The organism is Actinomadura meyerae (assembly GCF_900188445.1).
GTDB lineage: Bacteria > Actinomycetota > Actinomycetes > Streptosporangiales > Streptosporangiaceae > Spirillospora > Spirillospora meyerae.
In genome coordinates, this window is the sequence record NZ_FZOR01000055.1 from 1 (window position 1) to 47,266 (window position 47,266).

Here is a 47,266-nt window from a genome sequence, read left to right on the forward strand (position 1 = left end):
TACCGAGTTAAACGTGAGACGGACGAGAACATCACCCACGACTCGCCGGCCACGATCCGATTGATCTGCCCAGCAGCTTAATTTAACGGCATTGCTCCATGATGAGCCATGGCCGCCTTGAGGGGCCCGACCTGGCGGGAAAGCCGTTCGCTACCAAGGGGCCGCACCCCACGGTCAAGCCACTTGAATCGCTCAGCAGCGCCGAGCTGCTGCAATTGTTACGCTGGACGAAAGCCGAGCTGCATCTAGGCGACATCGATGAAGCGGTAAAAAATTCAATGCGCAATGGGCGAGAAAAGACGGCGGGGCATTATACGGGCTCGGATGGCACGAACGTTTCTGTAAGTCCCCGGCGGTGATGGGATGCGTCGGATGCCGGGACTTCTGTTCGTGATCGCTTCGATGCTCGTCGTCGGGTGCGATGACGGCGGTGCGGCCAAGACGAGAGCGCTGCCCGATGTGCGGCCGGTGGTGGATGGTGCTCCCTATCTCTGCGACCTGGTTCCAGAGGCTTCTCTCCGGCGGGTAACGGGGGTGACCGCTCCGCTGAAAAGTGATTGGGCCGGGCCGCAAACGGACAATGGGCTCTGTGTCGTGCTGCAGCCGAAGGGGCCGGGCGTGCTGGGCGTCCAGTGGTCGTACAATCAGGGTGAAAAGATTCTGCGAACGCAGTGGGCTAATTGGGCGCACAAGTCACATTACAAGATCCCGACAGAATTGGGGCGCGGGCTGGCTGGATATGATCCTAGTGGTGGTCTCGACGGGCTGCCCAACTATGTGTTCGCGTTGTTCAGATGTCGGCACAAGAAACTGTGGATCAGTATCGATTTCGCGCGGGTGGTGCGGGGGCGGGATGCGGTGCAGGACATGTTCGACTTCATGCGGATCGCGGAGAAGCGGTTCGGGGAAATTCATAAGTGCACGCCGAGGCCGTCATGAGCAGGGGGCCCGCGTTAGGTGCCGCTGAATTCGAGCGGCGGATCCGGTGTGCAGTGTGGGGGATGGCCGTCACGATGGCGCTGACGGGATGGACGATGGCGCCGTGGATCGAAGTGAGCGGCACACCTCACGTGTTGTGGGAGTTGGCCGCGGTCGAGGTGATCGACGGGCCGGCTTTGTTGCTGCCCGCCTTGATGATGGTCACGCTCTTGCTCGGAGTGGCGGCGAGCGCGGCGGCCACTCGGGCGATGGCCTGTGCAGCGTGGCTGGTGGGGTTGGTCACCTCGGTCTCGACCTTCGCGTTCTCCTTCGATCCCGGGGATAAGTACGACATCGGGTACGGGGCCGGCTATGCGGTGACGCTTTCCGCCGCCTATGTGGTGGTGTTCTTCTGCGTGTGGCGGTCGGCCAAGCGGAAGCCATCGCCCGAGAAGGTCGCGAAGTGGATGGATCCCTCGTTCGGGACGGTCGACAGCCGCTACCGCCGCAGGTGACCTACCGCTGCGCCATGCGGCGGCGTGCGGGCCCGGTTATCGTCGCTCTGGAACGACTTTCCGTCCTCCCCGCGTCGGACGGAGGAAACCGCCGTCGCCCCGGAGGACGTCGATGCCCCTTGAACCGCGCTTCCGGCGGGTCGCCGCTCTTCACCGGCCGTTCGTGGACAGGGAAGCGGTGATGGCCGCCTTCGCCGAGGTGTTAAGCGCTCCGCACGGCTCCCCGTGCGTGTTCAACCTCGTCGGTGTCGGGGGCATCGGCAAGTCCCGGCTGCTGCAGGAGATCGGGCAGCGCAGCGCCGAGACCCACCGGATCGCGACGATCGACCTGCAGGTCCCCGCGATGCGGCAGCAGGAGGACGCACTCGCGGTCCTCCGCGTCGAACTCGGCCGCCAGGGCATCCGCTTCGATCGCTTCGACATCGCCTACGCCGTTCTCTGGCAACGCCTCCACCCGCATCTGCGCCTCTCTCCCAAAGAGCTCCCGTTCGTGGACGAGAGCGAAGCGCTCTCCCAGATCATCGACGGCGCGGCGGGCGTGCCGGTGTTCGGCACCGGCGTGGGGCTGCTGCGCCTGCTGGGCAAAGCGACGAGCGGGATGCGGCAGCGGCACCGGATCAAGTCCGACGACACGCTCGGCCAGCTGGACGACCTGACCAACGCCGAACTCGCCGACGCCGTCACGTACCTGTTCGCCGAGGACCTGCGCGACGGCTCCGACCGCCCCTACGTCATCTTCGTGGACGCCTACGAGGCCCTCGTTCCCGCGTCGGCGCGGTCCGGGCGGGCGGCGGCACAGGACGTCTGGCTGCGCGACCTGATCGCGCAGCTCGACCGGGGAGCGGTCGTCGTGGCCAGCCGCGAACCGCTGGCGTGGGCACGGCAGGACCCCGCCTGGGCCGACGTCATCCGCCACCAGCGGGTGGACGGCCTTCCGATGGCAGCGCGCTTGGAACTCCTCGCGGAGGGCGGCATCACCGACGACGCCGCGCGCCATGCGATCGCGACGGCCAGCCAGGGGCTGCCCTTCTACCTGCACCTCGCCGTGGACACCCGTACGACTGCCCGGCAGGCCGCGGCCGTCTCCTCCGAAGAGATCCTGCAGCGCTTCCTGGCCCATGTGGCCCCCGACGAGATCCGCACCCTCGAACTGCTGAGCGTCGCCAGGATCTTCGATTACGAGATCTTCCAGAGCCTGGCGGACGCGTTCGACCTGCCCCGGCACCGGATGGCCTGGGAGTCGCTCACCGCCTACTCCTTCGTCTACCCCGCCGGGGCCAACGGCCGCCGCCTCCACCAGCTCATGCGCGCGGCACTGCACCGGCGCCTGACCCGGGACACGGCCCGGGACGTGCAGGCCGTCCTGCGGAAGGTGTGGGACGCCCGCGCCGCCGAGGCCCACACGGCGGAGAACGGTGTCGCGACGCGGGCCCGTGCCGTCCGGGAGGCGGCGTACTGCGGCCTCCACGCCGGTGTGCTGTGCGGCGAAGACGTCCTCGCCTACGCCGACCGCGCCATGGTGTACGGCGGGAAGCAGGGCATGGACGGCATCGCCCAGGACCTGCGCGAGCACCTCGACGCCGGTGGCGACGCGGGCCTCGCGCAGACGGCCCGCTGCCTGGAGGCCGAAGCGGCCGTCCTCCTCGGGGACGCCGACACCGCCACCCGCCTCACGCCGTCCATCGACTGGCCTTTGGACGACGTCCCCGGCGCGCGCCTCGCCCTGGCGGGCGCGCATGGCCGCCGCATCGCCGGGGCGACCGGCGAAGCGCAGCGCCTCTTCCGCCAGGTCTGGAACCACCACTCCGGCCCGGTCAGGTTGCGGGCCGGCTTCTGCATGGCGGACCTCGACATGTGCCAGGGCCGGTTCGGCGAAGCGTTGTCGATCACGCAGCAGATCCTTGCCGAGGCTCCTGACAATGACCTCGTGCTGCGCGGCGACGTCGTCCGTCTCCAGCATCTCGGCTACCGCTTCGGCTTCGACCTCGACACGTCCGCGCAGTCCTTGGAGACCGCCGCCGCGCTCTACGCGAGAGCGGGCGCCATCATCGGCCAGGCCGATATCAAGACCAACAGGGCGGAGCTTCTCGCCTGGACCGACCCCGCCGGCGCCATCGACGCCGCGGCGGACGCGCTCGACGCGCAGACCGAGCTCGGCGCCCACCATGAGATCGGGAAGGCCTTCACGGCGCTGGCCATCGCACAGGTCCGCCTCGGGCAGTACGCCCCGGCGGCGGCTTCCTTCCAGGCGGCCACCGAGGCCCTGGAACGGGCGCGCTACCGGTCCGGCCGTGCCCGCGCGGAACTCTTCCGCGCCTTCCTCCACGCCCGGACAGGCGATCGGTCCGCCGCCGTGGCGTCCGCCCGCTGGGCCATCGCGGAACTGGTCGCCGCCGAGGTCTACCCCACGCTCCTCATGGTGGCCGGGCACCTCTTGGACGGTCTCGACGCCGCCGACGACCACACGAAGGGGATCATCGCCCAGGCTCGCGACCAGATCAGCCCACCGAACCTGCTGCCATTCTTGGACGATCAGGCGCGCGCGCTCGTGACGGCCATGCTGGAGGACGGATGAACTGGCGGGACCTGTACGAGCGCGCACGCGCGCACGGCGATTCCGCGGCCGGCTACTACAACGACAACATCCGCGTCGATACCCCCGATGGTCCGGTCATCGTCCGGATTCCGATCCATGGCGCCGACATGATGGACCTGCGGCCCTGGCGGGAGGACCGCGTCCTTTCCGCCATCGCCCCGCACGTCCGCGACGCCCCGCGCCTGATCCACTCCTGCGACGACCCGCCGTTCCAGATCCACGAGTTCATCGCCGGAGACGTCCTCAACGACGTGGCACCGCGCGGCGTCCCCGTCCCGCCCCATGTCCTGGACGATGTCGTACGCCTCTTCACCCAGCTCACGAACGTCCCCGGGCTCCCCGGCACCCCCGCCGACTGGCCGGCCGACGGCGACACGACCGGCTTCGCGCGGCTTCTCTCCGGCCTGACCCAGCGCGTCCACGACACCTTCAGCGCCGAGTACGCCGAGCTCTTCGCCGCCCTCGCGATCCCCGCCGACCCCCTCGCCCCGGTGGACGACCTGTGGCGCGGCCTTGCCCGGCGCCCCTTCACCTGCGTCCACGCCGACGTCCACCGCCGCAATGTCATCGTCGGCGACGGCAGGACGACCTTCCTCGACTGGGAACTCACGCTCTGGGGCGATCCTGTCTACGACCTGGCCGTCCACATTCACAAGATGGGCTACCTGCCTGAAGAACGGGACGCCCTCATCACCCGCTGGCAGGCCGCCATGCCGCCCGAGCACACCACCGGCTGGCAGCCGGACCTGGACGCCTACCTCACGCACGAACGCATCAAGTCGGCCGTTGTCGACTCCGTCCGCTATTCGCAGCTCTTCGCCGCCGATGGCCCTTACCCGTATCCGGAGCGGCAGCTCGTCGCCTCGCTGGCTGCCAAGCTCGACGCCGCGCGTCCCTACTGGGGCATCGCCGAGCCGGTTGAGCCTCGGAGCGTCGAGAAAGCTCTTCGCGGGCGTTGAGCGGCCCGCTGAGACGGGGTCAGTCGGTGGGGGGTAGGGCTACCTGGATTTGGGTTTGTTGGCCGGTGGCTACGAAGAGGCCGCGGCCGGTGGGGCCGCCCAGGGGGGCGTTGCGGGGGAGGCGGAGGCCGAACAGGTCGCCGTCGTCGGGGGAGTCGATGGACAGCAGGACGCCGGAGCGGGAGCGGCGGGTGTCGGAGAGGAAGCCGCGGTAGCCGCGGCCCAGGTCGGCGGTGGTGCCGCCGATGACGACGGCGTGCTCGCCGTCGCGGGCGGTGCGGAGGACGTCGCGGAGGGCGTCGTCCAGGTCGGTCTCGTCGAGGAGTTCGGCGTCGTCGACGATGACGGCGTAGCGGTGCTCGTCGCCGATCGCGTCGGCGAGGTCGTCGGGGTCGGAGTCGGCGGTGAGGACGCCGAGGACGCCGGGGCGGTCCGCGAGGGCGCGGAGCGGGGAGCGGCGGGGGGTGAGCAGGACGACGGGGACGAGGCCGCCGCCCACGGCCGGGTCGAGGAGCGAGTGGACGATCGTGCGGAGGGTGGTGGAGCGGCCGGAGCGGGGCGGGCCGGCGACGGCGAAGCCGGGGCCCTCGTTGAGGAGGTCGACGCCGATGGGGCCGAGGGTGTCGCCGCCGACGCCGACCAGGGCCCACAGCGGTGAGGGGGCGGTGAACTCGGGGTCGAGGGACATGGCCTCGCGGTAGGTGACGCGGACGGGCAGTTCGTCCACGTGGAGGGGGCCGCGGCGGCGGGGGAGGCGGCCGTAGCGGGAGACGCAGGTGCGGGCGATCTCCTGGAGGACGGCCACCTGGGCGGTGCCGGACGGGTCGTCGCCGAGGAGGCAGATCTGGGATTCGCGCGGGGGCGCGTTCGGGGCGGTGGGTTCGAGGGCGCGGCCGGGCGGCATCGCGGCGGGGATCTGCCGGTCCTGGAGGCCGCCGTAGCCGTAGTCGTTCGGGTCGGCCATGCGCAGCAGGAGGCGGCGGTCGAAGACGGTGGAGATCTGGCCGCCGAGGCCGGAGCGGTCGCCGGTGAAGACGGCGCGCAGGCCGACGGCGGCGCCCTCGCGCAGGAGGCGGATGGTCTGGTCGACGAGGCGGCCGTAGTCGTAGTGCTCGAACGCGCCGAGGAAGCCCTCCCAGCGGTCGAGGAGCAGGACCATCCAGGGGAGGCGGTCGGTGGCGGCGACGGCGGCGCGCTGCTCGGCGAGGGAGGCGAAGCCGGCCTCGGCGAGGGTCTGCTGGCGGCGGGCGACCTCGGCGGTGAGGGCGGTGAGGAGGCGCTCGCAGCGGTCGAGCTGGTCGCGGGTGACGACGGCGCCGCAGTGCGGCAGGGAGACCAGCGGGAGCAGCGCGTTGGCGCCGCAGTCGATCGCGTACAGGTGGGCGTCGTAGGGGGAGCAGGACGAGGCGAGGGACCCGGCGATGGTGCGCAGCGCGGTGGAGCGGCCCGACTGGGCGGACCCGGCGAGGTACAGGTGGCCGCCGGCGGCGAGGTCGAGGGCGAGTTCCTCGCGGGACTGGACGGCGGGCAGGTCGGTGATGCCGAACCGGATCGGCGGGACGTCCACGACGGAGCCGCCCGCGGCGGTGCGGGGCGTCAGCCTGATCATCTCGGGCAGCGGGGTCAGCCACGGGGACGGCTGGCGGGCGATGCCGGCGCGGCGGGCGGCCTCGTCGACGGCCTGGACGAGGACGCCGAGGTCGGTGGCGAGGGTGGTGTCGTCGGCGGCCTCGCGGGGGGACGGCAGCGGGTGGCCGAGACCCTGCCAGGGCAGCGGGAGGACGGTGGTGCCGGGGCCGGCGGCGCCGGGGCGGCGGCCGCCGATCCGCGCGGACTGGACGGCCTGCGGCGCCGACACGCCGGAGCGGACGTAGCAGCGGCCCGGAGTCGACTTGGAGATCTGCGCGGCCTCGGGCGAGTCGAGGACGTCGGTCGACTCGTCCGGGTCGGTGACGCGCAGCGCGATGCGCAGGTTGGTGTTGGCGCGGATGTCGGCGGTGACGACGCCGGCGGGCCGCTGGGTGGCGAGGACGAGGTGGACGCCGAGGGACCGGCCGCGGCGGCCGATGTCGACGAGGCCGGTGACGAAGTCGGGCAGCTCGGTGACCATGGCGGCGAACTCGTCGATGACGAGGACGAGGCGCGGCACGGCCGGCAGGCCGGGGTCGGCGGTGCGCATGTCGTTGTAGTCGTCGACGTCCTTCGCGCCCGCGTCGAGGAGGATCTCCTCGCGGCGGCGGAGTTCGGCGGCGAGGGATTCGAGGGCGCGTTCGGTGGCGTGGCCGTCGAGGTCGGTGACCATGCCGACGGTGTGGGGGAGGCGGGCGCAGTCCTTGAACGCGGCGCCGCCCTTGTAGTCGATGAGGACGAACGTCATCTCGTCCGGGCGGTTCGCCACGGCGAGGGACGCGATGAGGGTCTGCAGCAGTTCCGACTTGCCCGCGCCGGTGGTCCCGGCGATGAGGCCGTGGGGGCCGTCGGTCCGCAGGTCGATCTCGAAGGGCTGCCCCGAGCCGATGCCGATGGGGACGCGGGTGGTGCGCCCCATCCGGCCCCATGACTGAAGGATGTGCTCCGCCGTGGGCTCGGGCATGCCGAGGATGTCGAGGAGGCGGACGTCGGTGGGAATGGAGTCGGCGGCGTCTTCGCGGGACACGTCCCGGACGGGGGCCAGCGCGCGCGCCACCCGGTCGGTCCAGGCAGGTGAGACCTGGTCGGCGAGCACGGGCCCGACCACTTCGAGCCCCTGCCCTTGGAGGTGGAGCTGGGACGGACGCTGCGGGTCCCATGCGGCGACCACCTGGCACTCTTCGGGGAGCAGGCGTTCCTCGTCGTCCACGCAGATGGCGTAGAGCCCGTACTCGGAACCCCGCGACAGGAGCATCGGCATGCCGGGCAGGCGGCGCAGTGCGCGCGCGCCGTCGAGCACGATCAGGATGTTGTACGGGACGGACGGCGCAGCGTCCTGCCCGAAGAACGACGATTCGGCCTGTGCGGCACGGCGCCGTTCGGTGACGCGGATCGCGAGTTCGGTGATGCGGTGCGCGGCCGACTCGGGGTCGGCGCCGACGAGGGCGACGCAGTCCTCGCCTTCGCGCGGTGCGCAGTGCGGCAGCCACCGCACCCAGTTCCACTCGTCGCCGGCCTGCTGGTCGGCGGACAGGACGACGATGGCGAGGTCGCGGGGGCTGTGCAGGACGGCGGCCTGCGCGACCATCCACCGGGCCAGCGCGCGCGAGGCGTACCGGGGGCCGGTCAGCCCGATGACGCCCAGCTCGCCGAGGGGCAGCGCCACCGGGACCCGCCGGGCCGCCGGGATCGGCACCGCGCCCGGGTCGCCGGTCAGCTCGATGCGGGCGGGCAGGTCGGCGAGGCCGACCCGCAGGTGCAGGACGTCGGCGTCGTCGCGGCGCCGCTCCCACAGGCGGCGGCGCGGGCCGGTGGCGGTGAGCAGCACCTCGGCGGGGTCGGGGTGCAGGGCGCGCCGCTCGGCCTCGTCCGCGCGCCGCAGCCGCTCCAGCTCGCCGTCGAACTCGCCGGACCGCCGGTGGTACTCCTTCAGCGCCTTCTTGTACGACTTGCGGCCGTGCAGCCGGTCGCCGATCCACTCGCCGACCGTCATCACCGGCCAGGCCAGCGCGAACAGCGCCCACCACCACTGGCCGAGCGCGAACGCCATGACCAGGCCGAACGCCGAGAACAGCAGCGCGCCGAAGAGCCGGAGCCGCTCCCGCGGATTGCGCTCGGGGCGCTTCGGGACGTCCAGCGTCCGCATCCGGTCGGCCGGATGCAGCCGCGGCGGCCGGTTGAACGCGAGCCCGCCCTCGGGGAGCGGCTCCAGGTGGGCGTCGGGCGCGGCGCTCGGGGCGAGCGCGAGCACGCTGTCGCCCACCGTCAGCAGCGCGTCCGCGGGCCAGGCCGTCTTCGCGCCGAGCGGCGTGCCGTCCAGCGCGGCGGCGCCCTGCATCGTCATCGCGGACGCCTCGACCTCGACGGCGTCGCGCCCGACCGTGAGCCGCAGGGACCGCGCCGGGACGGACGGGTCGTCCAGCACCACGTCGACGTCGCGCCCGGACCCGATGGTGCTGGTGCCGAGCCCGAGCCGGTGCACCGACCCGGCGGCCGGGCCGCCGACGACGCGGACCTCGACCAGGCCGGTCGGCTCGGCGAGGACGGTGGCGGCGGCGCCGCGCTGCTCGACCGCGACGACGGCGCCGTCCCGCAGTTCCTTGACGGCGAGGGCCTGCGGGTCGAGCATCCGGCCGTCCATCCACAGCGCCCGCCGCGGGCCGCGCCCGTCCTTGGCGAGCAGGGCCGCCTTGGAGAAGCGCGGCGCGGGGGCGGGCGGGGCGCCGTCGAGGACGGCGGCGAGCGACTGCGCGATCCCGCCGACGGTGGCCTCGGCGTCGGCGTCGATGACGACGTCGCGCGGGCCGCCGCCGGTCAGCGCCGTGAACGAGATCCGCATCCGAGCCTCCGACGTCCGCTGGTCGACCGGAGTCAGCTTAGGCACCAACCCCCGCCGACTTCCGGTAGGCGGCGATGATCGTTTCGAGGGCGTCGTCCAGCGGGGTGGGAGCCATCCCGAACGTCGCCTGAAACGCGGAGGAGTCGAGAATGTACGGCTTGTCGAACTGGTAGCGGGTTGACCGCAGCTCCTTGAGCATCGGGGAGAACAGCCCGAGCGCGTGGAACACGGCGCGGGGCACCTCGGTGACCCGCGGCGCGGGCGCCCCCGCGAGCGCGCACAGCCGCTCGGCGACCTCCAGCGTGGACACCGCCGGCGCCGTCGGGACGTGCCAGACCCGGCCGAGGGCCCGCTCGTCCGTGCCGGCGATGGCGAGCGCCTCGGCGACGTCCGGCAGGTACGTCCAGGGGTGTGGGACGGACGGGTCGCTGAAGTACGGCACCCGCTTGCCTGCGAGCAGCGGCTTCACGAACCGGGTCTCGCCGATGTACGCCTGGTCGGTGCTGCCGGGCCCGTAGAAGTCGGACGGCCGCAGCTCGGTGGTCCTGATGCGGCCCGCCTCGTGCGCGGCGAACGCGTCCCGCGACATCGTCGCCCGCACCCGGCCCTTGGTGTCGGCCGCGGCGAGCGGCAGGTCCTCGGTCATCGGCCCGTCCACCGGCCCGTACAGGTACAGGTTGCTCAGCGTGACCAGCACGGCCCCGGTGTCCTCGGCGGCGCCGAGGAAGGACGCCGCCATCGGCGGCCAGTCCTGCGCCCAGCGGTGGTACTTCGGGTTGACGCAGTTGTAGAGCGCGTCCGCGCCCTTGGTGACCTCCGTCAGCCGTGCCCGGTCGGCGACGTCGGCGGCGACCCGCTCGACGCCCTCCGGCCCCGATCCCGACCGCGTCACGACGACGACGTCGTGCCCCCTCGCGGTGAGCCGGTCGGCGAGGTGCGCCCCGACCTGCCCCGCTCCGACGATCACGTGCCTGCCCATGGCCTGCTCCCTCGGTTCAGTGCTCTGTAACGAGAGCAATGCTCTCTCCAGAGAGCGGTGTTGTCAAGAGCAGTGCTCTCGCTTCAGTGCGTCGCTCTGCTAACCTCGGGCCATGAGCAGACGGAACGGGGCGCGGGCCCGGCGCGGCGGGCGCGCATGAGCGCGGGACGGACGGCGCGCGAGCGGGTGCGCGCCGAGCTGACCAGGGAGATCACCGAGACCGCGCGGCGGCACCTGGCCACCGAGGGCGCGGCGGGACTGTCGCTGCGCGCGGTCGCCCGCGAGATGGGCATGGTGTCGTCGGCGATCTACCGGTACTTCCCGAGCCGCGACGACCTGCTGACCGCGCTGATCATCGACGGCTACAACGCGGTCGGGGAGGCCGTCGAGCGCGCCGACGCGGCCGCCGACCCCGGCGACTTCGGCGGCCGGTGGCTCGCGGTGTGCAGGGCCGTCCGGGAATGGGCGCTGGAGCATCCCCACGAGTACGCCCTGCTGTACGGGTCGCCCGTCCCCGGTTACACGGCGCCGCAGGACACCGTCCCCGCCGCCGTCCGCGACACGGTCGTCTTCGCGCGCATCATCTCCGACGCGTACGCCGCGGGTGCGCTCGACCCGGCAGGGCCGCTTCCGCCCCCGCCGTCCTCGCTCGCCGACGACCTGGCTCACGCGCGCTCCGTGCTGCCCATGGATCTGCCCGACGATGTGCTGACTCGCGCCTTCACCGCATGGGCCGGCCTGTACGGAACTGTCAGCTTTGAATTGTTCGGGCAATTCACCAACGTGATCGACGAGGAACGGGCCGCGTACTTCGACCACTCCATGGCCCTGCTCGGCCGCCTCGTCGGCCTGGAACCGTGACGCGGCGGGGCCTCGCGGGGTGTCCGGACGTGTCCAGCATGTGGTCAGTGACGCATGTGACTGGTGGTAAGTAGCCGTGTGATCGGAGAATTCGCAGCTCATCACCGTCTGCTCGGATACGGAACGGCTTCACCTCACCGAATCCATTGACGGGACCTTGCCGCCCCCGCAAGCATGGATCGCTCGGTATGCGCGGACACCCGCGGGACGGGTGCCGCGGGAGGGCGGGAAGGAGCGCGTGGGCAGCGCGATGAAGGCCAACCAGTCGATCGTCTCCGGCGGTGGCGCGGCGGGCTCGTCCGGCGGGGCGGCGGGGCTCGGCCGGTCGGGGCTCGGCACCTCCGGGGGGCAGCGGCTCCCCGCCTCGCCGCGCGAGCGCAAGCCCGCGCTGGCGGCCCTCGCGGTGCTGCTGATCCTCGGCGGCGCCCTCGCCAGCGCCTACCTGGTGATGGCGAGCGGGGAGCGGGTCTCGGCGATCCGCGTCGCGCAGCCGGTCGCCGCCGGGCAGCCGATCCCGGCGAGCGCGCTGGAGGAGGTCCAGATCGGCGACACCGGGATCCAGTACCTCGCCTGGACGGAGCGGGCCAAGGTGACCCGGTACATCGCGGCCGTCCCGCTGGTGAAGGGCGCCCTGCTGACCAACGGCATGATCAGCCCGGCGACCGCCCCGGAGAGCGGGCGGGTGATCGTCGGGCTCGCGCTCAAGGCCGGGCAGATGCCGTCCGGGGACGTCGTCCAGGGCAGCCACGTCACCCTCTACGCGGTCGGCGGCGGCCAGAACGGCGGCCCGCGCGCCGGCACGGTCCTCGCCCAGGACGCCGTCGTGATCGGGATCGGCGCCCGCGACGAAGGCGGCCCGACCCGGCTCCGCTCCGACCAGACCAGCGTGGACGTCGCCGTCCTCCCGGCCGACGCGCCGCAGGTGACGCAGGCGGCCTCCGCAGGCGCGGTGGCGCTCGCGCTGCTGCCGCCCGGGACGAAGCCCGCCGCGGCCGGCAAGCCCTCCCGCGAGGACTCCGGCGGCACCGAGGGCGTGCAGCCCGTCCCCGGCGGCACGCCGAACAGCGGTAGCACGCCGAACGGCGGCGCCACGCCCAACAGCGGCGGAACGCCCAACAGCGGCGGCACGGGCGGCGGACGCCAGGGCACCGGTACGGGCACGGGCACGGGCGGTAACTGACGGTGGCTCTCATCGCGCTCGCGGCCGACAAGGGGGCGCCGGGCGTCACGACCGCGGCGGTCGCGCTCGGCGCCGTGTGGCCGCGCCCCGTGCTGGTCGCGGAGTGCGACCAGGCGGGCGGCGACCTCGTGTACCGGCTGCCCGCCGCCGCGCCGGACGGCGGGGACGGCGACGGCGGCATGCTGAACCCGTCCCGCGGCCTGCTCAGCCTTGCCGCGACGGCCCGCCGCGGCCTGCGCCCCGACCAGATCGCCGAGCACTGCCAGCGGCTCGTCGGCGGCCTCGACGTGCTCGTCGGGCTCACCAACGCCGAGCAGGCGCAGGCGATGACCTGGCTGTGGGGGCCGCTCGGCCGGGCGTTCGCCGGGCTCGCCCCGGTGGACGTGATCGCCGACTGCGGCCGGCTCGGCGCGGGCGGCCCGCTGCTCGACCTGCTGCGCGAGGCCGACCTGGTCGTCCTGCTCACCCGCGCCACCCTGGAGCAGGTCGCGCACCTGCGCGAGCGCGTCACCGCGCTCACCGCCGAGCTGCGCGGCGGCCCGCCGATCGGGGTGCTGGTGCTCGCCGACCCGCGCGACTTCCGCGGCTCGGTCGCCGAGGTCGACCGGATCATCGTGCGCAACCGCGTCCCGGCCGCCGACCCGGGGCAGGGCCCGCCGCCGCCGGGCGTGACCGTCCTCGGCGGCCTCGCCCTCGACCCGAAGGGCGCCGAGCTGCTGTCCGGGCGGTGGGGCGGGCGGCTGGACCGCTCGCTGCTCATCCGGTCGGCGCGCGAGGTGGCGGCCGACCTCACCGGACGGCTCGCCGCCGCCGGCCCGGCGCCCGCCGCACCGGCCGCACCGATGGGGCCGGCTCCCGAAGCGGCCGACATGCCCGCGGGCGTACCTCAGGAAGGGAGGCGCTAGATGGACCACGGGCTCGTCAAACGCCTCCGCCAGGAGGTCGGCGACCGGCTGGCGCAGCAGCGCCGGCTGGACGCGGCGAACGGCCTGCAGCCGATGACCCCCGAGGACGAGCGGCAGTTCGCCCGCGCGCTCATCGGCCAGGTGCTGGAGGAGTACGCGCGCGGCGAGATCACCTCCGGGCGGCGCCCGCCGAACGCCGAAGAGGAGGAGGCGCTCGCCGCCGGTGTGCACGCGGCGCTGTTCGGCGTCGGCCGGCTCCAGCCCCTGCTGGAGGACCCCGAGATCGAGAACATCGACATCAACGGGTGCGACCGCGTGTTCATCGGCTACGCCGACGGCCGCGAGGTGATGGGCGAGCCGGTCGCCGAGAGCGACGAGGAGCTCGTCGAGCTGATCCAGATCCTCGCCGCCTACAGCGGGCTGTCGTCGCGGCCGTTCGACACCGCGAACCCGCAGCTCGACCTGCGGCTGCCGGACGGCTCGCGGCTGTCGGCCGTGATGGACGTGACCGTCCGCCCCGCGCTGTCGATCCGCCGCGCCCGGCTCGGCAAGGTGTTCCTCGCCGACCTGGTGGGCAACGGCACGCTCACCCCCGAGGTCGGGCAGTTCTTCCGCGCCGCCGTGCTGGCCCGCAAGAACATCATGATCGCCGGGGCGACCAACGCGGGGAAGACGACGCTGCTGCGCGCGGTCGCCAACGAGATCCCGCCGCACGAGCGGCTCATCACCGTCGAGCGCGCCCTCGAACTCGGCCTGGACGCCTTCCCCGAGCTGCACCCGAACTGCGTCGCGTTCGAGCAGCGGCTGCCGAACTCCGAGGGGCAGGGCGCGATCTCGATGGCCGAGCTGGTCCGCCGGTCGCTGCGGATGAACCCGTCCCGGGTGATCGTCGGCGAGGTGCTCGGCGACGAGATCGTCACGATGCTGAACGCGATGACGCAGGGCAACGACGGGTCGCTGTCCACCATCCACGCGAACTCCTCGGTCGAGGTGTTCAACCGCGTCGCGACGTACGCGATCCAGTCGGAGGAGCGGCTGCCGGTCGAGGCGACGCACATGCTGATCGCGGGCGCGATCGACTTCGTCGTGTTCATCGAGAAGCGCAACGACTACGCCTCCGGCGGGCGGCTGCGCCGCTACGTGGCCAGCGTCCGGGAGGTCACCGGCGTGGACGGGCGGGTCCTGTCGTCGGAGGTGTTCGCGATGGGCCCCGGCGGGTACGCGGTGCCGTCCGCGCCGATCGCGTGCGCCGCCGAACTGGCCGAGCACGGCTACGACCCGTCCGCCGGGGGCGCGTGGTGACCGGGCGCGCGGGGCCGGCCGGGGGTGAGCGCTGATGTACGCGCCGGACGTCCTGCTCGCCGTCATCGCCGGCGCCCTGGTGGGCGGCGGTGTCCTGCTGTTCGTCGTCGCCCTGCGCGGGCTGCCGCCCCGGCGCGGGCCCGCGCGCGGCCGCAGCCGCGAGGACCTCGTCCGCACCCTCACCACCCGCACCGCCGTCGCCGTCATCGTCGGCTTCCTCGTGCTGATCGTGACGCGGTGGCCGATCGCCGCCGCCGGCACCGGCGCGCTCGTCCTCGCCTGGGAGGGCCTGGCGGGCGGCGCCGCCGAGGAGCGCCGGGGCATGGCGCGGCTGGAGGGCCTCGCCGCCTGGACGGAGTCGCTGCGCGACACGATCGCGGGCGCGGTCGGCCTGGAGCAGGCCATCCCCGCCTCGCAGCGCGCCGCCGCACCCGCCCTCCAGCAGCCGCTGCGCGACCTCGTCGACCGGCTGCACACCCGCGTCCCGATGCCGGAGGCGCTGCGCCGGTTCGCCGACGACATCGACGACCCGTCCGCGGACCTGGTCGTCGCCGCGCTGATCCTCAACGCCAAGCTCCGCGGCCCCGGCCTGCGCGACATGCTGAGCGCCCTCGCGGCGTCCGCCCGCGCCGAGCTCGACATGCGGCGCCGCGTCGAGGCCGACCGGCGCGCCACCCGGCGCAGCGTCCGCATCGTCGTCGCCGTCTCGGTGGGGACGGCCCTCGCCCTCGCCGTGTTCAACCACTCCTACGTCGAGCCGTACGACGACTTCCTCGGGCAGCTCGTCCTGTGCGTCGTCGTCGCGCTGTACGGGGCCGCGTTCCTGTGGCTGCGCCGCCTCGCGCGCTACGAGCTGCCGGGCCGGTTCCTCAGCGAGCCGCGCCGGACCGCCGAGCCGGGCGTGCCCGGCGAGATGCCGAGCACGGTCGCCGGATGGCAGGGCGACGGCGGGCGGCAGGCCGGGCAGGAACCGCCGCTGCGCGGCCGGCACACGATGGACGCCGGAGGGGGTGGCGCGACGTGAACGGGGCGATGCTCGCCGGCGCCGCCGTCGGCCTCGGCCTGTACCTGCTGGTCCGGGCGCTGTTCCCGGCCCGTCCCGGCCTCGCCGCGCGGATGGCCGCGCTCGACGCCGCCCGCCGCCGCGACCTGGAGGAGCAGCGGCTCGGACACCCCGGCGGCGGCGCGGCCCGGCCGCGGGGCACCGCGCCGATGCTGGAGCGCGCTGGCGGGATGCGCGCCCGGCTCGGCCACGAGCTGGCGAAGCTCTGCGAGGCGCGCGGCTGGCGGCTGCGCTCCGTCCGCGCCGACCTGGCGATCACCGACCGGTCGCTGGAGGCGTTCCTCGCCACCAAGTTCCTGCTCCCGGCGGGCGCGCTGCTGTTCATCCCGCTGATCGTCGCCTACTTCACGCTGCTCGGGCTCGGCTCGTCCGTCGCCGTCCCCGCGTGGATCTGCGTGCTGTTCGCCGTGCTGTTCTTCTTCTACCCCGACATGCAGCTCCGGCAGGAGGCGCAGGCCCGCCGGCAGGACTTCCGGCACGTCGTCGGCGCGTTCCTCGACCTCGTCTCGATGAACCTCGCGGGCGGGCGCGGCGTCCCGGAGGCGCTGCTCACCGCGTCGAACGTCGGCGAGGGCTGGGCCATGCACCGCATCCAGGACGCCCTGGCCAACGCCCGCATCACCGGGCGGACGCCCTGGCAGGCGCTCGGCCGGCTCGGCGAGGAGCTCGACGTCGCCGAGCTGCGCGACCTCGCCGGGGCCCTCGCGCTCGTCTCCGACGACGGCGCGCAGATCCGCAAGTCGCTCGCCGCCCGCGCCGCGTCCATGCGCAGCCGGGAGCTGTCGGAGCTGGAGGGCAAGGCGGGCGAGCGCTCGCAGTCGATGCTCGTCGCGCAGCTGTTCCTGTGCGCCGGATTCCTGATCTTCCTCGCCTACCCGGCCCTGATGCGGGTGCTCGCCTCATGACCCGCCGCGCCCGGACGCAGGGGCCGTCCGCCGAACCCGTGGAGGTGCCCGAATGGAACCGCTGAACCCCCTGGACCATCCGTCCGTCGTGTACCTGCGCGCCGTCCTCGGCGCGCGGGTGGCGCGGCTGCGCGCGGAGGAGGACCGCAGCCGCGGCGCGTCCGCGATCGAGTGGGCGATCATCACCGCGATCCTCGCGCTGATCGCGATCACCATCGGCGCGGTGATCCAGAAGAAGATCCAGGACAAGGCCAACAGCATCAACACGGGCTGACCCCCGATGCGGCTCCGGGAGCGCGCGGCCCCCCTCCTGCGGTCCGACGCGGGCGTGTCGTCGATGGAGTGGGCGCTGCTCACGCCGATCCTCATCCTGGTGATGCTCGTCGTCGTGCAGTTCGCCATGGTCTTCCACGCCCGGCACGTCGCGCTCGCCGCGGCGCAGTCGGGCGCCCGCGTCGCGCGGACCTCCCCGGTCGGCGGCGGCTGGGAGGGCGCCGCGACCGCGAAGGCGGCCGGGTCGGTCCGCGAGATCGGCCCGGACCTGCTGAGCGGCCTCCAGGTGCGGGCCGGCGAGGAGAACGACGAGCGGTGGGTGGAGGTCAGCGGCGAGGCCGTCCGGGTCGTGCCGTTCCTGACGTTCCACGTGTCGCAGCGCTCGCAGGGGCCGATCGAGTGCTTCCGGCCGGACGTCGGCTCCGGCACCGCCTGCCAGCGGGGGGCCGGGCCGTGACGGACGAACTGCGCGAGCGGGGCTCGATGTCGCTGGAGATGGTGCTCGTCACGCCCATCTTCATCGCGTTCCTGCTCTTCCTCGCCGGCGCGGGCCGGATGGTGGACGCCAAGAGCCAGGTGGACGGCGCCGCCCGGGACTCCGCCCGCGCCGCGTCCATCGCCCGCAGCGCCGGGTCCGCGCAGGCCCTCGCCGCCGACACCGCCGCCGCCGGGATGCGCGGCACCGACTGGTGCTCGGGCGGTCCCACCGTCCAGACGGACGTGTCCGACTGGGGGCCGGGCGGGAGCGTCGGCGTGACCGTCACGTGCGACGTCGACCTCGGCGACCTGGCGTTCATCGGGCTGCCCGGCAGCAAGCGCCTCCAGGGCCACGCCATCGCGCCCGTCGACACCTTCACCAACCGAGGCACGGACGCCGGTGACCCGGGGGCCGCGCCATGAGGCCCGCCGCGCCCGTCGCACGCGCCGCTCACGACCGCCGCGGGGACGACCGCGGCACGATCGCGATGTACACGGTGCTGTTCACGCCGGTCGTCCTGCTGCTGGCCGGGCTGCTGGTGGACGGCGGCCTCGCCATCCACGCCCGGCAGCGCGCCGCCGACATGGCGGAGCAGGCGGCGCGGGCGGGCGCCAACCAGATCGACACCGCCAGGCTGCGCGAGACCGGCGACCCCGTCCTCGACCCGGGCCGTGCCCGCGCGGCGGCGTGCGACCTGCTCGCCGCCCATCCGGACGAGGTGACCGCGTCGCGGTGCGACGCCAACGAGCAGGAGGTCGCGGTCTCCGTCCAGATCAGCGTGCGGCCGCAGCTCCTCGGGATCATCCCGGGCTTCGGCGCGTTCGAGATGACCGCGGGCGCCACCGCCCGGCCGGTCACCGGAGGCGAAGGCCCGTGATCGAGCGCGAGAACACATTTACGATGAGGGCGACCTCCGGCGAAACGGCAGGGACGCGATGGTGACGCGGCAGGGACGGCGGGCGCCCGTCCGGGTGAACGGGCGCCGCAGCGCGGGCGACATTCTGGCCGGGATCGGCGCGGTCATCGCGCTGGCCGCACTGCTGGCCGGCGTCCCGCTCGCGCTGGTCGCGGCGTTCGGATCACCGCTGCCCGACCACCTGCCGTCCATGTCCGACCTCACCCAGAAGGTCGGGCCCGGATCGCTGATCGCGATCCTGGTCGCGCTGGTGTGGCTCGCCTGGCTGCAACTCGCGGCGTGCGTCGTCGTCGAGGTGTACGCGGGCGTGCGGGGCGTCGGCGTGCCCGCGCGGGTGCCGCTCGCGGGCGGGACGCAGTCGCTCGTGCACCGGCTCGTCGTGGCCGCGCTGCTGCTGTTCACCGCGACCACCACGATCATGCCGGCGTTCACCGCGGGCGGGCTCGCGCAGCGCCCGGCCGCGGCGGCGGAGGCACCGGCGCCGCAGACGCGGCCCCAGGCGCAGACGTTCCAGCAGGTGGCGGACGCCCCGGAGCATCCGGCCGCCGAGGCCGCCGGCCGCGTCGCGGCCGATCTGACCGCGGACCCGGTGGAGAAGTCCGCCACCACGAAGATCTACCGGGTGCAGCCGCCGGAGGGCCGGCACCACGAGAGCCTGTGGGAGATCGCGGAGAAGTGCCTCGGCGAGGGCCGCCGCTACAAGGAGATCTACGCCCTCAACAAGAACCACATCCAGCCGGACGGGACGCGGCTGACGATCGCGAGCCTGATCCGTCCGGGCTGGATCCTGGAGATGCCGGCGGACGCCAAGGGCGCGAAGGTCGTCCCGGTCAAGGACCTGAACGACTACTTCCGGTACGGGCACGCCGTCCCGGACGAGCCGGAGCGGCCCGCCCCCGCGCCCGCCCCGGCTCCGCCGAAGCAGCAGCAGCCCGCGCAGCCTCCTGCGAGCCAACCTCCGGCGAGCCAGCCTCCGGCGACGCAGCCGCCCGCCTCCCAGCCTCCGGCTTCGCAGGCGCCGCCCGCGTCGCCGGCCCCGGCGCCGGAGCACACCCCCGCGCCCGAGCAGAGCCCCGCACCTGAGCAGAGCCCCGCACCTGAGCAGAGCAAGGCGCCCGAGCAGGAGGCGCCGCGCGGGTCGGAGCCCGCGCATCCGCCCGCGCACGCCGAAGGCCCGTCCGGTGAGATGGGTGGGAAGGCCGGCAGCGGCGGCGCCGACGTCCCCGGCAAGGACGGGCAGCACCAGGAGGAGACCGGCTCGGCGTTCGACCTCGGCTGGCCGCAGGGCCTCGCCGCCGCGTCGCTGATCGCCGCCGGGCTGCTCGGCGTGCTCGGCCGGCGCCGCCGCCTCCAGCTGTGGAACCGCGCGTTCGGGCACATGGTCGTCCGGCCGGAAGGGGCGGCGGCGGAGACGGAGCGGGCGCTGCGGATCGGCGCCGACGACGACGCCGCCAAGCTCCTCGACCTCGGCCTGCGGCACATGTCGAAGTCGATGGCGGCGGGCGGCCGCGCGCTCCCCACCGTCTACGGCGTGCATCTCGGGCGCGGCAGCCTCGACCTGTGGATCGCGCCCGCCGACCGCAACCCGCCCGCCCCCTGGCAGGCGTTCGACGACGGCCAGGTGTGGCGGCTGCGCGACGACGCGCTGCCCATGCTGGAGGCGTCCGACCTCGGCGACGTCCTCGCCCCCTACCCGGGCCTCGTGTCGATCGGCACGAACGCCAGCGGCCGCATCCTCGTCGACCTGGAGGCCGCGCACGGGCTGATCGCGGTGCGCGGCGACGAGGACGCCCGGCGGGCCGCGCTGTCGGCGATCGCGCTGGAGCTGGCCACCAACCGCTGGTCCGACCACATGCGGATCACGCTCGTCGGGTTCGACGCCGAGCTGGGCGAGGGCCTCACCGAGATCGCTCCGGACCGGGTCCGCGCCGTCCCGACCCTGCACGACGCGCTGCCGGAGCTGGAGGGGCGCAGCGAGGAGGTGCGGCAGGCGCTCGCCGCGTCCGGCGTCGACTCGGTGCTCACCGGACGCTGCCGCGGCGTGTTCGGCGAGGCGTGGATGCCGCACTACCTGATCATGGCGGACCGCCCGGACGAGCAGGCCGCCGACCGGCTCGTCGCGCTCGCCCGCACCGGCACCCGGATGGCCGCCGGGTACATCGTCCCCGGCGACGTGCAGGGCGCCACCTGGACCTGGGACGTCGACGCCGCCGGGCGCCTCCAGGCGGGCGTGCTCGGCTTCGATGTGGAGGCGCAGCTCGTCCGCGACGACGAGTACCGCGGCGTGTTCGAGCTGTTCCGCACGGCGGAGCGGCTCGACTCGGTGCAGCTTCCCGGCCTGGCCGGGGGCGCCGAGCCGCCGGCGGCGCAGCAGTCCTCGGTCGACATCCGGCTGCTCGGCCCCATCGAGGTCGACGCGCCGGGGCCGATGGACGAGAGCCGCCGCGCGCTCTGCACCGAGGTGCTGGTGTTCCTCGCCGCGCACCCGGAGGGCGTCCACCCGACGGTGCTGTCCGGCGCGGTGTGGCCGCGCGGCGTGAGCGCGGGCGTCCGCGACGCGACCGTGGCCCGCGTGTCGGACTGGCTCGGCCGGGACGCGCGCGGCCGCCCCAACCTGTACCACGACGAGCGCGGGCGGATCCGGCTCGGCTCGGAGGTGCGGGTCGACATCGCCGTGTTCCGCTGGCTGGTGTGGCGGTCGGCGGCCGAGCCCGCGTCCGAGACCGCCTACATGGCGTACGCGCTGGACCTCGTCCGCGGCCCGCTGCTCGCCGACCGCCCCCGCGGCCGGTACGCGTGGCTGGCGAACCACGACCTGGAGTACGAGACGCCCGCGCGGATCATCGACGTCGCGCACCGGCTCGTCGTGCTGCGGCTGGAGGAGGGCGACCCGCGCGGCGCGGTGAGCGCGGCCCGCGCCGGGCTGCGGCTCGCGCCCGACGACGAGGGCCTGTGGCGCGACCTGCTCCGCGCGACCCACGCGACCGGCGACGTCGCGCAGGTGCGGGTGGTCGTGGACGAGCTGCGCTCCCGCATCGCCCGCGACCCCTACCTCGACCAGCTCCAGCCGGAAACGGAGGCTCTGGTGGAGGAGCTCGTCCCGGACTGGCACCGCGTCGGGTCGCGCTAGCCGGCCGGATACGGCTAGCGGTACAGGCCGGTGCCGCCGAGCGAGTACCGGCCCGGCTGCGGGTGGACGCACAGGCCCGCCGGGCGGCCCCCGACCCGCACCTTCCGCAGGACGCGGCCGGTGCCGGTGGACACCGCGTAGACGACTCCGGCGGGGTCGGCGAGCCACAGCTCCGTCCCGTCCGACGACACGCCGCCCGGCACGGGGGAACCGCCGCCGGGCAGCGGCCAGCGGGACACCGCCCGCCGGGTGCGGAAGTCGACGGCGGTCAGCGTGCCGTCGCCCACCACGAACAGGCGCCGCGCGTCCCGGCTGACCGCGAGGCCGCGGGCGCCCGGCGCGGTCCGGACGAACCCGGCCAGGGCGAAGCGCCGCGCGTCCACCAGCCAAACCCCGCCCTCGGCCGCGTCCGCGACGAGGAACACCGCGCCGTCGGGGGAGAGCCGCAGATCGCCGGGCCGGGCCCCCGCGGGCAGCCGCAGCGTCCCCGCGACGCGCCGCCCGGCGAGATCGACGAGCGCCAGCTCACCGGCGGCCGTGCACGTCGCGACCAGGAACCGGCCCCGGATGGTGAAGTCGGCGTGGGCCGCCGAGCACGGCATCGGCACCGACGCGCGCAGCGCCATCGTCCGCGGGTCGCGCACGTCGACGCGGCGCGGGCCGCGCGCCGGGACCAGCGCGTCCCGCCCGTCCGGCGTGAAGTACAGCCCGGCCGGGCCGGGGACCCGCACCGGCCGCCCGCGCCGCCCCCCGTGCGGCCCGATCGGGACCAGCAGGCCGCGCCCGCGGTCGGCCGCCCACAGCCGCCGCAGATCCCACGACGGCACGACCCGGGACGCCGCCGCCCCGGTGCGGTACCGCCCGACGACCCGGGCCGCGCCGGGATCGACGACGTCGAGGTACCGGCCGTTCGCGACGTAGATCCGCGGCGGCAGCCCCCGCGCGTTCGGCGCGATCATGCCGGGGCCGGTGGCCGCGTACACCCGCCCGCCCGCCGGCGCGACCGGCACCCCGCCGGGATCGGCGGCGCGGCGCTCGCCGTCCGGCCGCACCCGCAGGTACGGCGCCGGACCGCCCAGCCCCACCACGGGATCGTCGGCGGACGGCTCCGCGGGACGGTGGAACGGCACGGCCGGACCGCACCCGGCCAGCACCCCGGACGCCATCGTGAGGGCCGCGGCGAACGGCAGCGCGGCGGCCCGTGCTCGTGCCCGCATCACGGCCGGACCCTACCGGCGCGCGACGCTCAGTGTCCGCCCAACAGCGAAACGTGTTCGACGTGGCCTCGGCAGCTCAGTCGGTGTCATTTGTGGGGGACGACCCCCACGCCCCCGGGAAGGCTCCGACTGCCCGTCGCCTTCCGCTCCGCTGGCGCTCCGCTCCAGGCGCCGGTCAGTCGGAGGTCCCGATCCCTATCCCGAACTCGCGGTAGACGCGCTCCCAGAAGCCGTCGCGGAGCCAGGTGCGGGCCTCCTGGTAGGGGCGCAGGGATGAGCCCAGCTCCTTCTCGGCCTCGATCAGCAGTTCCTTGTCGATGACGGGCGGCAGGATCGGGCCGGGGAGCAGGTCGCGGATGTTGTCCCGGCCCCGCTCGAAGATCCACTTCTGGGCGACGTGCTCGCCGATCTCCAGCATGTGGTCGCGGTCGGGGCCGAGCTTGCCGTCGGTCTGGGCGGCGGTGGAGTTCAGCGAGGCGGCGACCGTGGCGGGGGTCGCGGAGCCCGGCACCGGGACGGTCGCGCGGACGGCGGCGGGCACCGGCTTGACCGACGGGGGCTTGCCCGCGAACACCTGGGACGGCGACGGGACGGGGTTCGCGCGCTGCGCGGCGGCCGCGGCGTCCCGGACGGCGGCGGCGCTGCCCGGCGCGGGCACCGGCAGCACCTTGGCCTTGGTGAAGTACGGGCGGAGGAACTCGGCGGGCAGCACCTCGACGGTGTCGGACTCCCACACCAGCCATTCGGCCTGGTTGGAGCCGTGCGTCGGCTCGACGCCCCACAGGTGCACGCGGACGCCGTAGCGCTGCGCGGCCTCCACGGCGGGCAGCATGTCCTCGTCGCCGGCCAGCAGCACCGCGTCGGTGATCGCGCGGTGCCGGGCGAGGGCCTCCAGGTCGGCGCGGAGCTGGGCGTCCACGCCCTTCTGCTGGCCCTGCGCGTTCAGGTTGCCGAGCCGCAGCTTCACCAGCGGCAGGTTGGCGATCACGCGCTGGTCGACCGTGGGCTGCTTCTTCGGCGCGGCGTCGAACCAGTAGACCCGCAGCAGCTCGCCGCGCCGCTGCCCGTCGGCGTGGTCGGTCAGCGCCTTGATCAGCTTCTCGGCGGCGACCCGGTACTCGCGCCGGGATCCGCAGCCGAGCAGCAGCGCACCGGAGGCCGCGTAAAGGTATCCCGCGTCGACGAAGATGGCGTATCGCGCGGGCTGTGCAACGTACTCCGAGGTGGCCATGGCCTTCCACCTTATTCGTGCGGAGGCCCCCACTGGGTGCGAACCACGGTTACATCTCGCTACGGGCGGTCCGCGGGGAGTCGGCGCGCGGCCCGCCGCGCCGCGGACGGGAGGGCAGGTCAGCGCGGTAGGGCGCTGGCCCGCCAGGCACCCGGGCCGCGCGGCTCCAGGTCGCCCGCGAACGTGTTGCGGACGAGCCTGGACCGGTCCGCCCAGCGGGACGGGCGGGCCGGGCGGTCGCCGTCGCGCGCCGCCGCCGCGGCCCGCGCGCGGGCGGTCAGCACGGCGACGAGCGCGGCGATCTCCTCCGGTCCCGGGTCGCCCCGGACGATCTGCAGGAAGGGCTTCTGCTCGGAACTCACGAAATCCGGCCTTCCAGGAGAGTCCGGGTCACAGCGGGATGTTCCCATGCTTCTTCGGCGGCAGCGTCTTGCGCTTCTCGCGCAGCGCGCGCAGCGCCCGCACGACCTGCCCGCGCGTCTCCGACGGCTTGATCACGTTGTCCACGTAGCCGCGCTCGGCCGCGATGTAGGGGTTGGCGAGCGTGTCCTCGTACTCGGTGATCAGCTCGGCGCGGCGGGCGTCGGGGTCGTCCGCGGCGGCCAGCTCGCGCCGGTACAGGATGTTGACCGCGCCCTGCGCGCCCATCACCGCGATCTGCGCGGTCGGCCACGCCAGGTTGACGTCGGCGCCGAGGTGCTTGGACCCCATGACGTCGTAGGCGCCGCCGTACGCCTTCCGGGTGATGATCGTGACGAGCGGGACGGTGGCCTCGGCGTAGGCGTACAGCAGCTTCGCGCCGCGCCGGATGATGCCGTTCCACTCCTGGTCGGTGCCGGGCAGGAAGCCGGGGACGTCCACGAAGGTCAGCACCGGGATGTTGAAGGCGTCGCAGGTCCGGACGAACCGGGCGGCCTTCTCGGAGGCGTCGATGTCGAGCGTCCCGGCGAACTGCATCGGCTGGTTCGCGACGATGCCGACGGAGTGGCCCTCGACGCGGCCGAACCCGACGATGATGTTGGGCGCGAACTGCTCCTGGACCTCCAGGAACTCGCCGTCGTCCAGTACCCGCTCGATCGCGGTGTGCATGTCGTACGGCTGGTTCGGCGAGTCGGGGATGAGGGTGTCGAGCTCCTCGTCCAGCTCGGTGACGTCCACCGGCACGTCGAACGCGGGCGCGTCGGACAGGTTGTTGGACGGCAGGTACGACAGCAGCGCCTTGACGTACTCGATCGCGTCGTCCTCGTCCGACCCCTGGTAGTGGGCGACGCCGGACTTGGAGTTGTGCGAGTGCGCCCCGCCTAGCTCCTCCATCGTGACCTCTTCACCGGTGACCGTCTTGATCACGTCCGGGCCGGTGATGAACATGTGGGACGTCTGGTCGACCATGACGATGAAGTCGGTGATCGCCGGGGAGTACACCGCGCCGCCCGCGCACGGCCCCATGACCAGCGAGATCTGCGGGATGACGCCGGAGGCGTGCACGTTCCGCTTGAAGATCTCCGCGTACAGGCCGAGCGCGACCACGCCCTCCTGGATCCGCGCGCCGCCGGAGTCGTTGATGCCGATCACCGGGCAGCCGGTCTTGATCGCGTGGTCCATGACCTTGCAGATCTTCTCGCCGAAGACCTCGCCCAGCGACCCGCCGGAGACGGTGAAGTCCTGGCTGAACACCGCGACCGGGCGCCCGTCCACCGTGCCGTGGCCGGTGACGACTCCGTCGCCGTAGGGCCGGTTCTTCTCCATCCCGAAGTTGGTGGAGCGGTGCCGCGCCATCTCGTCGAACTCCACGAACGAGCCGGGGTCGAGCAGCGCGTCGATCCGCTCCCGGGCGGTCATCTTGCCCTTGGCGTGCTGCTTCTCCACGGCGCGCGCGGAGCCGGCGTGAACCGCCTCGTAGCGCCGCCGCTCCAGGTCCGCGATCTTTCCCGCCGTGGTGTGGAGGTCGTAGTCCACGGGGGGCTCAGGGGCTTCCGTCGCCATGCCGGTCAGGGTAACCGGCGACTGATACCGCTCCTGCGGCCGGGTGCCGGTGACCGGGACGAACCCCGTCCCGGCCTGGCTCGTTAGGCTGGCCGGGTGGCTACGAAGACGCGTGACACCTTCCGGCAGGACATGCCCGAACCGCTGCGCCGCGACGTCCGGCTGCTGGGCGCGATGCTCGGCGACGGGCTCGTGGAGTACGGCGGCCAGGACCTGCTGGACGACGTCGAACGGCTCCGCCACGCGGTGATCGCGGCGCGCCGCGGCGAGACGACCGGCGACGAGGTCGCCGCGATCGTCGACGGCTGGACGCTGGAGCGCGCCGGGCAGGTCGCCCGCGCCTTCACCGTGTACTTCCACCTGACGAACCTCGCCGAGGAGCACCACCGCATCCGGACGCTGCGCGAGCGCGACACCGGCGACACCGTCCCGGGGTCGGTGGCCGCCGCGATCGAGCACATCCGCGCGATCGGCGACGGCCGCCCGGAGGAGCTCGTCGCGGGGCTGGAGTTCCGGCCCGTCTTCACCGCGCACCCGACCGAGGCCCGCCGCCGTGCCGTCGTCACCGCGATCCAGCGGATCAGCGACCTGCTGACCCGGCTGAACGACGCGCTCGGCGCGTCGGAGCGGGCCGAGACCGAGCGCCGCCTGCGCGCGGAGATCGACCTGCTGTGGCGGACGGCGCTGCGCCGGCACACCCGGCTCGACCCGCTGGACGAGGTCCGCACCGCGATGGCCGCGTTCGACGAGACGATCTTCCGGGTCGTCCCGCACATCTACCGGTCGCTGGACCGCGCCCTCGACGGCGACCGCACCGGCACCGTGCCCCCGAAGGCCCACCCGTACCTGCGGTTCGGCAGCTGGATCGGCGGCGACCGCGACGGCAACCCCTACGTCACCGCGCAGGTCACCCGGGACGCCGTCATGATCCAGGCCGAGCACGTCCTGCGCGCCCTGGAGAACGCGACCGCGCGGATCGGCCGGGAGCTGACCGTCCACGAGAGCACGACGCCCGCCTCGCCCGGCCTGCTGGAGGCCCTCGCCGCCGCCCGCACCGCCCAGCCGGACCTGATCGACGGGATCGCCAAGCGCTCCCCGGGCGAGCCGCACCGCCAGTTCCTCCTGCACGCCGCCGCCCGCATCGCCGCGACGCGGGAGCGCAACGCCGACCTGGCCTACGCGTCCCCGGACGAGCTGCTCGCCGACCTGCGCGCCGTCCAGGACTCCCTCGCCGCCGCGGGCGCCGTCCGCCAGGCGTACGGGCGCGTCCAGGCGCTGATCTGGCAGGTCGAGACGTTCGGCTTCCACCTCGCCGAGCTGGAGATCCGCCAGCACTCCGAGCTGCACGAGCGGGCACTCGCCGAACTGGGCGACGGAAGTGCCGCCCTCCAGCAGCCGCTCACCACCGGTGGGGGGACGACCCCCCACACCCCCCGGCAACCGCTGAGTGAGATGACCGAGGAGATCCTGGAGACCCTCCGCGTCATCGCCTGGATCCAGCGGCGGTTCGGCGTCCGCGCCTGCCACCGCTACATCGTCTCGTTCACCCGCTCCGCCCAGGACATCGCGAACGTGCACGCGCTCGCCGAGTCCCTCGGCGAGGGGGCGCCCGTGCTGGACGTCATCCCGCTGTTCGAGACCGGCGAGGACCTGGAGCGCGCCCCGGCCGTCCTGGACGGGATGCTGGAGATCCCCGCCGTCCGGCGCCGCCTGGACGAGACCGGGCGCCGCCTGGAGGTCATGCTCGGCTACAGCGACTCCGCCAAGCAGCTCGGCCCCACCAGCGCGACCCTCCGGCTGTACGACACGCAGGAGGCCCTCGCCGCGTGGGCGGCCCGCCACGACATCAAGCTCACCCTGTTCCACGGCCGCGGCGGCTCGCTCGGCCGCGGCGGCGGCCCGGCGAACCGGGCGATCCTCGCGCAGGCCCCCGGCTCGGTCGCGGGCCGGTTCAAGGTCACCGAGCAGGGTGAGGTCATCTTCGCCCGCTACGGCCACCGCGAGATCGCCCGCCGCCACGTCGAGCAGGTGACCAGCGCCATCCTGCTGGCGTCCACCGACCAGGTGCAGGACCGCGCCCGCGAGGCCGCCGCCCGGTTCCGCCCGCTCGCCGACAAGATCAGCGACGCGGCGCGGGCGGCGTTCCGGTCCCTCATCGAGACCCCGGACTTCGCCGTCTGGTTCGCCCGGGTGAGCCCCCTCGAAGAGATCTCCGAGCTGCGCATCGGCTCCCGTCCCGCCCGCCGCAAGGCCGCCCGCGGCCTGGAGGACCTGCGCGCCATCCCCTGGGTGTTCGCCTGGACGCAGACCCGCGTCAACCTGCCCGGCTGGTACGGCCTCGGCAGCGGGCTCGCCGCCGTCTCCGACGACGGCCGCGACCTCACCGCGCTCCGCGAGGCGTACGAGGCGTGGCCGCTGTTCAACACCCTGCTCGACAACGCCGAGATGAGCCTCGCCAAGTCCGACCGGGCGATCGCCGAACGCTACCTGGCACTGGGCGAGCGGCCGGAGCTGTCCGAGACCGTCCTGGCCGAGTACGACCGGACCCGCCGCCTGGTGCTCGCGGTGACCGGCCACGAGCGGCTGCTGGAGAACCGCCGCGTCCTGTCCCGCGCCGTCGAGCTGCGCAACCCGTACGTGGACGCCCTGTCCCACCTGCAACTGAGGGCCCTGAAGGCGCTCCGCGCCGGGGTGGAGAACGACGACGAGCGGGCCCACCTGGAGGACCTGCTCCTGCTCTCGGTCAACGGCGTCGCCGCCGGCCTCCAGAACACCGGCTGACCATGATCAGGCTCGCCACGCGGGACGACCGCCCGCGGATCGAGGAGATCGTCGAGGCCGCGTACGCGCCCTGGGCCGAGGTCATCGGCGCCCGCCCGCTGCCCATGGACGCCGACTACGCGGCCCTGATCGCCGCCGGCCAGGTCTTCGTGACCGGCGGCGATCAGGGCCGCGAAGACACGGACGGTTTGATCGTCCTCGTCCCCGAGGACGGCGCGCTGCTGATCGAGAACGTCGCCGTCGCCCCCGCACGCCACGGCCAGGGCGTCGGCCGCGCCCTGCTGGCCTTCGCCGAGGAGCGCGCCCGCGCGCTGGGACTGCCGCGCCTGCGCCTCTACACCAACGAGCTGATGACCGCGAACATCGCCCTGTACGAGCGCCTCGGCTACCGCGAGACGACCCGCAAGGACGTCGGCGGCCGCAGCATCGTCCACATGGCCAAGACCCTCGACCCGGCTGGAGGCCCCGGTCTGAAGGCTCGGTGAGGACGAGCCGGCGCCGGGACGCCGTCAGCGACCCGTCGCGGGGTCCCGCCAGTTCGGCTTGCGCTTCTCGTTGAAGGCGGCGACGCCCTCGCGGCGGTCGGGGGAGAAGGCGACGGTGCGCCAGGCGTTCTCCTCCAGGTCGAGGCCCGCGTCCAGGCCGACGCCGCCGCCGAGGCGCATGGCGCGCTTCGCGGCGCGGACGGCGGTCGGGGAGTTGCGGGCGATCGCCTCGGCGATGCCGAGGGCCTCCTCGCGGGCCGTGCCGGCGGGGACCTTGCGGTCGGCGAGGCCGTAGGCGAGGGCCTCGTCAACGGCGAGGCGGCGGCCGGTGAAGACCAGGTCGGCGGCCTTGCCGGGGCCGAGGCGGCGCAGCGCGAGCTGGGTGCCGCCGCCCCCGGGGACGAGCCCGACGCCCACCTCCGGCAGCCCGAACACGGCCGTCTCGTCCGCGACGATCATGTCGCAGGACAGCGCGAACTCGCAGCCGCCGCCGAGCGCGTAACCGTGCACGGCCGCGACGACGGGCTGCGGCAGATCGAGCACGCCGCCGAACGCGGCGCGGAAGACGGGGCGCTGCGCGAGGATCTCGTCGTCGCTCATCGCGTTGCGCTCCTTGAGGTCGGCGCCCACGCAGAACGCCTTCTCCCCGGCCGCGCTCAGCACGACCGCGCGGGCCGCCGGGTCCGCGGCGACCTCGGCGCAAACGGCGGCCAGGCGGCGGGCCATCGCCGTCGACAGGGCGTTGAGGGCCTCGGGCCGGTCCAGCACGATCTCCGCGACATGCCCGTCGCGCCGCAGCGTCACTCCATCCATAGCCGCACCCTAACGAGGGCCCGGGGCGCTACCGGACGTCCGGCCCCAAGATCGGGACCGCCATCGGGTTGGATGGAGGCGTGGACTCAGCGTATGGGGATCTCGGACGGCCGCCGCTGCACGAGGGCGCGCTGCGGCGCGCGCTCGTCCGGGAGGGCGGGCTGTGGCGGGAGATCGGAATCGTGGACGAGACCGGCTCCACCAACGCCGACCTCGCGGCCCGGGCCCGGGAGGGCGCGCCGGAGGGGACCGTGCTGGCCACCGAGTGGCAGACGGCGGGCCGGGGCCGCAAGGGCCGGACATGGACGGCGCCGCCGCGGTCCGGGCTGGCGTTCTCCATGCTGGTGCGGCCGGCCGTGCCGGTGCGGCTGCTGGGCTGGGCGTCGCTGCTGACGGGCGTCGCCGTCGCGACCGCCGTCCGGCGGATGACCGCCTGGTCGCAGAAGGGGGAGCGGTTCCTCGGCGAGGGCGCCGACACGGCCGTGGACGCCCGCCTCAAGTGGCCGAACGACGTGCTCGTCGGCGACCGGAAGCTCGCCGGGATCCTCGCCGAGCGGGTGGACGACGCCGTGGTGATCGGGGTGGGGCTGAACGTGGGCCTGCGGGCCGAGGAACTGCCGGTGCCGACCGCGACCTCGCTGGCGATCGAGGGCGCGCCGCTCAGCGACCGGGCGCCGCTGCTGCGCGCGATCCTGCGCGAGTTCGAGACCTGGTACCGGGAGTGGACCGCGCTCGACGGCGATCCGGAGCGCAGCGGCCTGCGCACCGCCTACCGGGACCTGTGCGTGACGCTCGGCCGCGAGGTCCGCGTGGAGATGCCCGGAGAGCGGCGGCTGGCGGGGCTGGCCCGGGACGTGGACGAGACGGGCCGCCTCGTCGTGGAAGAGGGGACGGGCGGCGAGAGCGCGGTCAGTGCCGGCGATGTGGTGCACGTCCGGTGAACCGGGAACGAGGATCCGCGGTCCGGGCGTTGAGCCGAATGCCGATCTGCAACGATGTGGTGGGCGAGTTCCGACTCTTGGGGTTGCTGGTGAGCTGCACCGATATGTCCGGAGATCGAATCATGACGCCGCCGCCACGGCCCCTGGCGGCGGCGGGCTGAGGGGCGGGAGATGGCGGCCGGATTGCCCGATCCGAAGGAGATCGAGGAGCTCCTGCTCGGCGGCGAGCTGCGGTACAACCGCGTCCAGGCCGTCCGGCTGGCCGGGGTCACCCGCGACTTCGCGGGCCGGATCTGGCGGGCGTTCGGCTACCCGTCCATGCCGGACGAGACGATCGCCTACACCGCGGGCGACGTCGCCGCGCTGGACCGGCTCCGCCGGCTCGTCGACGACGGGATCCTGGACGAGGACGGCGTGGTGCGCCTGGTCCGCGCCTACGGGCAGACGATGACGCGGCTCGCGGAGTGGCAGGTCAACCTGCTGCGCGGCATGCTGACCGGCGACCCGAACGAGGCGCCGTCCGCCGAGGCGGTCGACACCGTCGTGGACATCGCCGAGAAGCACATCGGCGAGTTCGAGCCGCTGGTCGTGCACGCGTGGCGGCGGCAGCTCGCGGCGGCCGGCACCCGGGCGCTGGCGGCCGCGGCGAGCCGCGACAACGGCGACTCCGCCGGGCGCCCGATGACCACCGTCGGGTTCGCCGACATGGTGTCCTTCACCCAGGTCAGCCGGGAGCTGGAGGAGATCGAGCTGGCCCGGGTGGTGGAGTGGTTCGAGGAGACCGCCGCCGACATCATCGCCTCCTGCGGCGGCCGGCTGGTGAAGACGCTCGGCGACGAGGTGCTGTTCAGCGCGGAGGCGCCGGAGGTCGGCGCGGAGATCGCGCTGACGATCGCGGCGTCCATCCAGGACGAGACCGAGGTCCCGGACGTCCGGGTCGGCGTGGCCCACGGCCCCGTCCTGCCGCTGATGGGCGACGTGTTCGGGACGACGGTGAACCTCGCCGCCCGGCTCACCTCGCTGGCCCGCCCCGGCTCGGTCGTGATCGACAGCGAGCTGGCGGCGTGCCTGGAGGACGCGCCGGGCTACGAGGTGACGCGGATCGTGCGGCGCCCGGTCCGGGGCCTCGGCATCGTCCAGCCGTTCGTCCTGCGCCGGAAGACGGCGTCCGCGGAGCCGCCGCGGGAGCGGTAGGCGCGGGCCGGGGGGTCAGTAGACGTCCGGGCCGCTCTCGGTCGGCGAGTCGGTGAGGCGCTGCAGGTAGTTCTGCTCGCCCAGCGCCTCGACGAGGCTCAGCTCGGTCTCCAGGTAGTCGATGTGCTCCTCCTCGTCGGCGAGGATGAACTCGAAGAGCCGGGCGGACGTCACGTCGCCGCGCTCGCGCATCATCTGGATGCCGGGACGGAGCCTGGCCACGGCCTCCATCTCGATCTCGAGGTCGGCCTTGAGCTGCTCGAAGATCGTCTGCCCGATCCGCAGCGTGCCGATCTTCTGGTAGTTCGGCAGCCCCTCCAGGAACAGGATCCGGTTGGTGAGCCGCTCCGCGTGCCGCATCTCGTCGAACGACTCGTCGCGGGTGTGCTTGGCCATGCGGAGGAAGCCCCAGTTCTCCTGCATCTTGGAGTGCAGGAAGTACTGGTTGATCGCCGTCAGCTCCGCGGTGAGCTGCTCGTTGAGCAGCGCGATGATCTCTCTGTCGCCTTCCATGGGCCCATGCTCGCATGGCGGCCCGGTTGGGGACAGCACTAACCCCCGCACGGTGCGTGTCCGCCTCGTCGGCGGGGCCGTGCGGGGCCGCGGGATCGCTCAGGCCGCGGTCGGCGAAGCGGCTCCTCCGGCGGTCAGGACGTCCGCCAGTTCGCCGGCCGTCCGGTACTCGCTGACCATGGTGTGGATGCGCTTGGTGCACATGCCGCAGCCGGGCTTGAAGCCGCACGCGGCCTTGACCGCCTTGGCGGTCGTGCAGCCGCTCGCCATGCAGCCGTGGACGTCGTCCTCGGTGACGGCGTTGCAGATGCAGACGTACATGCCGTGGGAGACCTTCCGTGCGGCTGGAACTGGCCCGACGCGCCGCGCCTCGCGGGCACTTAGGGTGCCCTTAATGAGGTTAGGCTCCCCTAACGTAGCTCAGGTATGTCCGTTCTGGCCAGTGGACTCCCGATCGGTGTGATCGAAGCCTCAGGGGGAAGGGCTTCCGGCGTGCGCCGCCGGGCCCGTGCAGCCGCCATGGCGCGGGGCCCGCCGCGGCCTGACGGGAGGCTGGGACAAGTGGCACAGGTTTGGCCGGGCGACGCGTATCCCCTCGGCGCCCGGTTCGACGGCGCGGGGACGAACTTCGCCGTCTTCTCCGAGGCGGCCGAGCGGGTGGAGCTGTGCCTGTTCGACGGGCCGGCGGGCGACGGCGAGGAGACGCGGCTCACGCTGCCCGAGGTGGACGCGTTCGTCTGGCACGGCTACCTGCCGGGCGTCATGCCGGGCAGGCGGTACGGCTACCGGGTCCACGGGCCCTACGATCCGCGCGGCGGGCGGCGCTGCAACCCGACGAAGCTGCTCCTCGACCCGTACGCGCAGGCCGTGGAGGGCGCGGTCGACTGGGACGAGTCGTGCTTCGGCTACGACTTCGGCGACCCGTGGTCGCGCAACGACGCCGACTCGGCCGGCCACACGATGCGGTCGGTGGTCGTCAGCCCGTACTTCGACTGGGGCGACGACCGGCCCCCGCGCATCCCCTACCACGAGACGGTGATCTACGAGGCGCACGTCAAGGGCCTCACCGCGCGGCACCCGGACATCCCCCCGGCGCTGCGCGGCACCTACGCGGGCCTCGCCCACCCGGTCATCACCGATCACCTGCGCTCGATCGGGGTGACGGCGGTGGAGCTGATGCCCGTCCACCAGTTCGTCCACGACGACGCGCTGACGCGGCGGGGCCTGCGCAACTACTGGGGCTACAACACGATCGGGTTCTTCGCGCCGCACAACGAGTACTCCTCGTCCGGTCAGCGGGGCGAGCAGGTCCTGGAGTTCAAGGCGATGGTGAAGGCCCTGCACCAGGCGGGGATGGAGGTGATCCTGGACGTCGTCTACAACCACACCGCCGAGGGCAACCACCTGGGGCCGACCCTGTCGTTCCGGGGCATCGACAACGCGTCCTACTACCGGCTCGCCGACGACGACCCGCGCTACTACACCGACACGACCGGCACCGGGAACAGCCTGCTGATGCGCAGCCCGCACGTCCTTCAGATGATCATGGACTCGCTGCGCTACTGGGTGACCGAGATGCACGTGGACGGGTTCCGGTTCGACCTCGCCGCGACGCTGGCCCGCGAGCTGCACGCGGTCGACCGGCTGTCGGCGTTCTTCGACCTCGTCCAGCAGGACCCGGTGGTCTCCCAGGTGAAGCTCATCGCCGAGCCGTGGGACGTCGGCGAGGGCGGCTACCAGGTGGGCAACTTCCCGCCGCTGTGGACGGAGTGGAACGGCCAGTACCGCGACACGATGCGCGACTACTGGCGGGCGCAGCCGGGCGCCCTGCCCGACTTCGCGTCCCGGCTGACGGGCTCGTCGGACCTGTACGCCGACGACGGCCGCCGCCCGATCGCCTCGATCAACTTCGTGACCTGCCACGACGGGTTCACGCTGCACGACCTCGTCTCCTACGACGGCAAGCACAACGAGGCGAACGGCGAGCACAACCGGGACGGCACCGACGACAACCGGTCGTGGAACTGCGGCCACGAGGGCCCCACCGACGACCTCGACATCGTCGCGCTGCGCGAGCGGCAGAAGCGCAACCTCCTGACCACGCTGTTCCTGTCGCAGGGCGTCCCGATGCTGCTGCACGGCGACGAGATAGGCCGCACCCAGGGCGGCAACAACAACGCCTACTGCCAGGACACCGAGATCTCCTGGGTCGACTGGACGGGCCTCCGCGACGACACGTTCTTCGACGAGCGCGGGCCGATGCTCGACTTCGTCCGGCGCCTGTCCCGGCTGCGCACCGAGCATCCCGTCTTCCGGCGCCGCCGGTTCTTCCTCGGCGACCAGCGGACCAAGCGCGCCCGCAAGGCGGCGCGGCGCATGGGCGAGGCCGAGGCGGAGTCCGCGGAGCTGCCCGACCTGGTGTGGTTCACGCCGGGCGGGCGGGAGATGGCCGACCGGGACTGGTCCGCGGGCTTCAACAAGTCGCTGAACGTGTTCCTCAACGGCGACGCGATCAGCGAGCCCGACCCCCGCGGCCGCCAGGTGCGCGACGACTCGTTCCTGCTGCTGTTCAACGCGCACGAGGGCGACCTGACGTTCACGCTGCCGCCGGCCGTCTACGGGCAGATGTGGATCAAGGTGCTGGACACCGCCGACCCGCTGCTCGCCGAGGAGGAGTCGCCCGTCGTGAAGGCCCGCGAGGACGTCCCGGTCGGCGCCCGCTCGATCCAGGTCCTGCGCCGCGTCTGACCCCATGCGCCCCGAGCCCATGCGCCCCGAACCCGTGCGCCCCGACCCCCTAGAGGAAGCCGTGTCCGAGGACCACCGCCCCGAGAAGGACCAGGCCGACACCCCCCACGACGACCCGCCGGCCGACCCGCCGTCCGGTACCTACCGCCTCCAGCTCCGCGGGACGCCCGAGGGCCGCTTCGGCTTCGCCGAGGCCGCCGCGCTCGCGCCCTACCTGGCGTCCCTCGGCGTGTCGCACGTCTACCTGTCCCCGATCCTGCAGGCCGCGCCGGGCTCCACGCACGGCTACGACGTCGTCGACCACACGCGGCTGTCGGAGGAGCTGGGCGGCGCCGAGGCGTTCGGCGCGATGGCGACCCGGTTCCGGGCGCACGGCCTGCGGCTGCTGGTCGACGCCGTCCCGAACCACATGGCGATCCCGGACCGCCGCGAGCTGAACGCGCCGCTCGCGCGGGTCGTGGAGGACGGTCCCCGCTCGCCGTTCGCGCGCTGGTTCGACGTCGACTGGGACGCGGGCGGCGGCCGGATCGTCCTGCCCGGCGAGGGTGAGCCCAACTACCGGCGGTTCTTCGACATCTCCGGGCTGATCGGGCTCCGCCAGGAGGACCCGGAGGTCTTCCGCCGCACGCACGCGCTGCTGCTCGGCCTGGTCGAGCGGGGCCTGGTGGACGGCCTGCGCATCGACCACCCCGACGGCCTCGCCGATCCGCGCGGCTACCTGCGCCGCCTGGCCGAGGGCGCGCCGGGCCGCTGGCTGCTCGTCGAGAAGATCACCGAGGGGGAGGAGCGGCTGCCCCCGGACTGGCCCTGCGCGGGCACCACCGGCTACGACTCCCTCGGCATGGTCGGCGGGCTGTTCATCGACCCGGCGGGGGAGAAGCCGCTCACCGACTACTACGTCTCCCTGACGGGCAACCCGGCGGAGTTCGAGGAGGTCGAGTACGACTCCCGCCGGCACGCCGCGACGCACGGGCTGAAGCCGGAGATGGACCGGCTCCTGCGCGTCCTCCGCCGGGTGGTGGGCGAGCACCGTCCCGGCATGGAAAGGGCCCTGGTCGAGCTGCTGATCGCCATGCCGGTCTACCGCGCCTACGTCGTGCCGGGGGAGGACGCTCCGCAGCAGGCCGTGGACGTACTGACCGAGGCCGCGGACCGTGCGCGCATCCACCTTCCCGACGAGCTCCACGGCGACCTGGACGCCGTCGTAGACCTCGCTCTGGGGCGGGGTGAGCGCACCGATGCCGAGTTCATCGTGCGGTTCCAGCAGACGTCCGCGCCGCTCGCCGCCAAGGGCGTCGAGGACACCGCGTTCTACCGGTGGAACCGGCTGGCCGCGCTGAACGAGGTGGGCGGCGACCCGGGGCGGTTCTCCGTCAGCCCGGACGACTTCCACGCGTACTGCACCAGGCTCGCCCGCGACTGGCCGCTGACGATGACGACCCTCTCCACGCACGACACCAAGCGCGAGGAGGACGTGCGGGCGTGGCTGGCGGTCGTGGCGGAGATCCCGGACGAGTGGAGGGAAGCCGTGGAGCGCTGGCGGACGTGGGGTCCCGACCCCTCGCCGCTGGAGCCCGACCTTGAGTACCTGCTCTGGCAGACTCTCGTCGGCGCCTGGCCCATCACCCAGGGCCGCCTGGAGGAGTTCCTCATCAAGGCGATGCGCGAGGCGAAGACACGCACGTCCTGGGTCGAGCAGGACACCGACTACGAGAAGGCCGTGCTCGCTTATGCGCGAGGCGTCCTGGCCGATCCCGACCTCATCACCGACATGACGTCGTTCGTCGCCAGGCTGGCCCCCTACGCGCGCGTGAACACGCTGGGGCAGAAGCTCGTCCAGCTGGCCATGCCGGGCGTCCCGGACGTCTACCAGGGCTGCGAGCTGACCGGGCTGGCGCTGGTCGACCCCGACAACCGGCGCCCGGTCGACTACGGGCGGCGCCGCGAGCACCTCGCCCGGCTCGACACCGGCCGCCGCCCGAAGGAGGTCGACGACGAGAAGCTGCTGGTCACCTCGCGGACGCTGCGGCTGCGCCGCGCCCACCCCGACTGGTTCGCGCCCGCCGGGGCCGGGAGCGGGCCGGGAGACCGCGCGGGAAGCCCGTACCGGCCGATCGCGGCGCGCGGGCCGGCGGCCGAGCACCTGATCGGGTTCGCGCGGGGCGGCGCGGTCGCGCTCGCCACCCGGCTGCCGGTGGGGCTGGAACGGCGCGGCGGCTGGGCCGGGACGCGGGTGGACGTCCGCCACCAGGGCTGGCGCGACCTGCTGACCGGCTGCACGCACATGGGCCCCTTCCTGGACGCGGACCGCGTCTTCGAGCACCTGCCCGTCGCGCTGCTCGTCCCCAGGGAGTTCGGTAGTTGAGTACCAGGTTCACGGTGTGGGCACCGGCCGCCGACCGCGCCGAAGTCGTGGTCGGCGGCACGGCCCATCCGATGGAGGCGCGCCCCTCCGGCTGGTGGGAGGCCCATGTCGCCGAGGCCGGCCATGGGACGGACTACGGCTTCGTCCTGGACGGCTCAGGCGAAGTACTGCCCGACCCCCGCTCGCCCTGGCAGCCGGACGGTGTGCACGGCCAGAGCCGGGTCTACGACCACGAACGCTTCGCATGGACCGACCAGCACTGGCACGGCCGTCCACTCCCTGGGAGCGTCCTCTACGAGATGCACGTCGGCACCTTCACGCCAGAGGGGACGTTCGACGCCGCCGCCGGGCACCTCGACCATCTGGTGGCGCTCGGCATAGACGCGGTGGAGTTGCTGCCCGTCGCGTCCTTCCCCGGACGGCACGGATGGGGGTACGACGGTGTGCACCTCTGGGCGCCCCACGAGCCCTACGGCGGCCCAGACGGCCTGAAGCGCTTCGTTGACGCCGCCCACGCGCGCGGCCTGGCCGTCATCCTCGACGTCGTCTACAACCACCTGGGCCCGGACGGTAACCGCCTGGGCAGTTTCGGTCCGTACTTCACCAGCGCCCACGCCACGCCCTGGGGCGACGCGGTGAACTTCGACCAGGAAGGTTCGGACGAGGTTCGCGCGTTCGTCGTGGAGAACGCGCTGATGTGGCTGCGCGACTACCACTTCGACGGGCTGCGCCTCGACGCCGTCCACGCCATCACCGACCACAGCGCGACGCACATCCTCGAAGAGCTGGGACGCGCGGTGGCGGCGGAATCCGCCCACCTTGGGCGGCAGCTCTTCCTCATCGCCGAATCCGACCTGAACGACCCGCGCCTGGTGACGTCCAGGGAGGCCGGCGGCTACGGCCTGGACGCGCAGTGGAGCGACGACTTCCACCACGCCCTGCACGCGGCTCTCACCGGTGAACGGCAGGGCTACTACTGCGACTTCGGCTCCCTGGAAACGCTGAAGAAGGCCCTTACCAGAGTCTTCGTCCATGACGGGACCATGTCGACCTACCGGGGGCGGCGCCACGGGCGGCCGGTGAACGTCCGGGAAACCCCCGCACACCGTTTCCTCGGTTTTCTGCAGAACCACGACCAAGTCGGCAACCGCGCCTCGGGCGACCGCATCGGCGCGCTCTTGCCGTCGCCAGGGCTGCTCAAAGTGGGTGCGGCACTGCTTTTGCTCGCGCCCTTCACGCCGATGCTGTTCATGGGGGAGGAGTGGGGCGCGTCCACCCCCTGGTGCTACTTCACCGACCACCGCGATCCGGAGCTGGCCCGCGCCGTCAGCGAGGGGCGGCGGCGGGAGTTCGCGCGGCACGGCTGGGCGGGCGGGGTCCCCGATCCACAGGCTGTGGACACCTTCCGCCGCTCCGTCCTCGACTGGACCGAGCCGGACGACCCGTACCACGCTGACCTGCTCGAATGGCATCGCAGCCTGATCGCGCTGCGCCGCCGCGAGCCCGAGCTGAACGATCCCCGGCTGACCGCGACCCGGGTCGAGACGAGCGGCCGGGACGGCGAGGACGGCGGGGACCCGGCGCGCTGGCTGGTGATGTGGCGCGGCGGGATCGGCGTGGCGGCGAACCTCGGGGATGTGCCCGTCGTCCTCCCGGCGGGGGCGGCCGGCGGGCCGCCCCGGCTGCTGCTCGCGTCGGATCCGGCGATTCACCTCGACCCCGGCGGACTCGGCGATTCCGGAAGGGCCACCGTCGCGCTGCCCGCGGCCTCGGTCGCGATTTTTCGCTGACGGATGATCGCCTCTATTGCGGCGTAGATACGGGTACCGCCGTATTTGTCGTGTTCGACAATGTACTACGAGTGGCAAACCGCAGGTCAAGAGCGCGGCGGCAGCCCGGTAATGGTCAAGAATGGTCATACGATCGGTTCATGACCTCAGTACTGCTCGCCGAGGACGACACGTCCATCTCCGAGCCTCTCGCCCGCGCGCTGCGTCGCGAGGGGTACACCGTCGAAGTAAGCCCGGACGGCCCGCAGGCGCTGGAGCGGGCGCTCGGCGGCGGGGTTGACCTGATCGTCCTCGATCTCGGCCTGCCCGAACTGGACGGCCTCGAGGTGGCCCGCCGGGTGCGGGCCGAGGGGCACGGCGTGCCCATCCTGATCCTGACCGCCCGGGCCGACGAGGTCGACACCGTCGTCGGGCTCGACGCGGGCGCCGACGACTACGTGACCAAGCCGTTCCGGCTGGCCGAGCTGCTCGCGCGGGTGCGGGCGCTGCTGCGCCGGGGCAGCACCGAGACCCCGATCGTCCAGGGGGTGCGGATCGACGCCGAGTCGCGCCGCGCCTGGATGGGCGACCAGGAGCTCCAGCTGACCACCAAGGAGTTCGACCTGCTGCGGGTGCTCGTCCGCGACGCCGGCAAGGTCGTGACCCGCGAACAGATCATGCGCGAGGTGTGGGACACCAACTGGTGGGGTTCCACCAAGACCCTCGACATGCACATTTCCTGGCTGCGCCGCAAGCTCGGCGACGACGCCGGCAGTCCCCGCTACATCACCACGGTGCGGGGCGTCGGCTTCCGGTTCGAGCGCGGCGACTAGCACCGGCCGCCGCGGCCGGGCGGGACGACCGGGGGCCTTCCCGAGGGGCCCCCGGCAGAGTGCCGTGCCGTCCGCGGCCCCACCCCTAAGGAGCCCTGATGAGGCGCCGACTCCTCCTGTCGACGCTCGCGGTGGCGGTGGTCGCGATCCTCCTGCTCGGCATACCCCTCGCCTACGCCGCCCACAAACTCGTCTACGAGGAGGCCGGCCGGTCGCTCGACCGGGAGGCGTCCTCCATCGCGGGCAGTGTCGGCTACAGCCTGGAGAAACCGCAGCCCGTCACCGGTGCGATCATCGCCCGCGAGTACCCCGGCCGGCAGGTCACCGTCACGCTGCCGGACGGCCGCACCCTCAACGCCGGGCCGCCGCGCCGCGGCCCCGTCCTCAGCGCCACCGCCGCGCACGGCGCGGTCCGGGTCCGGGTGTCGCGCCCGGAGTCGGAGGTCCGCGACGCCGCGCTCCGGCTGATCCTGCTGATCGCCAGCCTGGCGCTGCTCGGCGTCGCCGTCACCGTCGGCCTGGCGATGGTCCAGGCCCGCAGGTTCATGCTGCCGCTGCGCGAGCTCGCCGAGACCGCCGACCGGCTCGGCAGCGGCAACGCCCGGCCCCGCCCCCGCCGCTACGGCATCCCGGAGATCGACCAGGTCGCCGAGGTGCTGGACCGCAGCGCCGTCCGCATCACCGACCTCGTCGTCGCCGGCCGCCAGTTCGCCACCGACGCCAGCCACCAGCTCCGCACGCCGCTCACCGCGCTGTCGATGCGGCTGGAGGAGATGATCGAGGCCGCCGAGTACCCCGACGTCGTCCGCGAGGAGGGCGCCGCGGCGGTCGCGCAGACCGAGCGGCTCGTCGCGGTCGTCGAGCAGCTGCTCGCCCGCGCCCGGCACGACCCGACCGGCGGCGCCGTCCCGTCCCCGATCGACGAGATCATCGCCCAGCAGGTCAAGGAGTGGCGGCCGAGCTTCCGCAAGGCGGGCCGGGACGTCCGGATCGTCGGCGAGCAGGGCCTCATCGGCCTGACCAACCCCGAGGGGCTCTCGCAGATCCTCGCGACCCTGCTGGAGAACTCGCTCACCCACGGCGCCGGGGCCGTCACGATCAACACCAAGCCGGGCGCCGGGTCGGTGGTGGTCGAGATCGGCGACGAGGGCCCCGGGATCCCGGCCGAGCTGGAGCCCCGCATCTTCGACCGCAGCGTCAGCGGCGGCCACGGCACCGGCCTCGGCCTCTACCTGGCCCGCTCGCTCGCCGTGGTGGACGGCGGCCGCCTCGAACTGATCCAGGCCCGTCCCGCCGTGTTCGGGGTCTTCCTGCGGCTCCCCGCCGAGGCCCGCCTGGCCGCCGAACGGGTGGTCATGGGCCCCGCCTGACCAAAGGAGGGCCTGACCAGGGGGCGGGCGGGCCGCTCAGATCTCGGCGTAGTCCTCGCTGTGCGCGTCGAGGGGGTGGCCCAGCCGCGGGGAGCCGTTCGCGCGGTGGACGCCGGGCGCCTGCGGGCCGGCGAGCGGCGCGGACCCGGCGGCGGGCGCCTCGGGCAGGCCGGACGCCGGGTCGACCGCCGGCGCGCTCGACGGCAGGAACACCCACTTCTTGTACGACCAGAAGCGGAACAGCGTCGCGACGCCGGTGCCGATGACCAGCGCGATGTTGTAGAAGACGGCCCCGTCCAGCTTGAGGACGTAGTGCGAGAAGCCGATGAACAGCTCGGTGATGACCAGCCCGACGCCGTTCAGCGCGAAGAACAGCACGTACTCGCGGCCGAGCCCGGTGCGGTCGCGGTGCCGGAACGTCCAGTACCGGTTCGCCAGGTAGGAGAACGTCGTCGCGATGATCGTCGCGACGCCGTTGGAGGTCAGCGGGCCGACGCCCATCCCGGTGTGCAGGCCGTTGCCGATCGCGACCGTGATGACGAACGCGATCGCGCCCACACTGCCGAACTTGGCGAGCTCGCGCACGAGGTGCGCGAACCGCCGATGGAGTTTGGCGACCAGGCTCACGAAGGGGAACCGTCCTTCCGGACTTCGTCGAACGCCACGGCCGACGGCGCGGCGGCTGATGCGGAGGCATCACGAGAATAGACGCCCGTCGCTCCGGAGACGTCGGAACATGAACGTTTCGCGCTGTCCAGGCGTTCCTTGCCCATTGTCGCGACCCCCACACCCGTGTGACGCCGGCGGCCGGGGATTCGTTCGCCCCGATCGGCCGATAGCCTTCTGACGTGAGCGTTCCACCGCGTTTCCCCAGGGGGGACGACCCCCGGCCCCCCGCGTCCCGGCCCGATCCGGGCGGCATGCCCGTCGTCGGGATGGCGGGCGGCGGCCAGCTGGCCCGGATGACCCAGCAGGCCGCGATCGCGCTCGGCGTGCCGCTGCGCGTCCTCGCCGGAGGGCCGGACGAGTCGGCGGCCAAGGTCGTGTCCGACGTCCGGGTGGGGGACGACCGGTCCCTCGACGACCTGCTGGCCTTCGCCAAGGGCTGCGACGTCGTGACCTTCGACCACGAGCACGTCCCGGGTGCGCACATCCGGGCGGTGGCGGAGTCGGGCGTCCCGTGCCGGCCGGGCGCGGAGGCCCTCGCCCACGCGCAGGACAAGCTCGTCATGCGGGAGCGGCTCAGCGCCCTCGGCGTCCCGTGCCCCGCGTACGCGCCCGTGCCCGCCGCGGACCCCGCCGCGTTCCTGGCGGAGTTCGGCCGCGAGCACGGCTGGCCGCTCGTCCTCAAGGCGACCCGCGGCGGCTACGACGGCAAGGGCGTCTGGATCGTGGACGAGCCGTCCGGCCAGGTGGAGCGGCTCCTCGCCGAGGGCGTCGACCTGCTGGTCGAGCAGCACGTCCCGTTCCGGCGGGAGCTGGCCGCGCTCGTCGCGCGCTCCCCCTACGGGCAGGGCGCCGCGTACCCGATCGTGGAGACCGTCCAGGAGGGCGGCATCTGCACCGAGGTGATCGCGCCCGCCCCCGGCCTGACCGACGACCTGGCCGCCGAGGCGCAGGGCCTCGCCCTGCGCGTCGCCGAGGAGCTGGGCGTCGTCGGGCTGCTGGCGGTCGAGCTGTTCGAGACCGACGGCGGGCTGCTCGTGAACGAGCTGGCGATGCGCCCGCACAACTCCGGGCACTGGACGATCGAGGGCGCCCGGACGTCGCAGTTCGAGCAGCACCTGCGGGCCGTCCTCGACCTGCCGCTCGGCTCCACCGCGCCGACCGCCCCGTACACGGTCATGGCGAACGTCCTCGGCGGCGACGACCCGGACGTCTACGCCCGCTACATCCACGTGATGGCCCACGACCCGGGCGTCAAGGTCCACATGTACGGCAAGGAGTCGCGTCCCGGCCGCAAGATCGGCCATGTGACGGCGCTCGGCACCGATCTCGACGAGGTCCGCGAACGGGCCCGGCATGCCGCCGGGTACCTGCGGTGGGGGACCGCGATGAAGGAGCACCAATGAGCGCACCAATGAGCGAAGCGGTCGTCGGTGTGGTGATGGGCAGTGACTCCGACTGGCCCGTCATGGAGGGCGCCGCGCAGGCGCTGGCGGAGTTCGGCGTCCCCTACGAGGCCGACGTCGTGTCGGCGCACCGCATGCCGCACGACATGATCGCCTACGGGGAGGAGGCGGCCGGCCGCGGCCTGCGCGTGATCATCGCGGGCGCGGGCGGCGCCGCGCACCTGCCCGGCATGCTGGCGGCGGTGACGCCGCTGCCGGTGATCGGCGTCCCGGTTCCGCTGAAGTACCTCGACGGCATGGACTCGCTGCTGTCGATCGTGCAGATGCCCGCGGGCGTCCCGGTCGCGACGGTCGCGGTCGGCGCGGCCCGCAACGCGGGCCTCCTGGCCGTCCGCATCCTGGCCGCGTCCGACGAGGGGCTGCGGGCCAAGATGGAGGTCTTCCAGAAGGACCTCTACGGCCAGGCGAAGGCCAAGGGCGCCCGCCTCCGCGAAAAGCTCTAGCGTTCCAGGCGGTTCATTCGAGCTCTGCGCCGAAGGGCATTGGGGCCCGCGAAAGTGATGTTGGGGCCTTAGGGCCCTGGGGGCCCGGACGCCATTCTCCGTACATTTTTCTCCATCGATCGGGTGCAGGTAAGAAAGCCCGTCAATGGAAGGAATGTGGAGATGGACGAGCAGAGCACCGAGCCGCGCAAGCCGTCGCGGCGCCGTGCCGTGATCGCGGCGGCGGTGGGCGTCACCGCGCTGAGCAGTGCCATCGTCGGCGGCTGGGCCGTGAGCGGTCAGTCGGAGTCCGGGCAGGTCGGGAAGGTCTCCGCGGTGTCCGGTCAGCAGGCGCCCACCGCCGTGCTCGGCGGAACCGAGGCGGGCACCGGAACCGAGGCGGGCACCGGGACCGAGGCGGGCACCGGGACCGGGACGGAGACCGGAACCAAGACGGAGGCCGGCACGGGGGCCGCGGCGGGTGCCGGGGCCGCCCGCAGCGCCGGCAGCGCCGGAAGCAAGGGGACCAAGGCGGCGAAGGCCAAGAAGGAGAAGTGCAACACGGTCGACCGGTACATCAACTCCACCACCATTCCGAAATACGAATGGCACTCGACCGTCAAGTACTGCTGGACCGGCAAGAAGGTGCGGATCGTCCGGGCGAGCAGCTACCTGAAGAAGGCGGGCTTCAACGTCAAGGAGCAGCCGAAGGCGAACCGCATCGTCTTCAACAAGAACCACTCCGCCGTGACGGTGATGATCAGCGCGGACGTGATCCGGCCGAACCCGTGGACCGAGGTCGTCCGGCACCCCAAGGTCCAGTACCGCATGTGGGCGGTCAACGGGGCCCACACCTACAAGATCATCACGAACGAGGCGTAGCCGGCCGGCGGCCCCCGAGCGCGGTCGGGGGCCGCCGCCGCGCGGCGCGGAGGGCCGCCGCCGCGTCAAGCTCTGTGGCTTCGATCACCGCGGCTCTAGCGGGTCTAGCGGCGCAGGGCCCATTCGACGGCGGGGCAGCGGTTCATGACGACGTCGAGCCCGGCGTCCTTCGCGCGCCGGGCCGCCGCCTCGTCGATCACGTCGAGCGGCAGCCAGACGGCCTTCGCGCCGGCCGCGATCGCCGCGTCCACCGCCTCACCGGCGTGCTCGGCGCGCCGGTAGACGCCGACCACGTCCACCTTCTCCGGGACGTCGGCGAGCGAGGCGTAGCCCCGCTCGCCGAGCACCTCACGGCCCGCCGGGTGGACGGGGATGATCCGCTTCCCGCGCTGCTGCATCAGCCGCGCCTGGGTGTAGACCTCGCGGTCGGGGTTGTCGCCGAGCCCGACGAAGGCCCACGTCCCGCTGTCGTTCAGCAGCCGCCGGATCACGTCCTGGTCGGCGAATTCGTCTGCCATGTCCACGACAACAGTGCCCGCGATCCTTTACTTCCCCTGTGCCGGGCGCGGCGGGCGGTCAGGGGCGGCCGAGGGCGCGGTAGTTCCAGCCCGCCGCGCGCCACCGCTCCGGGTCGAGGGCGTTGCGGCCGTCCACGATGTTGCGTTCGGCGACGGCCTCGGCGAGGGCGGCCGGGTCCATGCCGCGGAACTCCGGCCATTCGGTCAGCAGCAGGACGACGTGCGCGTCCCGGGCCGCCGACAGGGCCGAGTCGCCGTACTCCAGGGTGGGCTGGGCGCGGCGCGCGTTCCGCATGGCCTGCGGGTCGTACACGGTGACCTTGGCGCCCTGCGCCCGGATCGAGGCGGCCACGTCCAGCGCGGGGGAGTCGCGGACGTCGTCGGAGTTCGGTTTGAACGCGGCGCCGAGGACGCCGACCGTCCGCCCGGCGAAGGAGCCGCCGAGCAGCTGCCGGGCGAGGTCCACCATCCGGATCCGGCGCCGGATGTTGATCTCGTCGACCTCGCGCAGGAACGTCAGCGCCTGGTCGGCGCCGAGCTCGCCCGCGCGGGCCATGAAGGCCCGGATGTCCTTGGGCAGGCAGCCGCCGCCGAAGCCGAGCCCGGGGCCGAGGAACTTGCCGCCGATCCGGTCGTCGTAGGACAGCGCCTCGGAGAGCTTCGTCACATCGGCGTGCGCGGCCTCGCAGACCTCCGCCATCGCGTTGATGAACGAGATCTTGGTGGCGAGGAAGGCGTTGGCCGAGACCTTCACGAGCTCGGCGGTGGCGAAGTCGGCGGTGATGAACGGCGTGCCCTCGGCGATCATCGTCCGGTAGATCTCGCGGAGCACCTTCTCGGCGTGCTCGGCCGCGCCCTGCTCGGCGGGCAGCCCCGCCACGATCCGGTCGGGGTGCAGGGTGTCCTGGACGGCGAACCCCTCGCGGAGGAACTCGGGGTTCCAGGCGAGCACGGCGTCGCCGCCGACCGGCGCGATCCGGGCGATGGTCTCGGCGAGCCTGGCGGCCGTCCCGACCGGCACGGTCGACTTGCCCACGATCAGGCAGGGCCGGTTCAGCAGCGGCGCGAGCGAGGCGACGGCGTCGTCCACGTAGCGCATGTCGGCCGCGTACTCGCCGGCCTTCTGCGGCGTCCCGACGCAGAGGAAGTGGACGTCGCCGAACTCGGCGGCCTCCTTGTAGGACGTCGTGAACCGCAGCCGCCCCGTCTCCAGGCCCCGGCGCAGCACGGGCTCCAGGCCGGGTTCGTAGAACGGCAGGTCACCTGCGGCGAGCCGCGCGATCCGCTCGGCGTCCACGTCGAGCCCGAGCACCTCGAACCCGAGGTCGGCCATGCAGGCCGCGTGGGTGGCGCCCAGATAGCCCGTTCCGATGACCGTCAGCCGGTGGGTCAAGACCCGCTCCCTTCGATTCGCCGTCGCCGACTAGCGGCCTCTCCTGCAACGTGCCCACTGCGGGCCCGTACCTGCTCCGCCCGCCGGTCCCTACTGGCGGGTAGCATCTGCGGCATGAGTTCTGACTTTCCCACGTACGCGCCGTCGGAGGAGCATGAGCTGCTGCGGCGGACGGTGCGCGAGCTGGCGGAGGCCAAGATCGCTCCTTTCGCGGCGGAGGTGGACGAG

General features: G+C 73.4%; 40 protein-coding genes. 28 read left to right on the forward strand and 12 right to left on the reverse strand.

The window, feature by feature from the left end; all coding sequences use genetic code 11:
* Positions 1-98 precede the first annotated feature (98 nt).
* The 5 genes from CHF16_RS39860 (at position 99) to CHF16_RS35460 (ending at position 4,988) form a co-directional block, all read left to right on the forward strand.
* Positions 99-359 (forward strand): hypothetical protein, encoded by a 261-nt coding sequence (locus CHF16_RS39860; protein ID WP_143228248.1) that lies wholly within the window; start codon positions 99-101, stop codon positions 357-359.
* A gap of 13 nt (positions 360-372) precedes the next feature.
* Positions 373-939 (forward strand): hypothetical protein, encoded by a 567-nt coding sequence (locus tag CHF16_RS39865; RefSeq protein WP_143228249.1) that lies wholly within the window; start codon positions 373-375, stop codon positions 937-939.
* A 62-nt stretch (positions 940-1,001) separates the two neighbouring features.
* Entirely contained in the window at positions 1,002-1,433 is a 432-nt protein-coding gene (locus tag CHF16_RS35450; protein ID WP_143228250.1) for a hypothetical protein, read from the forward strand.
* A 112-nt stretch (positions 1,434-1,545) separates the two neighbouring features.
* Complete coding sequence (locus tag CHF16_RS35455; RefSeq protein WP_143228251.1) at positions 1,546-4,008, forward strand: aminoglycoside phosphotransferase family protein; 2,463 nt, start codon at positions 1,546-1,548, stop codon at positions 4,006-4,008.
* Complete coding sequence (locus tag CHF16_RS35460; protein WP_089330564.1) at positions 4,005-4,988, forward strand: phosphotransferase family protein; 984 nt, start codon at positions 4,005-4,007, stop codon at positions 4,986-4,988. The genes CHF16_RS35455 and CHF16_RS35460 overlap by 4 nt, the downstream gene beginning before the upstream one ends.
* 19 nt (positions 4,989-5,007) lie before the next feature.
* Here CHF16_RS35460 and CHF16_RS35465 read toward each other — a convergent pair whose 3' ends face one another.
* Together CHF16_RS35465 and CHF16_RS35470 are read right to left on the reverse strand one after the other, a co-directional pair.
* Positions 5,008-9,456 (reverse strand): FtsK/SpoIIIE domain-containing protein, encoded by a 4,449-nt coding sequence (locus CHF16_RS35465; protein ID WP_089330565.1) that lies wholly within the window; start codon positions 9,454-9,456, stop codon positions 5,008-5,010.
* A 37-nt stretch (positions 9,457-9,493) separates the two neighbouring features.
* On the reverse strand, positions 9,494-10,435 hold the full coding sequence (locus tag CHF16_RS35470) for an NAD-dependent epimerase/dehydratase family protein (protein ID WP_089330566.1): 942 nt from the start codon (positions 10,433-10,435) through the stop codon (positions 9,494-9,496).
* 156 nt (positions 10,436-10,591) lie between these two features.
* Between CHF16_RS35470 and CHF16_RS35475 the strand changes: the two genes are divergently transcribed.
* From CHF16_RS35475 to CHF16_RS35525, 11 genes are all read left to right on the forward strand, one after another.
* Complete coding sequence (locus tag CHF16_RS35475; RefSeq protein WP_089330567.1) at positions 10,592-11,296, forward strand: TetR/AcrR family transcriptional regulator; 705 nt, start codon at positions 10,592-10,594, stop codon at positions 11,294-11,296.
* Between the two features lie 238 nt (positions 11,297-11,534).
* Positions 11,535-12,476, forward strand: coding sequence for a CpaB family protein (locus tag CHF16_RS35480; protein WP_245869733.1), 942 nt, complete (start codon positions 11,535-11,537; stop codon positions 12,474-12,476).
* Between the two features lie 2 nt (positions 12,477-12,478).
* Entirely contained in the window at positions 12,479-13,381 is a 903-nt protein-coding gene (locus CHF16_RS35485; RefSeq protein ID WP_245869734.1) for a hypothetical protein, read from the forward strand.
* On the forward strand, positions 13,382-14,683 hold the full coding sequence (locus tag CHF16_RS35490) for a TadA family conjugal transfer-associated ATPase (RefSeq protein WP_089330568.1): 1,302 nt from the start codon (positions 13,382-13,384) through the stop codon (positions 14,681-14,683). It begins immediately after the preceding gene.
* Positions 14,684-14,717: 34 nt separating this feature from the next.
* Positions 14,718-15,707, forward strand: coding sequence for a type II secretion system F family protein (locus CHF16_RS35495; RefSeq protein WP_089330569.1), 990 nt, complete (start codon positions 14,718-14,720; stop codon positions 15,705-15,707).
* Positions 15,704-16,651: a type II secretion system F family protein gene (locus CHF16_RS35500; RefSeq protein ID WP_089330570.1), complete on the forward strand. Its 948-nt coding sequence runs from the start codon at positions 15,704-15,706 to the stop codon at positions 16,649-16,651. The genes CHF16_RS35495 and CHF16_RS35500 overlap by 4 nt, the downstream gene beginning before the upstream one ends.
* A 52-nt stretch (positions 16,652-16,703) precedes the next feature.
* The gene (locus CHF16_RS35505) at positions 16,704-16,925 is read left to right on the forward strand and encodes a Flp family type IVb pilin (protein ID WP_245869735.1); all 222 of its coding nucleotides are present in this window, start codon (positions 16,704-16,706) and stop codon (positions 16,923-16,925) included.
* 6 nt (positions 16,926-16,931) lie between these two features.
* A complete protein-coding gene (locus CHF16_RS35510) occupies positions 16,932-17,381 on the forward strand; it encodes a TadE family protein (protein ID WP_089330571.1) in 450 nt (149 codons plus the stop codon).
* The gene (locus CHF16_RS35515; RefSeq protein WP_245869736.1) at positions 17,378-17,824 is read left to right on the forward strand and encodes a TadE family protein; all 447 of its coding nucleotides are present in this window, start codon (positions 17,378-17,380) and stop codon (positions 17,822-17,824) included. Before CHF16_RS35510 ends, CHF16_RS35515 begins: the two co-directional genes overlap by 4 nt.
* Positions 17,821-18,279, forward strand: coding sequence for a pilus assembly protein TadG-related protein (locus CHF16_RS35520; RefSeq protein WP_245869737.1), 459 nt, complete (start codon positions 17,821-17,823; stop codon positions 18,277-18,279). Before CHF16_RS35515 ends, CHF16_RS35520 begins: the two co-directional genes overlap by 4 nt.
* Positions 18,280-18,340: 61 nt before the next feature.
* The gene (locus CHF16_RS35525) at positions 18,341-21,448 is read left to right on the forward strand and encodes a BTAD domain-containing putative transcriptional regulator (protein ID WP_425427541.1); all 3,108 of its coding nucleotides are present in this window, start codon (positions 18,341-18,343) and stop codon (positions 21,446-21,448) included.
* A gap of 14 nt (positions 21,449-21,462) precedes the next feature.
* On the opposite strand, the gene CHF16_RS35530 is transcribed toward CHF16_RS35525, so the two are convergent.
* From CHF16_RS35530 to CHF16_RS35545, 4 genes are all read right to left on the reverse strand, one after another.
* Positions 21,463-22,668: a YncE family protein gene (locus tag CHF16_RS35530; RefSeq protein ID WP_143228252.1), complete on the reverse strand. Its 1,206-nt coding sequence runs from the start codon at positions 22,666-22,668 to the stop codon at positions 21,463-21,465.
* 172 nt (positions 22,669-22,840) lie between these two features.
* A complete protein-coding gene (locus CHF16_RS35535; protein WP_089330574.1) occupies positions 22,841-23,896 on the reverse strand; it encodes an NYN domain-containing protein in 1,056 nt (351 codons plus the stop codon).
* A 119-nt stretch (positions 23,897-24,015) separates the two neighbouring features.
* Complete coding sequence (locus CHF16_RS35540; RefSeq protein ID WP_245869738.1) at positions 24,016-24,258, reverse strand: acyl-CoA carboxylase subunit epsilon; 243 nt, start codon at positions 24,256-24,258, stop codon at positions 24,016-24,018.
* A gap of 28 nt (positions 24,259-24,286) precedes the next feature.
* On the reverse strand, positions 24,287-25,879 hold the full coding sequence (locus CHF16_RS35545) for an acyl-CoA carboxylase subunit beta (RefSeq protein ID WP_089330593.1): 1,593 nt from the start codon (positions 25,877-25,879) through the stop codon (positions 24,287-24,289).
* A 132-nt stretch (positions 25,880-26,011) separates the two neighbouring features.
* Between CHF16_RS35545 and CHF16_RS35550 the strand changes: the two genes are divergently transcribed.
* Entirely contained in the window at positions 26,012-28,660 is a 2,649-nt protein-coding gene (locus tag CHF16_RS35550) for a phosphoenolpyruvate carboxylase (RefSeq protein WP_089330594.1), read from the forward strand.
* Between the two features lie 2 nt (positions 28,661-28,662).
* Positions 28,663-29,145, forward strand: a complete 483-nt coding sequence (locus tag CHF16_RS35555; RefSeq protein ID WP_089330576.1) for a GNAT family N-acetyltransferase — start codon at positions 28,663-28,665, stop codon at positions 29,143-29,145.
* 24 nt (positions 29,146-29,169) lie between these two features.
* On the opposite strand, the gene CHF16_RS35560 is transcribed toward CHF16_RS35555, so the two are convergent.
* Positions 29,170-29,958 (reverse strand): enoyl-CoA hydratase/isomerase family protein, encoded by a 789-nt coding sequence (locus tag CHF16_RS35560; protein ID WP_089330577.1) that lies wholly within the window; start codon positions 29,956-29,958, stop codon positions 29,170-29,172.
* An 80-nt stretch (positions 29,959-30,038) separates the two neighbouring features.
* On the opposite strand from CHF16_RS35560, the gene CHF16_RS35565 reads away from it, so the two are divergent.
* The gene (locus CHF16_RS35565; protein WP_089330578.1) at positions 30,039-30,899 is read left to right on the forward strand and encodes a biotin--[acetyl-CoA-carboxylase] ligase; all 861 of its coding nucleotides are present in this window, start codon (positions 30,039-30,041) and stop codon (positions 30,897-30,899) included.
* A gap of 171 nt (positions 30,900-31,070) precedes the next feature.
* Complete coding sequence (locus CHF16_RS35570) at positions 31,071-32,093, forward strand: adenylate/guanylate cyclase domain-containing protein (protein WP_089330579.1); 1,023 nt, start codon at positions 31,071-31,073, stop codon at positions 32,091-32,093.
* Positions 32,094-32,108: 15 nt separating this feature from the next.
* Here CHF16_RS35570 and bfr read toward each other — a convergent pair whose 3' ends face one another.
* Together bfr and CHF16_RS35580 are read right to left on the reverse strand one after the other, a co-directional pair.
* A complete protein-coding gene (bfr, locus tag CHF16_RS35575; protein ID WP_089330580.1) occupies positions 32,109-32,606 on the reverse strand; it encodes a bacterioferritin in 498 nt (165 codons plus the stop codon).
* Positions 32,607-32,705: 99 nt separating this feature from the next.
* Complete coding sequence (locus tag CHF16_RS35580; RefSeq protein ID WP_089330581.1) at positions 32,706-32,927, reverse strand: (2Fe-2S)-binding protein; 222 nt, start codon at positions 32,925-32,927, stop codon at positions 32,706-32,708.
* 240 nt (positions 32,928-33,167) lie between these two features.
* Here CHF16_RS35580 and glgX point away from each other — a divergent pair, with 240 nt between their 5' ends.
* The 5 genes from glgX to CHF16_RS35605 all read left to right on the forward strand — a co-directional run bounded on the left by glgX (position 33,168) and on the right by CHF16_RS35605 (position 41,691).
* Complete coding sequence (gene glgX / locus CHF16_RS35585) at positions 33,168-35,354, forward strand: glycogen debranching protein GlgX (RefSeq protein WP_179271860.1); 2,187 nt, start codon at positions 33,168-33,170, stop codon at positions 35,352-35,354.
* Positions 35,355-35,415: 61 nt separating this feature from the next.
* On the forward strand, positions 35,416-37,719 hold the full coding sequence (gene treY, locus CHF16_RS35590) for a malto-oligosyltrehalose synthase (protein ID WP_245869739.1): 2,304 nt from the start codon (positions 35,416-35,418) through the stop codon (positions 37,717-37,719).
* Complete coding sequence (treZ, locus tag CHF16_RS35595; RefSeq protein ID WP_089330582.1) at positions 37,716-39,509, forward strand: malto-oligosyltrehalose trehalohydrolase; 1,794 nt, start codon at positions 37,716-37,718, stop codon at positions 39,507-39,509. The genes treY and treZ overlap by 4 nt, the downstream gene beginning before the upstream one ends.
* A 140-nt stretch (positions 39,510-39,649) precedes the next feature.
* Complete coding sequence (locus CHF16_RS35600; protein WP_019629095.1) at positions 39,650-40,321, forward strand: response regulator transcription factor; 672 nt, start codon at positions 39,650-39,652, stop codon at positions 40,319-40,321.
* A 98-nt stretch (positions 40,322-40,419) separates the two neighbouring features.
* Entirely contained in the window at positions 40,420-41,691 is a 1,272-nt protein-coding gene (locus CHF16_RS35605) for an ATP-binding protein (RefSeq protein WP_089330583.1), read from the forward strand.
* A gap of 36 nt (positions 41,692-41,727) precedes the next feature.
* Here CHF16_RS35605 and CHF16_RS35610 read toward each other — a convergent pair whose 3' ends face one another.
* Positions 41,728-42,318, reverse strand: a complete 591-nt coding sequence (locus CHF16_RS35610) for a GtrA family protein (RefSeq protein ID WP_089330584.1) — start codon at positions 42,316-42,318, stop codon at positions 41,728-41,730.
* 293 nt (positions 42,319-42,611) lie between these two features.
* On the opposite strand from CHF16_RS35610, the gene CHF16_RS35615 reads away from it, so the two are divergent.
* The 3 genes from CHF16_RS35615 (at position 42,612) to CHF16_RS40665 (ending at position 45,127) form a co-directional block, all read left to right on the forward strand.
* Entirely contained in the window at positions 42,612-43,763 is a 1,152-nt protein-coding gene (locus CHF16_RS35615) for a 5-(carboxyamino)imidazole ribonucleotide synthase (protein ID WP_089330585.1), read from the forward strand.
* Between the two features lie 8 nt (positions 43,764-43,771).
* Complete coding sequence (gene purE, locus CHF16_RS35620) at positions 43,772-44,266, forward strand: 5-(carboxyamino)imidazole ribonucleotide mutase (protein ID WP_089330586.1); 495 nt, start codon at positions 43,772-43,774, stop codon at positions 44,264-44,266.
* A gap of 162 nt (positions 44,267-44,428) precedes the next feature.
* Positions 44,429-45,127, forward strand: a complete 699-nt coding sequence (locus CHF16_RS40665; RefSeq protein WP_089330587.1) for a hypothetical protein — start codon at positions 44,429-44,431, stop codon at positions 45,125-45,127.
* A 104-nt stretch (positions 45,128-45,231) separates the two neighbouring features.
* On the opposite strand, the gene CHF16_RS35630 is transcribed toward CHF16_RS40665, so the two are convergent.
* Both CHF16_RS35630 and CHF16_RS35635 read right to left on the reverse strand, forming a co-directional pair.
* Complete coding sequence (locus CHF16_RS35630) at positions 45,232-45,645, reverse strand: CoA-binding protein (RefSeq protein WP_089330597.1); 414 nt, start codon at positions 45,643-45,645, stop codon at positions 45,232-45,234.
* A 58-nt stretch (positions 45,646-45,703) separates the two neighbouring features.
* Positions 45,704-47,038 (reverse strand): UDP-glucose dehydrogenase family protein, encoded by a 1,335-nt coding sequence (locus tag CHF16_RS35635; RefSeq protein WP_089330588.1) that lies wholly within the window; start codon positions 47,036-47,038, stop codon positions 45,704-45,706.
* Between the last annotated feature and the right edge of the window lie 228 nt (positions 47,039-47,266).

Excerpts from the sequence above, each read along its gene's own strand:
- CHF16_RS35505 (WP_245869735.1), top strand. The coding sequence starts at position 16,704 with ATGGAACCGCTGAACCCCCTGGACCATCCGTCCGTCGTGTACCTGCGC.
- bfr (WP_089330580.1), bottom strand. The coding sequence starts at position 32,606 with ATGGAAGGCGACAGAGAGATCATCGCGCTGCTCAACGAGCAGCTCACC.
- CHF16_RS35560 (WP_089330577.1), bottom strand. The coding sequence starts at position 29,958 with ATGGATGGAGTGACGCTGCGGCGCGACGGGCATGTCGCGGAGATCGTG.
- CHF16_RS35495 (WP_089330569.1), top strand. The coding sequence starts at position 14,718 with ATGTACGCGCCGGACGTCCTGCTCGCCGTCATCGCCGGCGCCCTGGTG.
- CHF16_RS35450 (WP_143228250.1), top strand. The coding sequence starts at position 1,002 with ATGGCCGTCACGATGGCGCTGACGGGATGGACGATGGCGCCGTGGATC.
- CHF16_RS35535 (WP_089330574.1), bottom strand. The coding sequence starts at position 23,896 with ATGGCCACCTCGGAGTACGTTGCACAGCCCGCGCGATACGCCATCTTC.
- CHF16_RS35630 (WP_089330597.1), bottom strand. The coding sequence starts at position 45,645 with ATGGCAGACGAATTCGCCGACCAGGACGTGATCCGGCGGCTGCTGAAC.
- CHF16_RS39860 (WP_143228248.1), top strand. The coding sequence starts at position 99 with ATGATGAGCCATGGCCGCCTTGAGGGGCCCGACCTGGCGGGAAAGCCG.
- CHF16_RS35580 (WP_089330581.1), bottom strand. The coding sequence starts at position 32,927 with ATGTACGTCTGCATCTGCAACGCCGTCACCGAGGACGACGTCCACGGC.
- CHF16_RS35600 (WP_019629095.1), top strand. The coding sequence starts at position 39,650 with ATGACCTCAGTACTGCTCGCCGAGGACGACACGTCCATCTCCGAGCCT.
- CHF16_RS35490 (WP_089330568.1), top strand. The coding sequence starts at position 13,382 with ATGGACCACGGGCTCGTCAAACGCCTCCGCCAGGAGGTCGGCGACCGG.
- CHF16_RS35605 (WP_089330583.1), top strand. The coding sequence starts at position 40,420 with ATGAGGCGCCGACTCCTCCTGTCGACGCTCGCGGTGGCGGTGGTCGCG.
- CHF16_RS35465 (WP_089330565.1), bottom strand. The coding sequence starts at position 9,456 with ATGCGGATCTCGTTCACGGCGCTGACCGGCGGCGGCCCGCGCGACGTC.
- CHF16_RS40665 (WP_089330587.1), top strand. The coding sequence starts at position 44,429 with ATGGACGAGCAGAGCACCGAGCCGCGCAAGCCGTCGCGGCGCCGTGCC.
- purE (WP_089330586.1), top strand. The coding sequence starts at position 43,772 with ATGAGCGAAGCGGTCGTCGGTGTGGTGATGGGCAGTGACTCCGACTGG.
- CHF16_RS35470 (WP_089330566.1), bottom strand. The coding sequence starts at position 10,435 with ATGGGCAGGCACGTGATCGTCGGAGCGGGGCAGGTCGGGGCGCACCTC.
- CHF16_RS39865 (WP_143228249.1), top strand. The coding sequence starts at position 373 with ATGCCGGGACTTCTGTTCGTGATCGCTTCGATGCTCGTCGTCGGGTGC.
- CHF16_RS35615 (WP_089330585.1), top strand. The coding sequence starts at position 42,612 with ATGCCCGTCGTCGGGATGGCGGGCGGCGGCCAGCTGGCCCGGATGACC.
- CHF16_RS35570 (WP_089330579.1), top strand. The coding sequence starts at position 31,071 with ATGGCGGCCGGATTGCCCGATCCGAAGGAGATCGAGGAGCTCCTGCTC.
- CHF16_RS35475 (WP_089330567.1), top strand. The coding sequence starts at position 10,592 with ATGAGCGCGGGACGGACGGCGCGCGAGCGGGTGCGCGCCGAGCTGACC.
- CHF16_RS35555 (WP_089330576.1), top strand. The coding sequence starts at position 28,663 with ATGATCAGGCTCGCCACGCGGGACGACCGCCCGCGGATCGAGGAGATC.
- CHF16_RS35455 (WP_143228251.1), top strand. The coding sequence starts at position 1,546 with ATGCCCCTTGAACCGCGCTTCCGGCGGGTCGCCGCTCTTCACCGGCCG.
- CHF16_RS35520 (WP_245869737.1), top strand. The coding sequence starts at position 17,821 with ATGAGGCCCGCCGCGCCCGTCGCACGCGCCGCTCACGACCGCCGCGGG.
- CHF16_RS35550 (WP_089330594.1), top strand. The coding sequence starts at position 26,012 with ATGCCCGAACCGCTGCGCCGCGACGTCCGGCTGCTGGGCGCGATGCTC.
- CHF16_RS35510 (WP_089330571.1), top strand. The coding sequence starts at position 16,932 with ATGCGGCTCCGGGAGCGCGCGGCCCCCCTCCTGCGGTCCGACGCGGGC.
- CHF16_RS35545 (WP_089330593.1), bottom strand. The coding sequence starts at position 25,879 with ATGGCGACGGAAGCCCCTGAGCCCCCCGTGGACTACGACCTCCACACC.
- CHF16_RS35460 (WP_089330564.1), top strand. The coding sequence starts at position 4,005 with ATGAACTGGCGGGACCTGTACGAGCGCGCACGCGCGCACGGCGATTCC.